The sequence below is a fragment of the Myxococcota bacterium genome (assembly GCA_041389495.1).
GTDB lineage: Bacteria > Myxococcota_A > UBA9160 > UBA9160 > UBA4427 > JAWKRT01.
Genome location: JAWKRT010000001.1, coordinates 55,472 through 112,513, shown reverse-complemented (window position 1 = coordinate 112,513; position 57,042 = coordinate 55,472). Strand labels below are relative to the sequence as shown.

Annotated in this window: 53 protein-coding genes (2 of these 53 only partly in view); 32 read left to right on the top strand and 21 right to left on the bottom strand. The window is 74.2% G+C overall.

The annotated features are described in order from the left end of the window. Positions 1–1,060, bottom strand: partial view of an aconitate hydratase gene (locus tag R3E88_00540; GenBank protein MEZ4214938.1) — the start only. Its footprint begins 1,217 nt before the window's first position; the window shows 1,060 of its 2,277 coding nt (coding positions 1–1,060); it begins with the start codon at positions 1,058–1,060; the stop codon falls past the left edge of the window. 255 nt (positions 1,061–1,315) lie between these two features. Next, positions 1,316–2,740 carry a M20/M25/M40 family metallo-hydrolase gene (locus R3E88_00535; protein MEZ4214937.1) on the bottom strand — a complete coding sequence of 475 codons (1,425 nt, stop codon included), beginning with the start codon at positions 2,738–2,740 and terminating at the stop codon, positions 1,316–1,318. 98 nt (positions 2,741–2,838) lie between these two features. Here R3E88_00535 and R3E88_00530 point away from each other — a divergent pair, with 98 nt between their 5' ends. Both R3E88_00530 and R3E88_00525 read left to right on the top strand, forming a co-directional pair. Then, positions 2,839–3,741: an alpha/beta hydrolase gene (locus tag R3E88_00530; protein ID MEZ4214936.1), complete on the top strand. Its 903-nt coding sequence runs from the start codon at positions 2,839–2,841 to the stop codon at positions 3,739–3,741. Between the two features lie 86 nt (positions 3,742–3,827). After that, positions 3,828–6,008, top strand: a complete 2,181-nt coding sequence (locus R3E88_00525; protein ID MEZ4214935.1) for a hypothetical protein — start codon at positions 3,828–3,830, stop codon at positions 6,006–6,008. Here R3E88_00525 and R3E88_00520 read toward each other — a convergent pair. Further along, positions 6,005–8,695, bottom strand: a complete 2,691-nt coding sequence (locus R3E88_00520; protein MEZ4214934.1) for an MMPL family transporter — start codon at positions 8,693–8,695, stop codon at positions 6,005–6,007. The two genes, R3E88_00525 and R3E88_00520, sit on opposite strands and share 4 nt — an antisense overlap. A 381-nt stretch (positions 8,696–9,076) precedes the next feature. On the opposite strand from R3E88_00520, the gene R3E88_00515 reads away from it, so the two are divergent. After that, on the top strand, positions 9,077–9,721 hold the full coding sequence (locus R3E88_00515; GenBank protein MEZ4214933.1) for an ABC transporter substrate-binding protein: 645 nt from the start codon (positions 9,077–9,079) through the stop codon (positions 9,719–9,721). A gap of 16 nt (positions 9,722–9,737) precedes the next feature. Here the strand turns inward: R3E88_00515 and R3E88_00510 are convergent, their stop codons facing one another. Then, positions 9,738–10,634, bottom strand: coding sequence for a VacJ family lipoprotein (locus R3E88_00510; GenBank protein MEZ4214932.1), 897 nt, complete (start codon positions 10,632–10,634; stop codon positions 9,738–9,740). A gap of 388 nt (positions 10,635–11,022) precedes the next feature. Between R3E88_00510 and R3E88_00505 the strand changes: the two genes are divergently transcribed. Continuing rightward, positions 11,023–12,204, top strand: coding sequence for an aminotransferase class I/II-fold pyridoxal phosphate-dependent enzyme (locus R3E88_00505; protein MEZ4214931.1), 1,182 nt, complete (start codon positions 11,023–11,025; stop codon positions 12,202–12,204). An 85-nt stretch (positions 12,205–12,289) separates the two neighbouring features. On the opposite strand, the gene R3E88_00500 is transcribed toward R3E88_00505, so the two are convergent. Continuing rightward, entirely contained in the window at positions 12,290–13,003 is a 714-nt protein-coding gene (locus R3E88_00500; protein ID MEZ4214930.1) for a pyridoxamine 5'-phosphate oxidase family protein, read from the bottom strand. A gap of 72 nt (positions 13,004–13,075) precedes the next feature. Here R3E88_00500 and R3E88_00495 point away from each other — a divergent pair, with 72 nt between their 5' ends. After that, on the top strand, positions 13,076–14,419 hold the full coding sequence (locus R3E88_00495) for an aminotransferase class I/II-fold pyridoxal phosphate-dependent enzyme (GenBank protein ID MEZ4214929.1): 1,344 nt from the start codon (positions 13,076–13,078) through the stop codon (positions 14,417–14,419). A 65-nt stretch (positions 14,420–14,484) separates the two neighbouring features. Here R3E88_00495 and R3E88_00490 read toward each other — a convergent pair whose 3' ends face one another. Next, positions 14,485–15,435 carry an ATP-binding protein gene (locus R3E88_00490; GenBank protein MEZ4214928.1) on the bottom strand — a complete coding sequence of 317 codons (951 nt, stop codon included), beginning with the start codon at positions 15,433–15,435 and terminating at the stop codon, positions 14,485–14,487. Positions 15,436–15,459: 24 nt separating this feature from the next. On the opposite strand from R3E88_00490, the gene R3E88_00485 reads away from it, so the two are divergent. The 3 genes from R3E88_00485 to R3E88_00475 all read left to right on the top strand — a co-directional run bounded on the left by R3E88_00485 (position 15,460) and on the right by R3E88_00475 (position 20,455). Beyond that, positions 15,460–18,024 carry a glycoside hydrolase family 31 protein gene (locus R3E88_00485; GenBank protein ID MEZ4214927.1) on the top strand — a complete coding sequence of 855 codons (2,565 nt, stop codon included), beginning with the start codon at positions 15,460–15,462 and terminating at the stop codon, positions 18,022–18,024. Beyond that, positions 18,021–18,260, top strand: coding sequence for a hypothetical protein (locus tag R3E88_00480; protein ID MEZ4214926.1), 240 nt, complete (start codon positions 18,021–18,023; stop codon positions 18,258–18,260). The genes R3E88_00485 and R3E88_00480 overlap by 4 nt, the downstream gene beginning before the upstream one ends. Before the next feature lie 95 nt (positions 18,261–18,355). Beyond that, positions 18,356–20,455 (top strand): 3'-5' exonuclease, encoded by a 2,100-nt coding sequence (locus R3E88_00475; protein MEZ4214925.1) that lies wholly within the window; start codon positions 18,356–18,358, stop codon positions 20,453–20,455. A 32-nt stretch (positions 20,456–20,487) separates the two neighbouring features. Here the strand turns inward: R3E88_00475 and R3E88_00470 are convergent, their stop codons facing one another. Both R3E88_00470 and R3E88_00465 read right to left on the bottom strand, forming a co-directional pair. Beyond that, positions 20,488–21,765 (bottom strand): MFS transporter, encoded by a 1,278-nt coding sequence (locus tag R3E88_00470; GenBank protein ID MEZ4214924.1) that lies wholly within the window; start codon positions 21,763–21,765, stop codon positions 20,488–20,490. Further along, positions 21,762–23,117 carry an MFS transporter gene (locus R3E88_00465; GenBank protein ID MEZ4214923.1) on the bottom strand — a complete coding sequence of 452 codons (1,356 nt, stop codon included), beginning with the start codon at positions 23,115–23,117 and terminating at the stop codon, positions 21,762–21,764. The genes R3E88_00470 and R3E88_00465 overlap by 4 nt, the downstream gene beginning before the upstream one ends. A gap of 68 nt (positions 23,118–23,185) precedes the next feature. Here R3E88_00465 and R3E88_00460 point away from each other — a divergent pair, with 68 nt between their 5' ends. Beyond that, complete coding sequence (locus tag R3E88_00460) at positions 23,186–23,641, top strand: peroxiredoxin (protein ID MEZ4214922.1); 456 nt, start codon at positions 23,186–23,188, stop codon at positions 23,639–23,641. A 20-nt stretch (positions 23,642–23,661) separates the two neighbouring features. After that, the gene (locus tag R3E88_00455; protein ID MEZ4214921.1) at positions 23,662–24,198 is read left to right on the top strand and encodes an ACT domain-containing protein; all 537 of its coding nucleotides are present in this window, start codon (positions 23,662–23,664) and stop codon (positions 24,196–24,198) included. A gap of 31 nt (positions 24,199–24,229) precedes the next feature. On the opposite strand, the gene R3E88_00450 is transcribed toward R3E88_00455, so the two are convergent. Continuing rightward, positions 24,230–24,868 carry a CoA pyrophosphatase gene (locus R3E88_00450; protein ID MEZ4214920.1) on the bottom strand — a complete coding sequence of 213 codons (639 nt, stop codon included), beginning with the start codon at positions 24,866–24,868 and terminating at the stop codon, positions 24,230–24,232. Between the two features lie 135 nt (positions 24,869–25,003). Here R3E88_00450 and R3E88_00445 point away from each other — a divergent pair, with 135 nt between their 5' ends. Next, positions 25,004–26,185: a DUF6178 family protein gene (locus R3E88_00445; GenBank protein MEZ4214919.1), complete on the top strand. Its 1,182-nt coding sequence runs from the start codon at positions 25,004–25,006 to the stop codon at positions 26,183–26,185. Between the two features lie 113 nt (positions 26,186–26,298). Here R3E88_00445 and R3E88_00440 read toward each other — a convergent pair whose 3' ends face one another. Continuing rightward, a complete protein-coding gene (locus R3E88_00440) occupies positions 26,299–26,517 on the bottom strand; it encodes a hypothetical protein (protein MEZ4214918.1) in 219 nt (72 codons plus the stop codon). 256 nt (positions 26,518–26,773) lie between these two features. Here R3E88_00440 and R3E88_00435 point away from each other — a divergent pair, with 256 nt between their 5' ends. The 3 genes from R3E88_00435 (at position 26,774) to R3E88_00425 (ending at position 29,712) form a co-directional block, all read left to right on the top strand. Then, positions 26,774–27,607 (top strand): alpha/beta hydrolase, encoded by an 834-nt coding sequence (locus tag R3E88_00435; GenBank protein ID MEZ4214917.1) that lies wholly within the window; start codon positions 26,774–26,776, stop codon positions 27,605–27,607. 47 nt (positions 27,608–27,654) lie between these two features. Further along, a complete protein-coding gene (locus R3E88_00430) occupies positions 27,655–29,103 on the top strand; it encodes an amidase (GenBank protein MEZ4214916.1) in 1,449 nt (482 codons plus the stop codon). Positions 29,104–29,217: 114 nt separating this feature from the next. Further along, positions 29,218–29,712 carry an SRPBCC domain-containing protein gene (locus R3E88_00425; protein MEZ4214915.1) on the top strand — a complete coding sequence of 165 codons (495 nt, stop codon included), beginning with the start codon at positions 29,218–29,220 and terminating at the stop codon, positions 29,710–29,712. On the opposite strand, the gene R3E88_00420 is transcribed toward R3E88_00425, so the two are convergent. The 10 genes from R3E88_00420 to folK form a co-directional block, all read right to left on the bottom strand. Next, on the bottom strand, positions 29,709–30,584 hold the full coding sequence (locus R3E88_00420) for a DUF3179 domain-containing (seleno)protein (GenBank protein ID MEZ4214914.1): 876 nt from the start codon (positions 30,582–30,584) through the stop codon (positions 29,709–29,711). The genes R3E88_00425 and R3E88_00420 overlap by 4 nt on opposite strands. A 131-nt stretch (positions 30,585–30,715) precedes the next feature. Further along, positions 30,716–31,753 carry an LLM class F420-dependent oxidoreductase gene (locus tag R3E88_00415; GenBank protein ID MEZ4214913.1) on the bottom strand — a complete coding sequence of 346 codons (1,038 nt, stop codon included), beginning with the start codon at positions 31,751–31,753 and terminating at the stop codon, positions 30,716–30,718. Between the two features lie 45 nt (positions 31,754–31,798). Further along, a complete protein-coding gene (locus tag R3E88_00410) occupies positions 31,799–34,345 on the bottom strand; it encodes an ATP-binding protein (GenBank protein MEZ4214912.1) in 2,547 nt (848 codons plus the stop codon). 144 nt (positions 34,346–34,489) lie between these two features. After that, positions 34,490–34,864 carry a hypothetical protein gene (locus R3E88_00405; GenBank protein MEZ4214911.1) on the bottom strand — a complete coding sequence of 125 codons (375 nt, stop codon included), beginning with the start codon at positions 34,862–34,864 and terminating at the stop codon, positions 34,490–34,492. A gap of 172 nt (positions 34,865–35,036) precedes the next feature. Beyond that, entirely contained in the window at positions 35,037–35,567 is a 531-nt protein-coding gene (locus R3E88_00400; protein ID MEZ4214910.1) for a hypothetical protein, read from the bottom strand. A 66-nt stretch (positions 35,568–35,633) separates the two neighbouring features. Beyond that, positions 35,634–36,407, bottom strand: coding sequence for a phosphoadenylyl-sulfate reductase (locus R3E88_00395; GenBank protein MEZ4214909.1), 774 nt, complete (start codon positions 36,405–36,407; stop codon positions 35,634–35,636). 147 nt (positions 36,408–36,554) lie between these two features. Further along, a complete protein-coding gene (locus tag R3E88_00390; protein MEZ4214908.1) occupies positions 36,555–38,030 on the bottom strand; it encodes a VCBS repeat-containing protein in 1,476 nt (491 codons plus the stop codon). 465 nt (positions 38,031–38,495) lie between these two features. Then, entirely contained in the window at positions 38,496–38,873 is a 378-nt protein-coding gene (locus R3E88_00385; GenBank protein MEZ4214907.1) for a hypothetical protein, read from the bottom strand. Positions 38,874–39,086: 213 nt separating this feature from the next. Continuing rightward, positions 39,087–39,398, bottom strand: a complete 312-nt coding sequence (locus R3E88_00380) for an MTH1187 family thiamine-binding protein (protein ID MEZ4214906.1) — start codon at positions 39,396–39,398, stop codon at positions 39,087–39,089. 5 nt (positions 39,399–39,403) lie between these two features. Then, positions 39,404–39,916: a 2-amino-4-hydroxy-6-hydroxymethyldihydropteridine diphosphokinase gene (folK, locus tag R3E88_00375; GenBank protein ID MEZ4214905.1), complete on the bottom strand. Its 513-nt coding sequence runs from the start codon at positions 39,914–39,916 to the stop codon at positions 39,404–39,406. 42 nt (positions 39,917–39,958) lie between these two features. Between folK and R3E88_00370 the strand changes: the two genes are divergently transcribed. The 15 genes from R3E88_00370 to R3E88_00300 all read left to right on the top strand — a co-directional run bounded on the left by R3E88_00370 (position 39,959) and on the right by R3E88_00300 (position 54,760). Next, complete coding sequence (locus R3E88_00370; GenBank protein ID MEZ4214904.1) at positions 39,959–41,308, top strand: ectonucleotide pyrophosphatase/phosphodiesterase; 1,350 nt, start codon at positions 39,959–39,961, stop codon at positions 41,306–41,308. 65 nt (positions 41,309–41,373) lie between these two features. After that, positions 41,374–42,708 (top strand): aspartate aminotransferase family protein, encoded by a 1,335-nt coding sequence (locus tag R3E88_00365; GenBank protein MEZ4214903.1) that lies wholly within the window; start codon positions 41,374–41,376, stop codon positions 42,706–42,708. Then, positions 42,705–43,940, top strand: coding sequence for an acyl-protein synthetase (locus R3E88_00360; protein ID MEZ4214902.1), 1,236 nt, complete (start codon positions 42,705–42,707; stop codon positions 43,938–43,940). Before R3E88_00365 ends, R3E88_00360 begins: the two co-directional genes overlap by 4 nt. Next, positions 43,937–45,169, top strand: coding sequence for an acyl-CoA reductase (locus tag R3E88_00355; GenBank protein ID MEZ4214901.1), 1,233 nt, complete (start codon positions 43,937–43,939; stop codon positions 45,167–45,169). The genes R3E88_00360 and R3E88_00355 overlap by 4 nt, the downstream gene beginning before the upstream one ends. Positions 45,170–45,373: 204 nt before the next feature. Then, positions 45,374–45,889 carry an SUF system Fe-S cluster assembly regulator gene (locus tag R3E88_00350; protein ID MEZ4214900.1) on the top strand — a complete coding sequence of 172 codons (516 nt, stop codon included), beginning with the start codon at positions 45,374–45,376 and terminating at the stop codon, positions 45,887–45,889. Positions 45,890–45,894: 5 nt separating this feature from the next. After that, positions 45,895–47,349 (top strand): Fe-S cluster assembly protein SufB, encoded by a 1,455-nt coding sequence (gene sufB / locus R3E88_00345; protein MEZ4214899.1) that lies wholly within the window; start codon positions 45,895–45,897, stop codon positions 47,347–47,349. A 22-nt stretch (positions 47,350–47,371) separates the two neighbouring features. Then, positions 47,372–48,154: a Fe-S cluster assembly ATPase SufC gene (gene sufC, locus R3E88_00340; GenBank protein ID MEZ4214898.1), complete on the top strand. Its 783-nt coding sequence runs from the start codon at positions 47,372–47,374 to the stop codon at positions 48,152–48,154. Then, complete coding sequence (sufD, locus tag R3E88_00335) at positions 48,151–49,413, top strand: Fe-S cluster assembly protein SufD (GenBank protein MEZ4214897.1); 1,263 nt, start codon at positions 48,151–48,153, stop codon at positions 49,411–49,413. Before sufC ends, sufD begins: the two co-directional genes overlap by 4 nt. After that, positions 49,410–50,639, top strand: a complete 1,230-nt coding sequence (locus R3E88_00330) for a cysteine desulfurase (GenBank protein ID MEZ4214896.1) — start codon at positions 49,410–49,412, stop codon at positions 50,637–50,639. Before sufD ends, R3E88_00330 begins: the two co-directional genes overlap by 4 nt. Continuing rightward, entirely contained in the window at positions 50,639–51,100 is a 462-nt protein-coding gene (locus R3E88_00325; GenBank protein ID MEZ4214895.1) for an SUF system NifU family Fe-S cluster assembly protein, read from the top strand. Before R3E88_00330 ends, R3E88_00325 begins: the two co-directional genes overlap by 1 nt. 23 nt (positions 51,101–51,123) lie before the next feature. Then, the gene (locus R3E88_00320) at positions 51,124–51,507 is read left to right on the top strand and encodes a DUF59 domain-containing protein (protein ID MEZ4214894.1); all 384 of its coding nucleotides are present in this window, start codon (positions 51,124–51,126) and stop codon (positions 51,505–51,507) included. A 1,129-nt stretch (positions 51,508–52,636) separates the two neighbouring features. Then, a complete protein-coding gene (locus R3E88_00315; protein MEZ4214893.1) occupies positions 52,637–53,089 on the top strand; it encodes a hypothetical protein in 453 nt (150 codons plus the stop codon). A gap of 1 nt (position 53,090) precedes the next feature. Further along, positions 53,091–53,666: a GNAT family N-acetyltransferase gene (locus R3E88_00310; protein ID MEZ4214892.1), complete on the top strand. Its 576-nt coding sequence runs from the start codon at positions 53,091–53,093 to the stop codon at positions 53,664–53,666. Further along, the gene (locus R3E88_00305) at positions 53,663–54,310 is read left to right on the top strand and encodes an HAD-IA family hydrolase (GenBank protein ID MEZ4214891.1); all 648 of its coding nucleotides are present in this window, start codon (positions 53,663–53,665) and stop codon (positions 54,308–54,310) included. The genes R3E88_00310 and R3E88_00305 overlap by 4 nt, the downstream gene beginning before the upstream one ends. A 63-nt stretch (positions 54,311–54,373) precedes the next feature. Further along, positions 54,374–54,760 carry a GFA family protein gene (locus tag R3E88_00300; GenBank protein MEZ4214890.1) on the top strand — a complete coding sequence of 129 codons (387 nt, stop codon included), beginning with the start codon at positions 54,374–54,376 and terminating at the stop codon, positions 54,758–54,760. A 15-nt stretch (positions 54,761–54,775) separates the two neighbouring features. On the opposite strand, the gene R3E88_00295 is transcribed toward R3E88_00300, so the two are convergent. Continuing rightward, positions 54,776–55,243, bottom strand: a complete 468-nt coding sequence (locus tag R3E88_00295) for a hypothetical protein (protein ID MEZ4214889.1) — start codon at positions 55,241–55,243, stop codon at positions 54,776–54,778. A 275-nt stretch (positions 55,244–55,518) separates the two neighbouring features. On the opposite strand from R3E88_00295, the gene R3E88_00290 reads away from it, so the two are divergent. The 3 genes in view from R3E88_00290 to R3E88_00280 are tightly spaced (at most 30 nt apart) and all read left to right on the top strand, a layout consistent with a single transcriptional unit that may run on beyond the window. Next, positions 55,519–56,124 (top strand): DUF1990 domain-containing protein, encoded by a 606-nt coding sequence (locus R3E88_00290; GenBank protein ID MEZ4214888.1) that lies wholly within the window; start codon positions 55,519–55,521, stop codon positions 56,122–56,124. Positions 56,125–56,154: 30 nt separating this feature from the next. Next, a complete protein-coding gene (locus R3E88_00285; protein MEZ4214887.1) occupies positions 56,155–56,634 on the top strand; it encodes a GNAT family N-acetyltransferase in 480 nt (159 codons plus the stop codon). Then, positions 56,631–57,042, top strand: the 5' portion of a protein-coding gene (locus tag R3E88_00280; protein MEZ4214886.1) for a GNAT family protein. The gene runs 215 nt beyond the window's last position; 412 of the gene's 627 nt are visible here — the first part of the coding sequence; it begins with the start codon at positions 56,631–56,633; its stop codon lies beyond the right edge, outside the window. Before R3E88_00285 ends, R3E88_00280 begins: the two co-directional genes overlap by 4 nt.

Here is a 57,042-nt window from a genome sequence, read left to right as displayed (position 1 = left end):
GGTGGAGCTCGAGCGGGTAGCCGTTCGCCTTCGCGTCGGCGCCGAGCTGCGAGACCGTGCGCGCGAGGTCGGGCGTGTGCGGCCCGACGACGTGCGGCTCGAGCTTCGAGAGGTCGATCTCGATCACCTCGTCGAAGAAGCGGCCGGGGCTCGCCTCGACCTCGGGGTCGGCCGTGAGGAGCTTCGCGTGCTGGTTGGCGAGGTCGGCGATCGCCTCGCGGCGCGTCGCCTTGAGATAGGTCGCCATGCGCTCGTCGTAGGCGAAGATCGACGTCGTCGCGCCGAGCTCGGCGCCCATGTTCGTGATCGTTCCCTTGCCCGTGCAGCTGATCGACGCGGCGCCCGGGCCGAAGTACTCGACCACGCGGTTCGTGCCGCCCTTCACGGTGAGCTTTCCGAGCACCGCGAGGATCACGTCCTTCGGCGACGTCCAGCCGTTCATCTTCCCGGTCAGGTGGACGCCGACGAGGCGCGGGTAGAGCACCTCCCACGGGAAGTCCGCCATCACGTCGACCGCGTCGGCGCCGCCGACGCCGCACGCGAACATGCCGAGGCCGCCCGCGTTGGGCGTGTGCGAATCGGTTCCGATCATCATGCCGCCCGGGAACGCATAGTTCTCGAGCACGACCTGGTGGATGATGCCGGCGCCCGGGCCCCAGAAGCCGATGCCGTAGCGCGCCGAGCACGTGCGCAGGAAGTCGTAGACCTCGCGGTTCGTGACGTTGGCCGTCTCCATGTCGGCGTCGACGCCGCGGTGCGCCTGGATCAGGTGGTCGCAGTGCACGGTCGTCGGCACGGCCGTCGCGTCGCGACCGGCCTGCATGAACTGGAGCAGCGCCATCTGCGCGGTGGCGTCCTGCATGGCGACGCGGTCGGGGCGCAGCAGCAGGTAGCTCTCGCCCGCGACGAGCTCCTGCTCCTTCGCGTCGGCGAGGTGGCCTAGCAAGACCTTCTCGGCATAGGTGAGCGGGCGACCGAGACGCTCGCGCACGACGTCGAGGTTGCGGGCGAGTCGGTCGTAGGCGCCCTGCACGAGCGCGGGAGTGGTCTCGATGGACATCGCGTCCTCCTCTGGCGATCGGATTCCGGCCGCGACGACGTCGCGCTCGTCCGGCCTCGACGGCCTCTCATCGGGCGCGCGGCGGCCCGCTGGAGCGGCCGCGTGGCGCCGGACTTCGGAGGGCGTCGGGAAACGGGGCGCAATCTAGCGCAGGAGTCCGACGCGTTCGCCGGTGTTCACCCGAGCGACGCGCTGCCGCGCCGACACGGCGACGGGCCGCAGCGCGACGGCGCGATGCGCCGACGCGGATCGAGGTCAACGCGCGCGCGGAACGTCGCGCAGCTCCCACAACAGGTGCGCGGCCGCGCGCGTCGCCTTCGCGAAGTCCGCGAGGTGCAGGCTCTCGTTCTCGCCGTGCGCGTTGCAGACCGGATCCTCGAGCCCGAGCAGCAGCGCGGGCACACCGCCGAGCACCTCGGCGAACGGGCCGACGAACGGGATCGAGCCGCCGCATCCGATGAACACCGGGGCGCACCCGTAGCCCGCCTCGAGCGCGCGCGCGGCCGCCTCGAACGCGGGCCCGACGGGCCGCGTGCTCCAGCCGCCCGCGCACGACTCGACCGTCGTGCGCACCGAGACGCCGCGCGGCGGGTCGGCCGCGAGCGCCGCGGCGAGCGCGCGCGCCGCGCGCTCCGGATCCTGCCCCGGCGCCAGGCGCAGCCCGACGCGCGCGCGCGCCTCGGCCACGAGCTGGTTCGAGGCCCCGGCGAGCGGCGCGGCCTCGAGTGCGGTGACGGCGATCGACGGGCGGCGCCAGAGGCGCTCGTACACCTCGGCACCCGACGCGCCGGCGAGTCGCGCGCCGTCGACGAGCCCGGCATCGGCCCGGAACGCCGCTTCGTCGAACGGGAGCCGCGCGAGCGCGTCGCGCTCCTCGCTCGTTAGTCCGGGCGCGTCGGCGGCGAGCGCGGGAAGCGCGATCTCGCCCGCGTCGTCGACGAGCCGCGCGAGGATGCGCGCCAGCGCGGTGGGCGCGTCCGGCACCGGCCCGCCCCACATCCCGCTGTGCAGCGGGTGGTCGAGCGCGCGCACCTCGACGTCGACGTTCACGAGGCCGCGCAGGCTCGTCGTGATCGACGGCAGCCCGGCCTCGAGGTTCGCCGTGTCGGAGAGCACGATGACGTCGGCCGCGAGCCGCGCGCGGTGCTGCGCGAGGAAGCGCGCGAGATGGCCGGAGCCGACCTCCTCCTCCCCCTCGACGATCACCTTCACGTTGACCGGCAGCGCGCCCGTCGCGTCGAGCCAGGCGCGGATCGCGAACGCGAACACGACGACGCCCGCCTTGTCGTCGACGACGCCGCGCCCGTAGAGCCGGCCGTCCGCGCGCACCGTCGGCTCGAAGGGCGGGGTCGCCCAGTGCGAGGCGCGCCCGGGCGGCTGGACGTCGTGGTGGGCGTAGAGCAGCAGGGTCGGAGCGTCGGCACCGGCTCCCCGCCACTCGCCGACGACGTACGGATGGGCGTCGGGTGCGCCGTCGAGATCGACGACGTCGGCGCGCTCGAGCCCGCACTCGAGCAGCAGCGCGCGCACCGCCTCCGCGCTGCGCCGCACCGCGGCCGGATCGAAGCCGGGCGCCGACACGCTCGGGATGCGCGCGAGCACGGCGAGCGCCTCGATCGCCTCCGGCTCGAGCGCGGCGAGCACCTCCAGCGTGCGGGCGACCGGCGGCGGCATCGTCATCGCGCGGACGCTAGCAGCGTGCGCGCGGTCGCGGACGCTAGCCGCGTGCGCGCGGTCGCGGACGCTAGCCGCGTGCGCGCGGTGATAGGATGCGCGGCATGAGCGATGCCCAGCCGACCTCGGACGACAGTGCGCGCGAGCCCGCGAGCCTTCGCGTGCCCGGCGCGGACGGGCTCTCCCTGCGCATGCTCGCGTGGAGCACGGACGGCGTTCCGCTCCTGTTCGTGCACGGCTTCGGCAACGAAGCACACATCTGGGACGACTTCGTGCCCGCGCTCGCGCCCCATTACGCCGTGCACGCGCTCGACTGGCGCGGCCACGGCGCGTCGGACTGGCACCCGTCCGGGGCCTACGACTGGGACGACCACCTGCGCGACCTCGAAGCCGTCGTCGCGCACATGGGCTGGGAGCGCTTCGTGCTGTGCGGGCACTCGCTCGGCGGCCGCGTCTCGCTGCTGTTCGCCGGCCGCCACCCGGAGAAGCTCGCGGGGCTCGTCGTCGTCGACACCGGGCCCGAGCACGATCCGCGCGGCCAGGTGCGCATCCGCATGGACGCGGAGGCGCACCCGAGCCCGACCTTCGCGAGCGTCGCGGAGTACGAGACGATGCTCGCCCACCAGTACGTCGCGGCGACGTCGAGCGCGATCCGTCGCATGGCGAAGCACGGCCTGCGCGCGCGCGACGACGGCCGCTTCGAGCTCGTGATGGACCCGAAGCTGCGCGACTTCGGACGCGCGAACCTCGACGCCGACGAGCTCGCGCGACGCGATCGCGAGCTCACCGAGCGCCTGTGGAAGGCGTGCGAGACGGTGCCGTGCCCCGTGCTCGTCGTGCGCGGCGCGGCCTCCGACATCCTCGCGCCCGACGTCGCGGACGCGATGGAGGAGCGCATCGCGAACGCGAAGCTCGCCGTCGTCGCGCGCGCCAGCCACTCCGTCATGACCGACAACCCCGACGCGTTCGGCAAGGCGCTCTGCGCGTTCGCGCTGGGCGAGGACTGACCGCCGCGGCCCGCGGCGCGAGCGAGCCCGCGCGCGCGGGCCGCGCCGAGCGGCGGGCGACGCGCGCGGCCGCCGCCGCGCTCGCGGTGACGGCCGCGATGGTCGGCTGGCTCGTCGCGCGCCCCGTCGACACCGACGACCTCTGGTGGCACCTCGGCTACGGGCGCGCGCACGTCGCCGAGCGCACGTGGGCGCTCGCGCGCGACCCGCTCCTGCACACGGCCGAGCTCCCGCCCTCGAGCGGCACGTGGCTGTTCGACGTCGCGAGCTACGGCGCACAGCGCGTGTCCGGCTTCCACGGCCTGCGCGTCGCGCACGCCGCGCTCGCGGCGGCGATCGCGGCGCTCGCGTGGTCGACGCTGCGGCGCGCGTCGGGGTCGGCGCTCTTCGCCCATGCGGGAACGAGCCTCTTCCTCGCGTGCAGCTGGTACCGCCTCTTCCAGATGCGGCCGCACCTCGTCACGATGCTGGCGGCGCTCGCGCTCCACCGGCTCGCGATCGAGCCGCGCGACGGGCCGCCGCCGCGGCGGATCGCGGCGGCGGCGATCGCGATGGCGCTCTGGGCGAACTGCCACGCGGCGTTCGGGCTCGGCGCCGCGCTCCTCGTCGCCGCGCTCGCGGGCATCGCGCTCGACCGCGCGCTCGCGGGTGCGGGTGCGGACGGTGCGCGCGACGCCCGGCGCGCGCGGCGCGTCGCGGCGACCCTCGCCGCCGGCCTCGCGCTCGCGCTCGCGAACCCGAACGGCGTGCACCAGCACCTCGCGATGCTGCGCCCCTTCCTCGACGCGCGCGACACACCCGACGTCGCGGCGATCCACGACGAGTGGGCGGCGTGGTCGCCGTTCGACGTCGCGCAGGCGCTCGACGCGTCGGGCCCGGGCTTCGTCGCGTGGGCGGCGGCGACGCTCGTCGCCGTGCTCGCGCTCGCCGCCGCCGCGGAAGCGCTCGCGCGCAGGCGCGCGGACACGGGCGTGCCGATCGCACTCGCGGCGGCGGCCGGCGCCGCGATGTGCGTCGCCGTGCGCTTCGAGTGGATGGTCGTGTTCGCGCTCGCGCTCGTCGCCCGCGCGCCGCTCGTGCGCGCGCGCTCGAACGCGGCCGCGGCCGGCGCGCTCGGCATCGCACTCGCCGTCGCCCTCGCGCTTCCGTTCGACCCCGCGTTCGCGGCGCGCGCCGCGCGCGTGCCGGCGCGAGCGGCCACGTATCTCGCGCGTCCGTTCGAGAGCTTCAAGCACTTCCCCGAGTGTGCGGGCTTCCTGCGCGCCGCCGGCGTCGAGGGCCGGCTCTTCAACGGCTACGCGCAGGGCGGCTTCCTCGGCTTCTGGCTCGCACCGCGACTGCGCGCGTTCGCGAACGGGAGCCTCAACTACCCGGCGCGCGTGCGGCTCGACCTCGAAGCGATCGAAGCGGGCCGCTTCGAGACCGGCGACGCACTCGAGCGCGCGCTCGACGCGCACCGCGTCGACGTGTTCCTCGGCTCGGGGCTTCCGAAGCCGGGGGCGAGCACCGAGCGCCGCGTGTACACGACGACGCGGCTCGAGCGCGTCGAGGGGTGGCTCCCCGTCTTCCGCGCCGCGCGCTGCAGCGTCTTCGCGCGGCGCGATGGAAGCGCTGCGAGCCGCGAGCGCATCGGGAAGGTCGCCGCCTACTACGCGAGCCAGGGCGTGCCGTTCGAGGTCGGGCGCGGCTTCGATGCGAGCGTCGTCGCCGCGCGCGCGCCCGCGTGGGGCCGCGCGCACGGCGTGCTGCCCCGCCACTTCGACGCGCTCGTCGCGCGCGCGGGAGCGGCGGGCGCCGCGGGAGCGGCGGGCGCCGCAGGAGCGGCGGGCGCCGCAGGAGCGGCGGGCGTGGACGGCGCGGCCCTCGACGCGCTCGATGCGGTCGCGTCGGCGTGGCTGGTCGTCGGCGCATACGACGACGCGGCGCGCGCGGACGAACGGCTCGTCGCTCTCGCGCGCGATGCGGGCGTCGACCCCCTCGCGCGCGCGGCGCTGCGGCGACTCGTGCAGGCCGACCTCGCGCGCGATCGCCCCGAAGCCGCGAGCGCGCGCGCCGCGGAGCTCGCGGTCGCGAGCCCGCCCGGGGCCGCAGGGGCGCGCGTCTTCGCGGCGGCGGCCGCGCGCTATGCGGCGCTGCGCGCCGCAGGCGCCGCGCCGGGCGACGCGCGGCTCGATGCCGTCGTCGCCTCGCTCCCCGTCCTCGACGTCCGCCAGGCCGCGGCCCTCGCCGCTCGCTATGCGAGCGCCGGCATGCCCTGGAATCGTTAGGCGCGCGAGCGGCGCCGTCTCAGCACGATCAGCGCCGGCAGCACGACCAGGTTGAAGACGAGGCTGATCGCGACGCCGAGCGTCAGCAGCTGCCCGAGGCTCGCGATGCCGCGGTGGGTCGAGAGCGCGAGGCTTCCGAAGCTCGCGATCGTCGTGAGGGCGCTGAAGACGATCGCGCGCGCGGTGCTCGTCTCGAGCAGGTCGCGCGCGCGCTCCTCCTCGCGTGCGCGCGCGACGAGGTGGATGCCCGAGTCGACGCCGATGCCGAGCAGGAGCGGCAGCACGATGATGTCGGCGAAGTTGAACGGGATGCCCGCGAGCACCGCGGCCGCGCTCGTCGCGAGGCCCGACAGCACGAGCGGCGTCATGACGAGCAGCGTGTCCCCGAGCGCGCGCCAGATCGCGAACAGGAGCAGCGCGATCATCACGAGCGCGGCGAGCAGGGCCTCGCGCAGTGCGCGCACGACGGTGTGGCTGGCTTCGTGGATGGCGACGGCGCTCCCCGTCGCATCCGGCGCGACCGTGCGCACGGCCGCGACGAAGCGCGCGAGGGCGGCGCCGTCGTTCATGTCCTCGCGCGGGCGGATCTCGAGCCGCACGCGCCCGCCGTCCGAGACCATCCGATCGCGCAGCCCCTTCGGCAGCGCGTCGTAGGTGATGCGCTCCGCGCCGAGCAGACGTTCGAGCGTCTCGAGCTGGGCCGGGAGCGAGCCGACGAGGCTCGCCTCGAGCGCGCCGACCAGCTCGTCGGCGCGGTCGGCCGTGAGCGCGCGCTGCACGAACGCGCGCATCGCCTCGCGCAGCTTCGAGGCGCGCGCCAGCAGCGCGGGGGGCGCGACGCGATCGCCCGCGCGCTCGAGGCGCGCGAGCTCGCCGTCGAGCTCGCGCAGCGCGGCGAGCTGCTGCTCGACGCTCGGCGGCGCGGCCGCCCCCGTCGCGGTCGGTGGTGGCGCGAGGAAGAGCGACGCGTCCGCGAGGATCGCGAGCTTCTCGTCCTGGTCGTCGGGGATGAAGTCCGAGACGGTCTCGACGCTCGCGACGACGGGGAGCGCGCGAAGCCTCTCCGCGAGCGCGTCGGCGCTCGCGACGTCGTCCGCGATCGCCGCCATGGTCCACGGCGACGTCCGCGACTGGTCGAGCAGCTCCTCGAACGTGCGCACCGATTCGGCGTCCGGGTCGCGCACGCGCAGCGGGTTCTCGTCGAACTCGACGCGCGGGAGGAGCGCGAGCGCGCCGAGCGTCGCCGCGGCGGCCGCGGCGGCGACGGTGCGCGGATGGCGGAGGGGCAGGCTCGGGAGCGCGAGCTGCGCGCCGCGCGCCGCCCCGGCTCGCGGGGCGGGGACGAGCGCGATCACGGCCGGGGCGACCGTGAACGTGCACGCGAGGCCGATCGCCATTCCGACGCCCGCGATCCATCCGAGCTCCGCGACGCCGGCGAAGTCGGTCGGCACGAAGGCGAAGAAGCCGATCGACGTCGTCGCGGCGCACAGCACGATCGACGCGCCGACGCCGCGCGCCGTCGTCGCGAGCGCGTCCTCGCGCGAGGCGCCGGCCGCCGCGAGCTCCTGGTAGCGCAGACAGAGATGGAGGCTGAAGTCCGCGGCGAGCCCGATGAACAGCACCGCGAACGCGACGGAGATGAGGTTCAGGTGCCCGACGGCGACCGCCGCGAAGCCCGCGGTCGCGACGAGCCCGACGAGCAGGCTCGCGACCACCGCGAGCACGAGCCGCAGCGAGCGCAGCGCGACGGCGAGGAGCGCCGTCACGAGCACGAACGACGCGACGCCGGCCGCCGCGGCCTGTCGCTCGACGAGCGTCATCTCCTCGTACGACAGCGCGACGTCGCCCGTCACGCGCACGCGCACGCCGGACTCCCCGTCGAGCCCGAGCTCGTCCGCGAACCGGCGCAGCGCCTCGAGCGGCTCGCCCGCCGCCGCGAGGCGGCCGAAGTCGAGCACCGGCTGCGCGATGACGAGCCGCCGCGCGCGCGCCGTCGGGTCGACGTCGCCGAGCGCGCCGCCCGCGACGACCTCCGCCCACGAGAACCGGTAGGGCGCGCCGTCGAGCGTCGCGCGGATCGCGCGCTCGATGCGCTCGAAGATCGGAGCGAGATCGGCGCCGTCGATGTCGCCCTCGCGCGCGGCGCGCGCGCCGCGCGCGAGCATCATGGCGAGCCCTCGCAGCGTGCCGTCCTCCGCGAGCCCCGCGAGATAGGGCTGCACGCGCGCGAGCCGGTCGGCGAAATCCTCGAGCTCGTCGGTCGACATGTAGAGCAGCGCGTTCTGCTCGAAGAACTCGCCGCGCGGCAGGTAGACGTTGCGGAAGTAGGCGGGCTCGGAGCGCATCCGCGCGGCGAGCGCCGCCGCTCCGTCGCGCACTCGCTCCTCGTCGTCGCCGTCCACGACGACGACGACGTTCTCGTAGAGCGCGGGGAACTCGCGCATGTAGGCGATCTCGACGACCCGGTGCGGGAGCTCGTCGGAGAACATCGCGTCCTGGTCGGCGTTGACGCGCAGCAGCGACGCGGAGAGCGCACCGGCGACGACGACGACCAGGCCCGCGGTCGCCAGCACGACGCGGGGGTGGCGAGACGCCGCACGGACGACGCGCTCGACCGCGGCGGCGACGGCCGCGCCGAGGCCGCCGTCCGACGAAGCGGGGTCGGGCGGGGGAGGAGTTCGGCTCATCTGGGCATCTCGATCTCGTCGAACGCTTAGCGCACGCGACGACTTCGCGAAGAAGCTGCGCCGCGCGTGGTCGCGGGTCGGCGATCCGCTAGGCTCCGCGCCGGTCGCGATGCGCCGTGGGCCGGTCTTTCGCGGGTCCACCCCCTGCCGGAGGCATCGCGGCGCGCGCGCCCGAGCGTCCCGAGCGACTGCGACCCGGGTCGGTCACCGGCGCGTGTGACCACCTCCCCCGAGTGCGGCCCCCCGAGCGAGAAGAGGCGCGTCCGCGATCCGGCTCGCGAATCGCATCCGCCGACGCGCGTCGCAGCGCGCCGACCTCGGAACCGGGCCGCACCCGGCAGCCACAACGACCTCCGAGCCCCTGCTGAAGAGGAACCCGCCGTGCACCGACGCACCCCGATCGCACTCGCCTCGCTCGCTTCGATCGTCCTCGCCGTCGCCGTCGCCTCCGCTCCGTCGGCGCGCGCCGAGGCGCCTTCCCGGAGCGGCGCCTCCGCCGCGATCGACGCGCTCCACGAAGGGCTGCTCGGCGTGATGAAGCAGGCGGATGCGATCGGCTACCGCGGTCGCTACGACCGGCTCTACGCGATCGTCACGCAGTCGTTCGACCTGCCGTTCATGGCCGAGAAGACCGTCGGCCGGCACTGGTCGAAGCTCTCGCCCGAGGAGCAGCAGCAGTGGCTGGCGTCGTTCCACGAGATGACCGCCGCCACCTACGCGGGCCGCTTCGAGGGCTTCTCGGGACAGACGTTCGAGGTGCTCGGCGAGGAGCCGGCGGGCCACGGCACGACCGTCGTCCGCTCCGTCCTGCACAACCCGTCGGGCGAGGACGTGCAGCTCAACTACCGCCTCCACGAGACGGGCGGGGCCTGGCGGGTGATCGACGTCTACCTGAACGGGACGGTGAGCGAGCTCGCCCTGCGACGCTCCGAGTACTCGGCCGTCCTCAAGCGCGACGGCTTCGCGAAGCTGATCGAGACGATCGAGGGCAAGACGCAGGAGCTCGCCGCAGGCTCGCTCAACTGACGCGCGCGCGAACGCGCTAGCGCGCGAAGTCGTCGCGCCGGTGCTCGCGCCGGCTCCAGATCTCCGCCTGACGGTTCTGGAAGAACGCGCTGCGCAGCGCGGCGTAGAAGTCGATCGAGCCCTTCTCGAGGCTCTCGAGCTCCTGGATCTTGTCCGCGCGCAGCGCGAGCCCGCTCATCCCGATGTCGCCGATCTGCTGGAGCGACCCGAGCCCGAACAGGAAGAGGATCGGGTTCATCGCCGCGTCCGCGACGTTGCCGAACGCGTCGCGCACCGTCGTCGGCCCGAGCACGGGCAGCACGACGTAGGGCCCGCTCGGCGAGCCGGCGATCGCGAGCGTCTGGCCGAAGTCCGACGAGTGGCGCTCGAGGCCGATGCGCGACCCCACGTCGAAGACGCCCGCGACGCCGAGGGTCGAGTTCACGACGAAGCGCGAGAGCGTGGTCGCCATGTCGACCCACTCGAGCTGGAGCGCGTCGTTGATGGCGATGGAGGGCGTGTCGAGGTTGTCGAGGGCGTTCTGGATGCCGTGCTCGACCGGGTCGGGGAGCAGCTTGTAGGCCTTCGTCATCGGGTCGAACACGACGTCGTCGAAGACGCGGTTGAACGCCATGGCGCCGCGGTTGTAGGGCTCCCAGGGGTCGGGGAACTGGGCGAGCGGCGCGCCGCCGTCCTCGGGGCAGTCGTCGTCGAAGAGCGGGTCGCAGGCGTCGGAGGGCGCGGCACCATCGGGCTCGGGAGCGTCGAAATCGGGCTCGTCGACGGAGTCGGCCGGAGCGGGGGCGCCGCCCGATGCGTAGCCGCCCGGGGGCAGGTCGTCGGCCATGTCGGCGCGGGCGGACGGAGCGAGCCCGCCGGCGAGCGCCGCTGCGAGCAGCGCGACCCCGAGCGAGCGCGCGATCGGCGAGTGCAACCCGAGCCCCCCAGCGGCCGCCTGGCCGGGCGCGAGTCAACCAAAGCGCGGCGACGCGAGCCACCTTCGCGAGCGATGGCGCGGCGCCGGCGTCGCGGGTGATGCGCGCCGGCCCGGTCGCTCGCGAGTCGGCCCCTCGGGGCCTCGACCGCTCACCAAGCGCGCGCCGCTCTGGTACGCTCGGCCGCCGCTCGAGACCGCTCGGACGCCCTTCCCACCGCCCCCTCCGAACCCCAGGGCGCATCCGACAACAAGGCCGCGATGGCGCGACGCGCCGAGCCGCGGCCTCCACGGAGAGGGACCGACCACCAAGCCCCGCGATCGCAGTGCGTTCACGCTCGGCGTGCGCGGAGTGGCTGGTTCTCGTTCGTGATCAGGAGGATCTGGTTTGGACGTCTTCGCCAAGTGCGACCGCTACACGCTCTCGCGCGAGGTGCGCGCCGCCGGCATCTACCCGTACTACCGCGCGATCTCCTCGGCCCAGGACCCCGTCGTCACGATCGACGGCGAAGAAGTCGTGATGCTCGGGTCGAACAACTACCTCGGGCTCACGAACCACCCCGAGGTGAAGGCGGCCGCGATCGCCGCGCTCGAGCGCTACGGCACGGGCTGCGCGGGCTCGCGCCTCCTGAACGGCACGCTCGACATCCACGTGGAGATGGAGGAGCGGCTCGCCGCGTTCATGCGGCGCGACGCCGTCCTGTCGTTCTCGACGGGCTACCAGGTGAACGTCGGCGTGCTGTCCTGCCTGCTCGACCGCCACGACACGGCCTTCCTCGACAACCTCGACCACGCCTCGATCATCGACGGCGTGCGGCTGTCGTTCGGCAAGGCGCTCAAGTTCAAGCACAACGACATGGAGGACCTCGCCGAGAAGCTCGCGAACAGCGACCCGGAGCGGGGCCGGATCATCGTCGTCGACGGCATCTTCTCGATGGAGGGCGACATCGCGAAGCTGCCCGACCTCGTGCGGCTCAAGAAGCAGTACGGCGCGCGGCTCATGGTGGACGACGCGCACGGCCTCGGCGTCCTCGGCGACAACGGGCGCGGCACGGGCGAGCACTTCGGGCTCGAGCACGAGGTCGACCTCGTCATGGGCACGTTCTCGAAGAGCCTGGCCGCGATCGGCGGCTTCATCGCCGGCGGCTCGCAGGTCGTCGAGTACATCAAGCACCACGCGCGCGCGGAGATCTTCTCGGCGGCGCCGCCGCCGGCCTCGTGCGCGGCGGTCACCAAGGCGCTCGAGATCATCGAGCGCGAGCCGGAGCGGCGGAAGCAGCTCTGGGAGAACACCGAGTACATGAAGCGCGAGCTCGAGGGGCTCGGCTTCGACACGGGCGTCTCGAACTCGCCGGTGATCCCGATGGTCGTCGGCGACGACCTGACGGCCTTCACGTTCGCCGCGCGCCTCCAGGACGAGGGCGTCTTCGCGAACCCCGTGATCACGCCGGCCGTGCCGCCCGGCGAGGCGATGATCCGCACGTCCTACATGGCGACGCACCGCCGCCCGCACCTCGACCGCGCGCTCGAAGCGCTCGAGAAGGTGGGCAAGGAGCTCGGCGTCCTCTGATGGCGGCGGGCGGGCCGGCTGCGCCGGCCCGCCCGCTCCTCCCGCTCTCGCATCCCGCCGCGGCTCGCGCCGCGCGGCACCCCGGCTAGCCCTGCGCGCCCGGCCGCGCGCCGCGCGCCCGCACGCTCTCGGGCGGCGCGACGCCCGGCGCGAGCCGCTCGCAGGGGACGGGCTCGCCAGCCTGCGTCCGCAGCGGCACGACGCCCGCCCAGTGCGGCAGCTCCCAGTCCTCGTCCTCCTCGAGCGGGCCGCCCGTCCGCACCTTGGCCGACGCCTCGCCGAGCGGCACGGCGAGCACGAGCGTGCGGCGCAGCTCCTCGTCGTTCGGCGGGCGCGTGTCGCGCCAGCGGCCGGGCGCGACCTTCTCGATCAGGCACTCGAGCGCCGCGAGCTTCTCGGCGCCCGCGAGCTCGCGCGCGCGGCCGTAGGCGACGACCGAGCGGTAGTTCACGGAGTGGTGGAAGGCCGAGCGCGCGAGCACGAGCCCGTCGCACAGCGCGATGCCGATCGTCGCCTCCGCGCCGTCGCGCAGCGCGCGCAGCACGCGGTTTCCGGTCGAGCCGTGGAGCACGAGCTCGTCGCCCATGCGGGCAAAGAAGATCGGGATCTGGTGGGCCGCGCCGTCGACCGCGCAGGCGACGTGGCAGAGGAGCGCGTCGTCGGCGATCGCCCGGACGACGTCGCGCTCGTAGGCCGCGCGCGCGGCGCCGCGCTTCACGGTCGTGCGCGCGGTGGGCGGCGCGGCGCGCGGGCGGAGCGGGGCCTCGTCGGCAGGGGCTGCGGCGTCGATCGGGGACATGGGAAGGACCTCGCGTCTCGGGCGCTCCCGGCGGGTTGCGCGGGATTTTTGTTCTAGTACGTTACTTGTTCTGTGACTGCACAGAAGAAGCGAGCGCAGCGTATCACCGGCGCGGGCGCCGTCCAGGTGGCGGCGAGCATCGAGGCGTCGATCCGGGCGGGCGAGCTCGCCCCCGGCGACCCGCTGCCGACCGTGCGCGAGCTCGCCGGCCGGCTCGGGCTGGCGCCGGCGACCGTCGCCGCCGCCTACCGGGCGCTGCGCGCACGCGGCCTCGCGGTCGCGCGCGGGCGCCGGGGGACGCGTGTAAGTCCCCGTCCTCCCATCGCTTCGGCCCCGCCGCCCGCCGTACCGGAACACGTTCGCAATCTGTCGCTCGGCAATCCCGACCCCCGCCTCCTGCCCGACCTCGCGCCCTTCCTCGCGACGCTCGCGCGCGACGGCGGCCCCTCGCGGCTCTACGGCGAGGCCGTGATCCACCCCGACCTCGAGCGCCTCGCGCGCGCGGACTTCCTGGCCGACGGCATCCCGTGCGAGGCGGTCGGCATCGCGAGCGGCGCGCTCGACGCGATCGAGCGCGTGCTCCAGGCGCACCTGCGCCCGGGCGACCGCGTCGCCGTCGAGGACCCGGGCTTCACGGGCGTGCTCGACCTCGTCGCGGCGCTCGGCCTCGAGGCGGTGCCGGTCGCCGTCGACGCCGAGGGGCCGCTGCCGGCCTCGCTCGAGGCAGCACTCGCCCGCGGAGCGGAGGCGTTCATCGCGACCCCGCGCGCGCAGAACCCGACGGGCGCCGCCATCTCGGCCGCCCGCGCCGCCGCCCTCCGCGCGGCGCTCGTCCGCAGCCCCGACCTCCTCGTGATCGAGGACGACCACATGGGCGCGGTCTCGGGCGCTCCCTACGCGACGCTGCTCGAGCACGCCCGCGCGCGGCGCGTCGCGATCCGCTCCGTCTCGAAGGCGCTCGGCCCCGACCTGCGCGTCGCCGTGTTCGCCGCCGACCCGGCGACCGCCGCGCGCGTCGAGGGCCGCCAGCTCGTGGGCGTGCGGTGGGTGAGCTTCGTGCTGCAGCGGCTCGTCGCCGCGCTGCTCGAGGCCGACGACGTGCGCGCGATGCTCGCGCGCGCGGCCGCGACCTACGCCGAGCGCCGCGCTGCCGCACTCGAAGCGCTCGCTGCGCACGGCATCGCGGCGACGGGCGTGTCGGGCCACAACATCTGGATCCCGGTCGCCGACGAGGCGCGCACGCTGCAGGGACTGCTCGACGAGGGCTTCGCCGTCGCCGCGGGCGAGCGCTTCCGCATCGAGAGCCCGCCCGCCGTGCGCGTCACCGTCGCCGACCTCGGGCCCGGCGACGCTTCGGCCTTCGCCGACGCCTTCGCGCGCGTGCTCACGCCGCCGCGCCGGACGCACGGTGCCTGAGGCGCGACGGCGAAGGGCGGGAAGGGCCGCCGCGCCGGATGCGGACGGCCGCGAGCGGCGAGCGCCTAACGTTCGCCGTCCGGCGTCGACGCGGTGGCGCGCTCGAGGGCGAGCCGCCCGGCGAGATCGTCGGCGAACTGGCGCGCGACGCGACCGGAGCGGCTCGCGCGCTCGAGCGCGAAGCGGAGCGCATCGGCGCGCACGCACTCCCAGCTCGGGACGCCGCCGCCGGAGGCGGACCCTTCGGAGATGTCGACGTTCGCGCGCGCCAGGCAGTGGCGCACGATCGCGAGGTAGGTGTCCTGGTCGAACGGGTAGAAGCCGAGCTTCAGACCGAAGCGATCGGAGAGCGCGAGCTTCTCGTCGAGCGCCTCGCCGAGGTGCAGCTCGCCCGCTTCGTCCACGTGCGCGCCGCGGTTGTCGGCCATCGACTCGGGCAGGAGGTGGCGGCGGTTGCTCGTCGCGACGATCCGCACGGAGGCGGGCGGGCCCTCGAGGCTGCCCTCGAGCGCCGCCTTGAGCTCGCGGTAACCCGCCTCTCCCGGCCCGAACGAGAGATCGTCGACGAAGAGCAGGAACCGATGGCGGCCGCCGTCGGCCGCGATCGCGGCGAGCACGTGCGGGAGGTGGACGAGCTCGTCGCGGTGCACCTCGACCATGCGCAGCCCCTGCGCGCCGAAGCGCGCGAGGAGGCCGCGCACGGCGGACGACTTGCCCGTTCCCCGCTCGCCGTAGAGGAGCGCGTTGTTCGCGGGCAGGCCGCGCACGTGCTGCTCGGTGTTGCGGACGAGGCGCTCGACGTTGCGATCGACGCCGACGAGGTCGTCGAGCGCGAAGAGCGCGGGATGCGGGATGCCGACGAGCCGCCCGCCGTCGGACGAGGGCTCGAAGCGGAAGGCGAGGTGGCGCGCGAAGAAGTCGCCGTCGTACGCGGGCGCGCGGTCGCGCAGCATGCGTTCCTCGGCGAGCGCGAGCACGCGTTCGAGCCCGTCGAGCAAGCGCGCGAGGCGACCCATGGCGCGCGATTGTAGACTGCGCGCATGTCGCGCCCCAGCTCGCACGACGCGCGCCGCGAAGGCCCGGCGCGCGCGCGCGAACGCGAACGCACGCCCTCCAGGCGCGGACGCGCGCGCGTCGCGAGCGATCCGACGCGTCACCCGTCGTACCCCCGCGATCTGCGGCCGCTCGGCGGCCTCGCGTCGCTGCGCGCGATGCGGAGCGGCGCGATCGCGCTGCGCTTCGACGGCGCAGTGGGCGAGCTCGCGGTCGCGCTCGACGGCAGCGTGCGCCTGCGCCTCGCCGCGGGCGACGCGCTCGCGCCCGAACCCGCCGAGGCGCTCGGGCGACCCGCCTGGCCGCTCGCGTCGATCGACGCGCGCGCGCACGCGGGCGGCGAGGGCGAGGTCGCGATCGCGTGCGGCGCGGCCGAGAACGCGCCGCGCATCGCGCTGCGCGCCGACCCGTTCGAGGTGCGCATCGAGACGCGCGACGGCGCCGAGCTCGCGACGCTCGTCGACGCGCGCGTCGGCGCGTCGGGCGGCGGGGCGATCGCGTTGGCGACGCGGCCGCGCGAGCACGTCTTCGGGCTCGGCGAGAAGAGCGGCGCGATGGACCGCCGCGGCCGCGCATCGGTGCTCCGCAACCAGGATCCCGAGATCGGCCTCGGCGCCGACGCCCTCTACGTGTCGATCCCGTTCGCGCTGCTCCACGACGTCGCGGCGCGCCGCGCGCGCGGCGTGCTGCTCGATGCGACGTGCGCGTCGTTCGTCGACGCGGGCGCGCGCGACCCGGAGCGCATCGAGCTCGCCTGCGGGTTCGGCGCGCTCGACGTCGTCGTCTATCCCGGGCCCGCCCCGGCCGACGTGCTGCGCCGCTTCACGGCGCACGTCGGTCGCAGCGCGCTTCCCCCGCGCTGGGCGCTCGGGCACCACCAGTCGCGCTGGTCGTACGCGAGCCAGCGCGAGGTGCAGGCGCTCGCGCGCGCGTTCCGCGCGCGCGGCATCCCGACCGACGCGATCCACCTCGACATCGACCACATGCGCGGCTACCGCGTGTTCACCTGGAACGAGCGCCGCTTCCCCGATCCGGCGGCGATGACGCGCGAGCTCGCCGCGCACGGCATTCGCGCCGTCGCCATCACCGACCCGGGCGTCAAGGTCGACGAGGCGTTCGCGCTCTTCCGCGAAGGGCGCGAGCGCGACTACTTCCTGCGCGACGAAGGCGGCGGACGGTTCCCGCTGCGCGTCTGGCCGGGCGACGCGGCGCTTCCCGACTTCGGCCGCGCGGACGTGCGCGCGTGGTGGGCGCGGAATCACGCGCCGCTCCTCGACGTCGGCGTCGCCGGGATCTGGGTCGACATGAACGAGCCCGCCGGCTGGAAGCGCGACGTGCGCTTCGGCACCGGCATCCCGCTGCTCCGCCCGGGCGGCGAGGCCGATTTCGCGCGCGCGACGCAGCGCGCGCTCGCGGGCGGCGAAGGCGACGTGCCGCACGAGAGCGTGCGCAACGCCTACGGCCTCTCGCAGGCGCGCGCGTCGCGCGCCGCGCTGCTCGACGCGCGCCCCGGCGAGCGGCCCTTCGTGCTCTCGCGCTCCGGCTGCCAGGGCGTGCAGCGCTTCGCGGCGCTCTGGACGGGCGACTCGCTGAGCCGCTGGGACGACCTCCGCGAGAGCGTGCGCATGCTGCTCGGCCTGTCGGTGTCGGGCGTCGCGTTCTGCGGCGCGGACATCGGCGGCTTCGCGGGCCGCGCGACACCGGAGCTGTTCGCGCGCTGGATGCAGATCGGCGCGCTCTATCCGTTCGCGCGCACGCACTCGATGTGGGGGGCCGGGCGCCAGGAGCCGTGGAGCTTCGGTCGACGCGTCGAGACCATCGCGCGGCGCGCGCTCGCGCTGCGCATGCAGCTCCTTCCCTATCTGTCTTCGCTCTTCCACGAAGCGGCGCGGAGCGGCGCGCCGGTGTGGCGCCCGCTCTTCTTCGAGTTCCCGGACGACGGCGAATCCGTCTTCTGCGAGGACCAGGTGATGATCGGGCCGTGGCTGCTCGCGGCGCCCGTGCTCGAGCGCGGCGCGCGCGAGCGCGACGTCTACCTGCCGCCCGGCGTCTGGCTCGACTGGTACGACGACGCGCGCCACGTCGGCCCGAAGCGCCTGCGGGTCGCCGCGCCGCTCGACCGCATCCCGCTCTTCCTGCGCGGCGGCGCCGCGCTGCCGATGCAGAGCGCCGAGCTCTCGACCGGCGCGCCGCTGCGCGAGCCGCTCGTCGTCGAGGTCGCACCCGGCGCCGACGGCCAGACGGTGCTGTACGAGGACGACGGCGCGACGGAGGACGGGCCGGTGACGCGCACGCGGCTGCGCGTGCGCGACCGCGCGGCCGGGCGCCTGCGCCTCGAGATCGCGCGACGCGAGGGCGACTTCGACGTCGGCGAGCGCGTCGTGCGCGTGTGCTTCCGCGGCGTCGGCCGACCCGAGGCGGTGCGGCTCGGCGGCGAGCCGGTCCCGCGCGGTCACGACGTGCCGAGCTACCGCGTCGACGCCGGGCGCGTGCACGTGCGGCTGCGCGACGCGGGCGAGGTGCACGCCGTCGAGATCGAGCCCGCGCCGTGACGGCGCGCGCCGCGAGCGACGAGCGGGCCGGCCTGTGCGCGCGCTGCGCCCACGCGCGCGTGCAGGCGAGCGCGAAGCGCAGCGGCAGCACCTTCACGCGCTGCGCGCGGGCCGACGACGACGCGCGCTTCGCGCGCTACCCGCCGCTCCCCGTCCGCGCGTGCGCGGGCTTCGAGGTCGAACATCGTTTGCCCGACGGCGGCGCGCGCGAGCCCGACGGGACAGATGTGGTTTGACAGCGCGCCCGGTTCTCTCGTAATCAATCCCTCTTCAGCGCAGCGCGCCGGCCGCGTGCGACCGGCGCTCCCTCCGACCGAGCGGAGACGTCCCCGTGCCGCATCCGATCGTCGAAGACGAGCTCGCGCAGCTCGAGACCGTCCGCGAGCGGCTGAAGGCGATGCCCGCCGTGCGCACCGCGTCCGAGGAGCCGATCGTGCGCGAGCTCGAGACGCTCCGCGCGCAGCTCGTGTCCGGGTCCGAGAACAAGGATCGGATGGCGCTCACCGCCGAGTGGCAGCGACAGAGCGCCCTGCTCGAGCAGATCCGCGCCGGCAAGCCGACCGGCGAGGTCGACCCGCACTCGCCGTACTTCGCGCACCTGCGACTGCGCGAGGGCGGAAACGACCGCGACCTCTTCCTCGGGCGCGCGACCTGCGTGCAGAAGGGCGTGCGCATCGTCGATTGGCGCAATGCGCCGGTGACGCGGATCTTCTACCGCTACCAGCAGGGCGACGAGTACGAAGAGGAGTTCGCGGGCCGCACGCGCGAGGGCGAGGTCGTCGCGCGGCGCATGGTGCGCATCCGCGACGGACGCCTCGAGCGCATCGACGCGCCCGAGGGCGTGTTCCAGGGCGACCCCGCGCACCCCGAACGCTGGGAGGCGTGCGCGCGCTCGGCGCCGCGCCTCGCGGGCGGCGAGGCCGCCGCCCTGCGCGCATGGGACGACGCGCACGCCGGCGCGCGCGCCCTCGGCACCGACGCGCAGGGGCGCGTGCAGCGCGCGGACAAGCGGCTCCCCGAGATCACCGGCCTGATCGACCCGGAGCAGTTCGAGCTCATCACGCGCAAGGACGCGGGCTTCCTCGTCATCCGCGGCACGGCGGGCTCGGGCAAGACGACGGTCGCCCTGCACCGCATCGCGTACCTCGCCTACGACGACCCGTCGATCGACTCGGAGCGCACGCTCTTCGTCGTGTTCTCGCGCGCGCTGCGCAGCTACGTGTCGGGTGTGCTGCCCTCGCTCGGGATCGCGGACGCGCGCGTCGTCACCTACGGCGAGTGGGCGCACGAGCAGTGCCGCCGCCACTTCCCGCGCCTCCCGACGGCGCGCCGCGGCGACACGCCCGCGATCGCGACGCGCATCAAGCTCCACCCCGAGATCGGACGCGTGCTCGACGCGCACGTGCGCAGCATTCCCGGCGAGCCGAGCCCGCGACAGGCGCTCGACGACTGGGCGAGCGCACTCACGAACGAGCGCCTGCTGCGCGAGGTGCTCGAGCGCGAAGCACCGGGCGACGTGAGCGCCGACGAGCTGCAGCGCTTCGTCGACCTCCAGCGCAAGCGCAACGAGGAGGTGTTCGCGTACCTCGGCGGCGATCGCGACGTCGAGGCCGAGCTCGATCCGGAGGATGACGCGCTGCTGCTGCGCGCGTGGCAGCTGCGCGTCGGTCCGCTCCGCGCGGCGGGCGCGCAAGGCGACCCGCGCCCCGTGCGCTATCGCCACGTCGCGATCGACGAGGTGCAGGACTTCGCGCCCGTCGAGGTGCAGGTGCTGCTCGAGTGCCTCGACGAGCGCAAGAGCATCACGCTCGCCGGCGACACGCAGCAGCACGTGATGCAGGCGAGCGGCTTCACGTCGTGGGCCGACTTCTTCCGCCACCTCGACGTGCCCGGGACGTCGATCGAGACGCTGCGCACGAGCTACCGCTCGTCGCACGAGATCGCGTCGTTCGCGCTCGAGGTGCTCGGCGACCTGCGCGAGGACGACGAACCGCCGCGCACGACGCGCAGCGGCCCGCCCGTCGAGCTCTTCCGCTTCACCGACCGCGGCGCCTCCGTCGCGTTCCTCGCCGACGCGCTGCAGCAGCTCGCGCGCGCCGAACCGCTCGCCTCCGTCGCCCTGCTGACGCCCTCGCCGCGGCTCTCGCAGACCTACGCCGAGGCGCTCTCGCGCTGCGACCTGCCGCGGCTCCACCTCGTCACGGACCAGGACTTCTCGTTCGAGCCCGGCGTCGAGATCAGCGAGGTCGCGCAGGTGAAGGGGCTCGAGTTCGACTACGTGGTCGTGCTCGACGCGAGCGCCGACCACTACCCGGACACGCCCGCGTCGCGGCGCCTGCTGCACGTCGCCGCGACGCGCGCCGTGCACCAGCTCTGGCTGACGAGCATCGGCACGCCGTCGCCGCTCGTCGGCGCCGCGACGCTGATCTGAACGCGCGCACCGCGCGCGGCCTTCCGCACGCCTCACGCGTCGGGCGCGACCTCCTCGAGCTCGCGCCCCGCCGACTCGGGCAGCATCCACACCGCCAGCGCGGCGATCGCGAGCGAGGGCAGGAGCGCGACGACCGCCGCGCCGTGGCTCCCGGAGAACAGCGCCGCCTCGGCGTAGAAGCCGAGCGCACCGCCGAGCGACGCGACCGACATGCGGAAGCCCGCGGCCGTCGAGCGCGACGACGTCGGGAAGAGCTCGCTCGAGAGCGCGGTCAGGATCACGTTGCAGCCGGTCATCGAGAACGAGCCGAGCGCCCATCCGACGGGCGCCCACGCGGCTTCGCCGCGATAGAGGATGGCGGTGCCGATCGCCATGCCGGCGAGCATCGCGACGGCGAGCGGCCGCCGCCCGAAGCGGTCGCTCAGCTGGCCCGCCGCGACGTTGCCACCGACGCCCACGAGCCCGCCCGCGAAGACGACGAGCGAGACGCCGCCGGGCGTGTAGCCGTGCGCGTGCTGCAGGTGCTTCGAGACGAGCAGCAGCGCGGGCCACGACACGAACTCGAAGGCGAGCGAGAACACGGCGAGCGCGGCGACGCGCCCGCGGCCCGACGCGACGAGCGCGCGCAGCGGGCGGACGAGCGCCGCCGCGAGCGGCTCGCGCGGCGCGCCGCCCGCCGCCTGCGCCGCGAAGCGCTGCGTCTCGCCGAGCCGCCGCGCGAGCGCGGGAAGCGCGAGCAGCGGCAGCGCGCCGGCGAGATGGAGGTAGCGCCAGCCCGCGGCGAGGCCGTCGAGCGCCGCGTAGAGGCCGATGCCGAGCGCGTACCCGACGGCGCCCAGCATCGACAGCGCACCGATGCCGAAGCCGCGCGCGCTCGCGGCGAACTCCTCGGCGATGACGACCGCGCCCAGCATGAACTCCGCGCCGAGAAAGACGCGCAGGACGGTCTGCACCGCGACCAGCTCGGCCTCCGTGCGGACGAGCCCCGTGAGCGCCGTGGCCACGCACTCGGCCGCCGTGAACGCGAGCAGCATGCGGCGCCGCCCATAGCGGTCGGCGAGCGCGGTCACGAACACGGTCGCGATCATGCCGATGCGCACGCTGCCGCCGATCGTCCCGACGTGCGCCTCGGGGATCGCGAGGCTCGTCTGGATCTGCGGCAGCGACATCACGAGCAGCGACGCCGCGTACTGCGACGCGATCTCCGCGACGAGCACGAGGCCGAGCACGTCCCAGTGGTGCGCGTCGAGCGGCGGCGGCCGGCTGGGTAGGATGCGGCTCCACCAGGGCCGCGGCGCGGGCGCGCTCACGAGCCGGCGCGCTCCGGCGCGATGTCCTCGAGCTCGCGCCCCGCGGTCTCGGGGATGAACGCGACGAGCAGCGCGGCGAGCGCGAGGCCGGGCAGCATCCACGTGATCGCGAGCGCGTGCGCGACCTGCTCGGCGTTCGGCGTTCCGGCGAGCGAGGCGAGCGCGTCGTCGTAGAGCGCGCTCTGCGCGCGGAATCCGAAGTAGCCGCCGAACGTCGCGACCACGAGGCGCACGCCGGCCGCGGTCGAGCGGTAGGACGTCGGGAAGAGCTCGCTGCCGAGCGCCTTGATCAGCACGCCGAGCCCGGTCGCCGCGAACGCGATGCCGATCCACGCGGCGATGGGCGCGGCGCCGTCGAAGTTGTAGAACGCGAAGGCGCTCGTTCCGTGCACTGCGATCAGCCCCGCGATCACGGCGCGCCGCCCGATGCGATCGGAGACCGCCCCCGCCACGACGTTGCCGAGGATGCCGAGGGCGCCGCCGGCGATCACGACGGTCGAGACCGCAGCGGGCGAGAACCCGTGCACGTCCTGCATCGCCTTCGGGAGGAAGCCGAAGGCCGGCCAGTGCACGAAGTCGAAGCAGAACACGAACGCGCTCATCGCGAGCAGCCGTCCCGGATAGGCGACGACGAGGCTGCCGAGCGGGCGCAGCGTCTCCGCGACGCCCGCGCTGCCCGCGCGCTCGCGGCGATGCCGCTCGAAGCGCTCCGTCTCGGGCAGGCCGCGCCGCATCCACGCGACGACGAGGAGCGGGCCGGCGCCGAGCGCGTAGAGCGCCCGCCAGCCGCCGGGCAGCGCGTCGACGAACGCGAACGCGAGCGCGGCGAGCCCGTAGCCGAGCGCACCGAGCGCGCCGAGCAGGCCGAGCCCGTAGCCGCGATCGCGCGCGGCGAGCTCTTCGACGAGCACGACGCTCGCGAGCATGATCTCCGCGCCGATGAACGCGCGCGCGACGAGCTGCGCGACGACGAACTCGCCCGACGTGCGCGCGAGTGCGGAGGCGAACGTGAAGACCGAGAAGCCGACGAGCGTGAGCAGCAGCAGACGGCGGCGACCGAAGCGGTCGGCGAAGAGCGTCACGGCGAACGACGCCAGCATGCCGAGGCGGATCGTGCCCTGCACGGTGCCGAGCTGCGCCTCGGGAATCGCGAGCCCCTGCTGGATCTGCTTGATCGCGATCGTGACGAGCGCGGCGTCGTAGGTGTCGAAGAGCTCGGCGACCGCGAGCAGCGCGAGCACCTTGCGCTGACGGGGGGTCAGCGCGCGAAGGCGGCCCGCGGCGCGGGGGGACGACGGCGAAGCGCTCTCGCGGTGGTCGGGCGGCGCCGTCGTGGGTTCCCGCTCGGGCAAGGCCGGACAGGAGTACTCGATCGCTCGCGCGGCGCCAAGCGGCCCGCCGCGCGAGGTAGGATGCGCGCATGGCACGCGGCCTCTCCGTCGGCGACCGGGCTCCGGACTTCGCGCTTCCCTCGACGCAGGGCGAGGTGTCGCTCGCGGCGCTGTGCGAGCGCGGCAGCGTGCTGCTCGTCTTCTATCCCGGCGACGACACGCCCGTCTGCACGAAGCAGCTGTGCGACTACCGCGACCACCTCGGCGCGTTCGCCGACCTCGGCGTGCAGGTCGTCGCGATCAATCCGCAGCCGATGGCGTCGCACGAGGCGTTCGCGCAGAAGCACGCGCTCCCGTTCCCCGTCGCGTCGGACGCCGACAAGCGCGTGTGCCGCGCGTACGACGCGATCGGCCTGCTCGGGATGACGAAGCGCGCGCTCGTGCTCGTCGGCCCGGACGGCCGCGTGCGCTGGACGCGGACCGACCTCCCGGTGTTCCACCGCAGCGCGGCCGAGCTGCGCGAGGTGATCGCGAGCCTTCCCTGACGACGCAGGAGCGTGCACGCATGCGCAGCTGGTTCCTCCTCTCCGCCATCGGTCGCGACAAGCCCGGCCTCGTCGCCGAGCTCGCGCAGCTCATCTACGACGCGGATGCGAACCTCGAGGACTCGCGCATGACGATCCTCGGCAGCGACTTCGCGGTCATCCTGCTGTGCTCGTCGACGCGGCGCGAGGCGGCCGACGACATCGCGCGCGGCGCGAAGCACCTCGAGCGCGATCACGGGCTCACGATCCTGCTGCGCGGCCTCGAGGAGGGGCCGCGCCCGTCCGTGCCCGCGCCGGGGACGCGCCTCTACACGGTGTCCGCCGCGGGCGAGGATCGCGCCGGCATCGTCGCGAGCATCTGCCGCGCGCTCGCCGCGCGCGGCGTCAACATCGCCGACCTCTCGACGCGCAGCCGCCCCGGGCCGGGCGGCTCGCCGCACTACGAGCTCGAGATGCGCGTCGAGGTGCCCGAGACGATCGACGTGCGCGAGCTGCGCGACGCGCTCGAGGACGAGGCGGACCGGCTCGTGATCGACGTCGCGCTGATGCCCGCGTAGGCGCGCGCGGCGCGCCGTCGCGCACGCGCGCTCAGGACATCGCCTCGTCGCGGTCGAACGACCAGCGCTCGGGGAGCGGGCGCCCGACGATCCCGAAGAACACCTCGAGGAATCGATAGGTCAGCCCCCAGACGACGTGGCGCCCGGGCTGCCCGACGAGGATGCCCGGGAACTCCATCTGCGCCCCGGGATACGTGTGCGGCACGTGGCGCGCGGGCACGTGGAGGTCGGCGAGCGGGAACCAGAAGGCCGATGCGACCTCGCGCGCGTCGAGCGCGAGCGGCGCGTCGCCCTCCCAGACGTAGACGTGCCCCGAGATGACGAGACCGTGCTCCTTCGCGGCGCCGCGGCCGGGCAGGTCGTCGAGCCTTCCGATGTGGTGCGCACCCGCGAGGTCGAGCCCGACCTCCTCGAGCGTCTCGCGCTCGGCCGCCGCGCGCTCGTGCGGGTCGGCCGCGTCGACGCGGCCGCCCGGGAACGCCATGTGCCCCGACCACGGATCGCCCTCGTGGCGCGCGCGCTCGATGAAGAGCACCTCGGGCGCAGAGCCCGCGGCGCGCCCACCCTCGCGCAGGATCATCGCGACGGCCGCCTGGCTGCGCGCCGCGTCGCGCAGCAGGAGCGGCTCGTGGCGCGCGAGCGCGCGGCGAACGGCATCGAGCTCGACCATGCGAGCGACTCTACTCGCCGGCGCGGAGCGCTGCACGACGCGGCGCGCGTTGCGCCGCGGGGGGCGCGGCGCGCCGCACCGTGGGTGGCGGGGCGCGACGTCGTTCCGCGCGGGCGACCTGCTAGGTTGCGCGCGATGCAAGGCCCCCCGGCCCCGATCGACGTCCTCCCCGAAGCCCGACGCATCCTCGCCCTCGCCCGACGCGACGAGCGCGAGGCCGAGCGCGCGCTCGCCGCACTCCCACTTCCGATCCAGGTGGCGGTCGTGTGCGAGGCGCCGGCCGCGCAGCGCGCGAAGCTGCTTGGCCTGCTGCCCGCGCCCGAGCACGCGATCCCGATGCTCCCCGATGCCGAGCTCGTGTTCGCCGTGAAGGCGTCGGGGCTCGACGACGCGAGCTGGCTGCTCGCGAGCGCGACGCCTCGCCAGATCGCGACCTGCTTCGACCTCGACGCGTGGGCGGGCCTCGCACCCGATCGCGCCGCGCTCTCGCAGTGGTTCGCCGTGATCGCGGAGGCCGGCGACGAGACGCTCGTGCGCGCCGCGCACGCCATCGACGCGGAGGTGCTCGCGCTCTTCCTGCGCTCGCGCATCGAGGTCGCGCTCGATCCGAAGGACGAGCAGTGGCAGGCGCCGCCCGGCGCGCGCACGCTCGAGGGCCAGTTCTGGTTCTGGGCGCGCGCCGACGGCGACGACGTCGAGGACGTGGCGACGCTCCTCGACGCGCTCTTCCGCGAGGACTACTGGCTCTACTTCCGCATGATGCAGGCGGTGATGTGGGAGCTCGAGACCGAGCTCGAGGAGTGGTCGCTGCGCTGGCGCAGCGGTCGACTCGCCGACCTCGGCTTCCCGGAGTGGGACGACGCGATGCGGATCTACGGCTTCCTGCACGCGGAGCAGCGCGACGTGCTCGCCGAGCGCCCGGTCGACGTCGCCGCGACGGAGTGGGACCTGCCGGTCTGGATCCCGAACCTGCCCGCCATCGCGGGTGGCTCGCACGCGATCTTCCGCGCGGCGTTCGACCTCGCGCCCGAGGCGCGGCGCGCGTTCTTCTACGCGTTCGTGGCGCTCGCGAACAAGGTGGCGGTCGCCGACGCGCTGCCGCTCGGCGACACGGAGACGCTGCCGCGTTCGATCGAGAAGGCGGCGCGCTTCGCGAGCGCGGGGCTCGAGCACGTCGCCGCGCGCAACGCGACGACGCTCGTCGACGCGCTCGCGCGCACGACGGTCGAGCACCTCTTCCGCGTCGGAGCGAACCTCGACCCGGATGCGGCGCGGCCGGCGCGCACGGACGCACCGGGCGACGACGGCGAACGTTAGGCGGCCGCGCGCGCCCCGCCCGGGCGCGCCGCGGGCGAGCGGGCGCGGGCGCGGAAAAGAGAAGGGCCCGCCGGCTCGGCCGGCGGGCCCCTTGATTCGTCCCTGGCAGCTGCCTAGAGATCGACGCCCTTCAGCGTCTTGCGCTTGTTGCCGACCGCGCGCTCCTCGGCCGCCTTGATCAGGTTGCGGACCGCCGCGTCGAGGGCGCCGTAGAACTCGCCACCGACGTTGCACTTCTTGACCGCCGCCTTCACGCGCGACTTCGAGATGATGAGATCGCCCGTCGCCTTCGCCGCCTTGCGGCCCGCGGCCTTCTTCTTCTTCGCTGCCATGTCGTTCCGTCCTCTCCAAGCATCGCCGCATGCAACGCCGCACTCCGCGACGAACGACGACACCCCCATGTCACGATTGACGCCGACGTACACCCTCGGGCACGTCGGTGGCGCGGAGCATAATGCAAGCGACCCCCGTGGCAAGCCGGAAAACGCCGCGAGAAGGCGTCTCGCGGCCGAACTCGGGGGGCTCCCGTCGAGCGGGATGCGGCCTGTCGTCGACGCTCGGCAGCGCGCCGGGTAGCCTGCGCGGACCGTGCTTCCGCGCAGCGAGCAGCTCCGGGTCGGCGATCGCGGCCCCCGACTCCACGCACTCCACTGGGGCGCGGCCGGCGCGCCGCTCGTCGTGCTCCTCCACGGCGGCGGCGCGAACGCCCACTGGTGGGACCACGTGGCGCCCGCGCTCGCCGCGGGCCGCCACGTCGTCGCGCTCGACTTCCGCGGCCACGGCGACTCCGACCGCCCCGACGACCTCCGCCCCGGCGCCTTCGACGAGGACCTCCGCGCGCTGCTCGAGCACGTCGGCGCGGGCGACTGCGTGCTCGTCGGCCACTCGATGGGCGCGCACGTGGCGCTCGCGCGCGCCGCCGACGACCCGCCCCGCGGCCTCGTGCTCCTCGACCCCTCGCGCGGGAGCGAGAAGCGCAGGAGCCGGCGCCTGCGGCTCGCGCTGAGCTTCCGGCGGAGCTACGCGACGCGCGAGGAGGCCGTCGAGCGCTTCCGCTTCCTGCCCGACGCCGAGCACGCGGCCGACGCCCTGCGCCGCGCGATCGCGCGGCACTCCGTCGAGGAGCTGCCCGACGGGCGCTTCGGGTACAAGTTCGACTCGCGCTGGTTCGGCCTGCCGCCGGCCGAGCGGCCCGACCCCGCGCGCGTCGCGTGCCCGACCCTGGTCGTGCGGGGCGAGGAGAGCGAGATCCTGTCCGACGAGGGCGCGCGCGCACTGTGCGACGAGCTGCCGCGCGCGCGCCTCGCCGTCGTCGCCGGCGCCGGTCACCACGTGCAGATCGATCGGCCGGACGCCGTCATCGAGCTGCTGCTCGGGTTCCTCGCGGAGCTCGAGGCCGGCCGCGACGCGCGCACGGCCTGACGCCGTCGCGAGGCGGGCGCGGCGAGCCGCCGCCCGCGGAGGACGCCATGACACGCCCCGCCGCCCCGAACGATCCGCTGCGCGCGTCCGTCGGCGAGCTGCTCGCCGCGCTCGACGCGCGCCAGCTCTCGTGCGTCGAGCTCGTCGACGCGGTCTACGAACGCATCGCGCACACGCAGCCGACGCTCAACGCGTTCACGAACCTGCGCGATCGCGAGCGGGCGCTCGCCGATGCGCGCGCGTCGGATGCGCGGCGCGCGCGCGGAGAGGCGCGCGCGCTCGAGGGCCTCCCGCTCGGCGTCAAGGATCTCGAGGACGCCGAGGGGCTCCCGACGACGCTCGGCTCGCGCGCCTTCGCCGACGCCGTCGCCGAGCGCGACTCGACGCAGGTGGCGCGCTTGCGCGCGGCGGGCGCGATCGTCGTCGGCAAGACGAACACGCCCGAGCTCGGGCACACGGCCGTCACGAAGAACCCGCTGTTCGGCGCGACGCGCAACCCGTGGAACCTCGAGCGCACACCGGGCGGCTCGAGCGGCGGCGCGTCGGCGGCGATCGCGGGCGGCGTCGTGCCGATCGCGACGGCGAGCGACGGCGGCGGCTCGGTGCGGATCCCGGCCTCGTGCACGGGATGCTTCGGCCTCAAGCCGACGTTCGGCCGCATCGCGCAGGGGCCGGGCGAGCTCTGGAACATCGACCACACGTCCGTGCAGGGCCCGCTCACGCGCACCGTCGAGGACGCGGCGCGTCAGCTCGACGCGACGTGCGGGCCCGACGCGAGCGATCCCTTCTCGCTGCCCGCGCCCGAACGGCCGTTCGCAGCGTCGCTCGACGAGCTGCGGCGCGCGGGCCGCCGCCTGCGATTCGGGTTCTCGCCCGACCTCGGCTATGCGGTCGTGCAGTCGGACGTCGCCGACGCAGTGGAGGAGGCGGCGCTCGTCTTCGAACGCCTCGGTCACGCGATCGTGCCGATCGCGGGCGGCCCGCCGGAGCCCGGCCGGGAATGGAGCCTGCTCGGCGCGTTCGAGCAGCGCACGAAGCTCGCCCCCTGGCTCCCGGAGCGGCGCGAGGCGTTCGGGCGCGCCTATCTCGAAGGCGTCGAGCGCGGCGCCGAGCGCATGACGATCGAGCGATGGCACGCCTATCGAGTGCGGCGCCGGGAGATCCACGACTGGTGCGCCGCGCTGTTCGAGCAGGTCGACCTCCTGCTCACGCCGACGATCCCGTACGACCCGCCGCCCGCGCGCGGCCCGCTCGCGGCCGAGGTCGAGGGACGCGCACAGCCGCCGGCGAACATCGGGAGCTTCACGATGCCGTTCAACCTCTCGCTGGGCCCGGCGGCGAGCGTGCGCGCCGGGCTCTCGCGCGCGGGGCTCCCGGTCGGGATGCAGATCGCGGGGCCGCGTCTCGCCGACGCGCTCGTGCTGCAGGCCGCGTTCGCGTTCGAGCGCGAACGACCGTGGCATCCGCACTGGCCCGTCGAGCGGAGCGACGACTGACACGCCGCCGTGTCGGCAGAACTTCCGAAGGCCAATCCACCCGCTCACGACCGACGAGTTCCGAAGCGCGTTCGCGAGGTTGCGCCGTTCCTCGCGCGAGCTAATCCTCGCGCCGTGATCACGACGGCGATGGCGGCGGTCGTCACGGCGCCGCGCGAGCGGGTGTGGCGGGCTCTCACGAGCGCGGCGGAGATCGTTCGCTGGGACGAGGCGCGCACGGCCCTCGTCGATGCGCCGGACGCCTTCCCGATCGCCGGCGCGAAGGTGCGCTGGCGCAGCCGCCTCGGGAACGTCGCGCTCGTCATGAACGAGACGCCGCAGATCGTCGAGGCGCCCGAGCGGCTCGCCGTCTCGTGCAGCATCGGAAGCCTGCAGTTCGACCAGCTCTACGCGCTCGTCGAGGAGCCCGAGGACGCCGCGCAGCCGGCGCGGACGCGCGTCTCGCTCAAGCTCGCGGCGCGCAACCAGGTGCACCTGATCGGCGCCGACGTCGATCGCTTCGAGGTGCGGCGGATGCTGATCGAGCGCATCGACGCGACGCTCCGCGCGCTGCAGAAGTGGTGCGAGAACGCGGAGCCACCGGCGGGCGACGACGCCGCGGCCGACTAACGACCTTCCGCCGCACCTTCGTCGTCGGGCGCGCTCGCGGCGCCCTCCGGCCGCCAGACCTCGGTGTCCGGATGGAAGGCCTTCCACGCGAACCAGTACGCGTCGGTGACGCGGACGTCGTCCGGCGCCTCCCAGCTGAACGCGCCGACCGCGCCGTCGTACGCGACGTGCACGCGGTGCCCCGCGATCACGTCGACCACGCGCCCGCCCGCGCTCGTCAGCACCGAGCCGAGATAGGCGCGCGAGACGCCGCCCGCTTCCATTCCGAGCGCGACCTCCTTTGGGTGGTAGCGATCGTCGCGCGCCGCGACGGGGAACGGGATCGTGTCGGAGACCCAGTAGGCCTCGAACGGGCTGTAGCGGTAGTCGACGCGCTCGGGGTCGGGCCGCTCGAGCACGCGCGTGTCCGGATGCCGGTGGCGCCAGACGGCGAACGCCTCCTGGCGGACGCGGAGTCGCGCGATGGCGGTGCCGGCGCGCGGCCCGGCGATCGCCTCGCCGCGCAGCGGCGACCACAGGCTCTCGCTCTCGCGGTCGAAGAGCAGCGCGTGCGACTGGAAGACGAGCCCCGAGACGCCGAAGCGCAGCGGCGCCTCGCCCTCCTTCACGACGGCGCGGAACGCGACGGGCGCGCCGGCGAGCGGATCGTACGAGACGACGACGGGCGTCCCGGCGACGACGTCGTTCACGACCTGGTGGTACTCGAGCAGATGGACGGGGTAGGCGCGCGCCTCGCCGCCGAGCGCGAGGCCGACGACGACGGTGTCGGGCGCGACCCACTTCGCGTCGTCGGCCGACGCGAACCCGGGGGCGTCGACGGCGCGGATGGCGTCCCGCACCGGCCCGCCCGCGAGGATCTCGTCGCGCGGCACGCGCGCGTCCGCGACGTCGAAGCCGTTCGGACGGCCGGGAGCCGCGTCGTCCGCGCGCGCGAGCCCGCCGGAGGCGAGCCCGACGAACGCCGCGAAGGCGACGATCGCTGCGCGCAGCGCGCGCGCGATGGCTAGAGGACCTCCTCGGCGATGACGCGCAACGCGTCGACGCCGCCGCCGATCAGCATCGAGCCGACGTGCTTGCGCGCCGCCGCCTCCTTCCACGCCGCCAGCCGCTCGACGATGCGCTCGCGCGGCCCGACGAGCGCGACGGCGTCGACGAGCCGGTCGGGCACCGCCGCCGCGGCCTCGGCCTTCTTGCCGTCGAGGTAGAGATCCTGGATCCGCTTCGCCTCGGCCTCGAAGCCCATGCGCGTCACGTAGTCGTTGTAGAAGTTCTTCTTCCTCGATCCCATGCCGCCGACGTACAGCGCCATCATCGCCTTGACCGGCATGCGGCACTTCTCGACGTCGTCGCCGAGCACGGCCGTCACGAAGGGCGCGACGTCGAAGTCGTCGAGCGACTTCGGGCGCCCCGCCGCCGCGAAGCCCTTGTCGACGTGCGGCGCGAACAGGTCGTAGCGCTCGGGATCCATCCAGATGGGGAAGAAGCCGTCCGCCGCTTCGGCCGCGCACTCGATGCCGTTCGGCGAGATCGCGGCCGTGTAGATCTTCAGGTCCGCGCGCCCGTGCAGGATGCTCTTGAGCGGCTTGCCCTGCCCCGTCGTTCCCGGGCCGGTGTTGGGGATGTGGTAGTGCTCGCCGTCGTGCGTGAGCGGCGCCTCGCGCGCGAAGATCCTGCGCACGATCTCGATGTACTCGCGCGTGCGCGTGAGCGGCTTGCCGTACGGGACGCCGTACCAGCCCTCGACGACCTGCGGGCCCGACGGCCCGAGGCCCAGCACGAAGCGCCCGCCCGAGAGGCCGTCGAGCGTCATCGCGGTCATCGCCGTCATCGCGGGCGCGCGCGCGGGCATCTGCATGATCGCCGTTCCCGCCTTGATCTTCGTCGTGCGCGCGAGGATCCACGCCGCCGGCGACACGGCGTCCGATCCGTAGGCCTCGGCGGTCCACACCGAGTCGAACCCGAGGCGCTCGGCCTCGAGGATCGTGTCCATCGGGAGCGACATCGACGCGGGCGAATAGCCCGCCATCAGTCCGAGCTTCATGGCGACTCCTGTCGTCGTGGTGCGGGAACGCGCGAGGCGCGCAGTCTATTCGTCGGGCGGCGGAGCGTCGAGCGGCAGGTCGATGTGGAACGTCGCTCCGTGCCCGGGCGTCGACTCGACCGAGAGTCGCCCGCCGTGCCGCTCGATGATGCCGTGCGACAGCGAGAGCCCGAGGCCCGTACCCGCGCCCACGGGCTTCGTCGTGAAGAACGGATCGAAGATCTGGTTGCGCACCTCGGCCGGGATGCCCGGTCCGTCGTCCGCGAACTCGAGGTGCACGCCGAGGTCGCCGGGGCGCGTGCGGATCGTGATCGTGCCGCCGTCGCCCATCGCGTCGCAGGCGTTCATCACGAGGTTCATGAACACCTGGTTGAGCTGCCCGGGGTAGCAGCGGACCTGCGGGATCTCGCCGTACTCGCGCTTGATCTCGACCTTGTTCTTGAGCCGCGGCTCCATGAGGCCGAGCGTGCGCTCGATCTCCTCGTGCAGGTCGGCGCGCTGGAGCTCCGCCTGGTCGGTGCGCGAGAACGAGCGCAGGTCCATCACGATCTGCTTCACGCGCTCGGTGCCCTCGCGACTCCGCTGCAGCAGCTTCGTGATCGCCGCGCGCGCCTTCTCCGCGGCTTCGGGGTCCCGCGGCGGACCCTGCGCGCGGGCGAGCTTCTCGAGGTACTCGTCGAGCAGCTGCAGGTTCGCGTGCACGAACCCGATCGGGTTGTTGAGCTCGTGCGCGACGCCCGCGACGAGCTGGCCGAGCGACTTGAGCTTGTCGCTCTGGATGAGCTGCGCCTGCGTGCGTCGCAGCTCGCGCGTGCGCTCCTCGACGCGCGCCTCGAGCGTCTCGTTCAGCTGCGCGATCTCGTCGAACGCCTTGCCGTTCTCGATCGCGATCGCGCTCTGGTTCGCGAGCGTCCGCAGGAGCTGTCGGTCGTCGACGGTGAGCCGCTCGCCCGAGAGCTTGCGACCGACCGCGATCACGCCGAGCAGGTCGACGCCGAAGAGGATCGGGACGAGGAGCTCGATCTCGAGCGAGTCGAACACGTCCCAGCACGCCTCGCGCCGCTCGGTGTCCGTCTCGTCGTCGAAGTCGGCGCGCGAGAGCTCCTCGCGCCGCATCCACAGCTGGCGCCAGACGGGATGGTCGGCCGGGATCTCGATCTCGACGTCGTCCTCGTCCCAGTCGCCGCGCTGCGCGGACGGCCTCAGCACGCGGTCGCGCTCGTCGATCAGCAGCACCACCGCGCGATCGACGCCCATCGTCTCCGTCACCGCGATGAGGATGCGATCGCTGATCTCGCCGAGGCTCAGCATCGACACCATCGCTTCGGAGATCTCGCGCACCGCCGAGCGGTAGCGCGACTGGTCGCGGTCGAAGAGCTGGTCGACGAGCCGCTGCATGCGGTCGCGGAGCGGATCGAAGGCGAGGATCGCGAGGAAGAGGAACGCGACCTGCACCGAGCGTTCGTCGACGCCGAACAGGTCGACGAGCGTGTCGGCGAACGTGATGAGGAAGGCGAAGAGGCCCGTGATGGCGAGCGTCGAGGCGCCGTACGCGGCGGACGAGCGCGCGACGATCCGGAAGTCGAAGAGCTGGCGCCGCAGGATCCCGTAGCCGACCGCGATCGGGAAGATCGCCACCCACAGCAGCACGAGGTGCACGGGCAGCGGAACCTGGAGCAGCGCCTCGGCGACGAGCACGAGGAGCGCGGGCAGCAGGCTCAGCGTCGCCGCGAGGATCATGATGTCGGTGCGCGCGCCGATGCCCGCGTCGTACGCGCGCCGCCGCTCCATCAACGGGATCGCGAGCGACGCGACCGCGAGCCCCGTTCCGAAGAAGAACGCGCTCTCGTAGACGACCGCGGCACCCGCGTCGCCGAACGCGCCCGCGAAGAGCACGAGCGGCACGAGCACGAGCGCGGCCAGGTACGGAAGCGCGCGGATGCGCCGATGCCGCACGATCCAGTTGGGCTCGATCGGATACGACGAGAACAGGTGGAACGCCGACGCGCCGAGCAGTGGCAGGTTGGCGAGCACGCGCGGGAACGACCACGGCGCGAGGTCGAGACGCGGCGACGACGCGACGTCGGCCGCCATCATCGAGCAGAACAGCATGAAGGCCCACGCGTCCGCGCGCTCGTGGCGGCTCCACCAGACGACGCCGCCGGCGCCGAGGTAGAGCGCCGCGACACACAGCAGCGCGACGTGCAGCAGCGTCTGACCGGGCCGGCGATGGAAGCTCGCCGGCGCGGGGGCGAGATCGACGACGAGCACGCGCCCGTCGGGCTTCTCGATCGCGTAGCGGTTCGCGCTTCCCGGCTCGAGGAACCCGACGCCCTCGCGCAGCACGGAGCTCATCGGGATGCCGTCGATCGACAGGATCCGATCGCCGCGCTGCACGCCCGCGTTCTGCGCCTCGGGCGTCGACCACTCGACGAGCGCGCGCGTGCCGGCGACCGAGCAGCGCAGCGGGAGCGCGAGGTCGTCGGGCGCGACGAACAGGATCGAGACGGAGTAGCCGATCGCGGCGATCGCCCAGGCGACGGCCGCGAGGCCGGTCACCCGACGCAGTCGCAGTGTGGAGCCGGGATCCATGCGTGCGTGGCTTCCCCGCGTGCGCACGGCGGACGACGGGCCGTCGCTCGGGCTGGGGCGCGAAACCGGGCCGGAGGATGGCACAGATCGCGGGGGCGGACCGGGAGGCCCGCGGCGGCGCACGCCGCGGGCGGGAGGGCGCGACTAGCGGGGGCTGGCGGGCGGCGCGCTCGAGAGCTCGCGCGAGATCGCGCGCAGCTCGGATCCGGTGGCGGATCGATAGTTCATGCCCGTCGTGCTGAGCGGAACGAACGCCTGGCCGTCGGCGCCGGCCGCGAGCTGCATCTGCGTGCGGACGCGCTTCGCCTTCGCGTGCATCTCCGCGCGGCGGGCGGTGCGATCCGGAATGCGGCACTCGGCCGCGGCCTCGGGCGGCGCGTCGGCGCGCGCGATCTCGACACCGGGGAACGCGAGGAGGAGGCATGCGATCGTGCACGCGACTCCGCCGAGGTGCTTCGCTCCGTCGAGCGCTCGCGAGAGGGACGTCGAGCGGGCGAGCAGGCCGGCGGGCGTGACCATCGATGCACCTCCGAGCGCGGCCGCGCGAGAGGGTCGCGCGGCCTCGCGGAGCATCGGCCTCTCGCTCGCGCACTTGAGCGCGCCGGCCGCGTGCGGGCGAGCGCTGCCGCCCGCCTGCGCGCCGACTGCGCCGCTTTGCGCGGCCGCGGCGCCGACGGGCGGGAGCGAGGGCTCAGGCCGGCGTGTACCGGATGAGCACGCGCGAGCCGTCGGCGAAGCCGCTGCGCATGCGATCGCGCCACGCATCGATCTCGTCCGGGTACTTCGTCGCGTAGGTCGCGAGCAGCCGGTCGAGCAGCGAGGCGTCGCGGCTCGCGGCGCCGCGCGCGTCGAAGCTCGGTGCCGAGCGGAACGACTCGTTGGTGCCGACGAAGCCGCGCCAGCGCCCGTGGTCGCCCACCCAGATGCGCGCGCGATCGCGGCCCGACGCGAGCGCGCGCGCCTTCCACCGGTCGGCGGCGACGATCACGACGACTGCCTCGTCAAGCCAGGCGAACCACAGCTCGGCGTGGCAGCGGCTCTCGCGACCATCGGCGAGGAGCGGCGAGACGTAGACGTAGGGACTCGTCGGGAGGAGACGCCGCGCGGCATCGGAGAGCGTCGCCGCGCGCGCGACGCGGGGCGACGCGCCGAAGCGCACGAGGCTCGCGCCGGCGAGCACGCGCAGCGAAGTCGCGAGAAATCGTCGGCGGCGAGGATCCACGTTCCCTCCAGTCCTGGACGCCGCCGTCGCGGGCATCCCCGTCGCGGCGCGATGCGCCCGCGCGGCTCAGATCCCCGAGCCGCCCTCCTCGATCTGCAGGTGGAGACCGCACTCCTTCGTGCCGTCCTCCTCCCACCACCAGCGCCCCGCGCGCGCATCCTCGCCCGGCTTCACGGCGCGCGTGCAGGGCGCGCAGCCGACGGACGGATAGCCCTGCGCGTGCAGTCGGTTCAGCGGCACGTCGTGCTCGTGCACGTACGCCATCACGCGCTCGTGCGACCAGTCGGCGATCGGGTTGATCTTCACGACGCCGCCGTTCGCGCGGTCGATCTCGACCTTGCGCGTGCTGCTGCGGTTCGCGTTCTGGTCGCGACGGAGGCCCGTGACGTAGGCGTCGAGCTCGGACAGGTAGCGGCGGAGCGGGTCGACCTTGCGGATGCGGCAGCACTGCCGCCGCTTCTCGATCGACTCGTAGAACAGGTTGGGCCCGTGCTCGCGGACCATCTCGCCGACGTCGGCCGCGTCGGGGAAGAGCACCTCGACCTTCTTGTCGAAGCGATCGCGCACGCGATCGATCAGGTCGTACGTCTGCTGCGGGAGCCGGCCCGTGTCGATCACGACCACGCGCGAGGCCGGCTCGATCGCGTGCATCATGTGGAGGAGCGCCATCCCGTCGGGCGCCCCGAAGCTCGCGGACAGCGCGAGCCTCGGGTGGAAGTTCTTGATCGCCCAGGTGAGGATCTCTTCCGCGCTCGCCGGCTCGAGCTCGTCGCGCTCGATCACCCGCGCGACCTCGGCGGAGAGCTCCTTCTCGCGACTGGCGGGCAGCGGATGAGCCATGGGCCGCATCTCCGTGGGCGGGCGCGCCCCGTGCCTCCCCCCTGGCACCGGCAAGTCTGAGTAGTCCATCGCGCTGGACGTTACAAATTGTCGATCGTGGGTATCGGGAATGTGCGGCGGGTGGGCTGGCGCAGGCTCGCGGCGACGTCAGCGCGCGAGCCCGGGCCCGTTCGGAGCCAGCAGCCACTGCGGGAGGCCGAGCCAGGTGCTGCTCGTCGTCGACGGGCCATAGGCGCCCTGGCGCAGCAGGTGCACGCGCCCGAGGCCGCCCGCGGTGAAGCCGACGATCACTTCGTCCGTGCCGTCCTCGTCGAGGTCGACGCGTCCGGGTCGGACCTCGCCGTTCGACGAGTTGTAGGACGAGAAGCCCGCGAACAGCGACGTCGCGCCTGCCTTCGTGACCGGAAGCGGCTCGAACGCGAACGAGAAGACCGCGCGCCGCGTCGCGTCCTCGAGGAAGACGAGCTCGCCGTTCGAGCCCTTGCCGAGACCGACCACCACCTCGAGGGCGCCGTCGATGTCGAGCTGCACGGCGGAAGGCCACGTGGCGCCGTCCGCGCCGGGACGATCGAACTGGAGCCAGCCGCGCTGCGCGCTCGGCGTCCACATCGTGGCGAAGCGCTGCGCCATGTCGTCGCGCACCGCGACGAAGCCCTGGCCGCCCGCTCCGAGACCGATCAACACCTCGTCGAGACCGTCGCCGTCGATGTCGCCCGCGGCGGGCCGCGTCTCGCCGACCGACTGCGCGTACTCGTCCCAGTCGAGCACGATCTTCCGCAGGTGCGCGAAGCCGGCGTTCGCATCGTCGTAGACGTCGACGATGCCGTCGCCGCCGGCACCGCGACCGATCAGGAGCTCGTCGCGGCCGTCGCCGTCGACATCGCCGCACGCGGGGAACGTCGCGCCACTGCGCGAGTGGAAGGAGCTCGTGCCGACGGCGAGCGTCGCGATCGTCGAGAAGCCGCGCGACTGACCGCGCCGGAGCTCGACGACACCGCGCGAGCCGCTGCCGAAGCCGAGGGCGTACTCGCTCGTTCCGTCGCCATCGAAGTCGCAGCGCGCGGCGCGGATGTCGAGGAAGGCGGGCGTGAACGCGCCACCGGGCGGCCGGATGTCGAACGTGCCCGCGATGCTGAGATCGCTTCGGTGCACCTGCACCTGCACCGACGTGCCGGTCTGGAACGGCGCGAACACGAGGCCGACGTCCGCGTCGGGCTCGGCGGGCGTGTCGATGCCGGGCACGTCGGGAACGAACGCGATGGGCTGGGAAGGCGGAGAGAACGGACCGAGCTGGCCGTTCGCGGCGTAGGGACGAACGCGGACCGTGACGGTCTCGCCGTAGTTCGCGCCGACCTCGAAGTCGACCTGGCCGGCGGGAAGGGCCGCGGCGAGGCGGCCGGGCGCGGGCTCGTCGCCCGTCTGCAGATACACGAAGTAGCCGGCGACCGGACCCGAGGCGGGGGAGAAGCTCACGCCGACGTTGGTCTGTCCGACGACGTCGACGGCGGCAGCGCTGCCCGCGACGAGCAGGCCGAGCGCGCAGAGCAGCGAGGTGGCCGCGATGCGCGCGCATCGCGTCGAGCTCGCTCGCCATCGTTGGTGCCGGATCCGTCCCCTCGACATCTCTCGCTCCGCCGCTCCCCGGTGCGTCGAACTCGCTTCCGTGTCGAACCCGCTTCGCGCTCTCTCGCCGCACTTCGTCGGCAGAACGACCGCTGCCCCGTCGCAGCGGCGGCCGGATCATCGGGGAAGTCGCGCACATACGACGTGATGATGGTCACCGGCCCCACATCGCGCGAAAGATCGCGATGGAGGCTGCGACGACGGACGTCGTCCCGGGCGCGCCGGTCCTGGATTCACGGGTGCGCGCGGGCTCGCGGAGCCGCGAGCCGCGCCGCTGCGGCGAGCCCGGAGAGCGCGCACGCGTGGGGGGACGGGCGCGCCCCGCGCTCGCGAGTTCGGGGCGGCGGCAGCGTACGGGATCGGGGGCGACGTCGCAGCGCCGGGGGAGGCCCCCCGCGAGCCGGGCTGCGGGCGGGGCCGGAGGCGCCGCGCGCGGGCGTCGCGGCCAGGGGCCGCGTGGGGCCCTCAGTAGAGCTCGACGATCGGCTCGCCCGGCGCGCCCAGGACATCGGCCGTCGTCCGGCGGATCCGCTCGTTCGACGGCGCGCTCCGGAGGCCGCCGCGGCTCACCGCGACGATCGCGACGTAGACGTCCTTGTCGTCCGGAATCGCGATCTGCGCCGAGAACACCGGGCCGTTCGGCGTCGGAACGCCGAGGCTCACCTCGTGCTCGTAGTTTCCCGACCCGAACCCGATCAGCGCGCGGAACTCCGCGATGTCGCTCGCGTCGGGGTAGAGGAAGGAGAGGACGGTCGTTCCAGCCGACGCGGCCGGCGCGAGCGCCGCGCAGGCGAGCAGGGCGAGGAACGCACGAGAGAGGACGCGGCCGGCGCGCGAGCGCACCGCAGGCCGACGACGGCGCGCCGACGCCAACCGCTGTGCCACCAGATTGCAGGACGTGTCCACCGCTCTCCCCTCCAGATCCGCGCCACCCGGCGCACCGACTTGTGCGATCCCACCTTCGGTCGGCGGCCGCGGGCAGCGTGAGTCGGCCTGCCTGTGCGCGCAGTGACCACGCTCACGGTGTCGTGGCCGGGACGCAGCGTAGCCGGGCCGCTACCCGTCGTGCTCGGCCAGCTTCCGCTCCACGGCCTCGACCTTGGCCTCCATCGACGCCGTTCGGTCGCGCCGGTCGTCGATCTTGAGCACGGTTCCCACGCGCCGCGCGCCCGCCGCGAACACGGCCTCCTCCATCGCCAGCACGAGGTCGAGGATGTCGCGCAGGTCGCCCTCGAGCGTCGTGAACATCGGGTCGAGCCGATAGCGCACGCGCTCCTGCGCGCGCACGACGCGGAGCGCGGCCGCCACGTACGCCGACACGCTCGTCCCCTCGCCCACCGGCGCGATGCTGACCGCCGCGATCGCCATGCTCGTCACCTCCCGGAGCGCTCGCCGTCTGCGCGCCCGCGCACGCCTGCGCGGCCCGCGCGACCCGCGAGCTCGGCGATCGTCCGCTGCAGGACCGGATGCCACAGCTCGCCCGCGACCTCCGCGAGCGGCACGAGCACGAACGGACGCTCGTGCAGACGCGGATGCGGAACGACGAGCGCGGGCTCGTCGATGCGCGCGTCGCCGAAGAGCAGGAGGTCGAGGTCGAGCGTGCGCGCGCTGTTGCGCGGCCGGTCCGCGCGAACGCGTCCCGCGTCGGCCTCGATCTCGTGGAGCCGGGCGAGCAGCGCGCGTGCGTCGAGCGACGTCTCGATGCGCACGGCCCCATTCAGATAGGGGCCCTGCGGCGGCGGACCGACCGGGTCGGTCTCCCAGAGCGACGAGCGCGCGACGACGCGGACGCCGCGCGTGGACTCGATCGCATCGATCGCCTCGCACAGCGTCGCTTCGCGATCGCCGAGGTTGGCGCCGAGCCCGATGCACGCCGTCACCGTCACGTTGCGCTTCCCCTCCCGTCCGCCCGGTATCATCGCGCCGCGATGCCGACCGCGCGACGCCGAGCTCCGTCCTCGCCGATCCCGACGACGCGCGCGACGCGTCGTGCCGCGCGCGCCGCCCTGCTCGCACTGCTTCTCGCGCTCGCGGCGTGCTTCGCGGGCGCCGACCGCGCGCACACACCCGCTTCGATGGCGACCGAGCCGAGCGGCGCGGTCGCGCCGGACACCGCCGCGGCCGCGCGCGCGCCGACGGTCGTCGTGCTCTCGCTCGACGGCGTCCGCTTCGACATGCTCGAGCGCTCCGACCTGCCCGCGTTCGCGCGCCTGCGCCGCGAGGGCGCGCGCGCGGCCCGACTGCTCCCGCCCTTCCCCTCGCTCACGTTCCCGAGCCACGTCACGGTCGCGACGGGCGCGCCGGCGGACGTGCACGGCATCGTCGCGAACCGGTTCCGGGATCGCGCGCGCGGCGAGGAGTTCGACTACGGCGCCGACGCGAGCTGGATCGACGCCGAGCCGCTCTGGGTGGCGGCCGAGCGACAGGGCGTGCGCGCGGCGGTCTTCTTCTGGGTCGGGTCCGAGACCGACTGGCGAGGCGCGGGCGCGACGTACCGGATGCGGCCGTTCGACTCGAAGGTGCCCGAGAGCGCGAAGGTCGACCGCATCCTCGCCTGGCTCGACCTGCCGCCGGGCGAACGACCGCAGCTCGTCATGGCGTGGTGGCACGGCGCCGACCACGCCGGGCACGAGCACGGCCCCGCATCGCCCGAGGTCGCGGCCGCGCTGCGCGCGCAGGACGCCCAGCTCGGGCGGCTGCTCGCCGGTCTCGACGCGCGCGAAGCGTGGGCGGCGACGACGCTCGTCGTCGTGAGCGACCACGGCATGATCGACGCCGGCTCGCCGATCGACGTCGGCGCGGCACTCCGCGCAGCCGGCGTGAGAGCGCGCGTCGTGCACGCGGGCGCGGTCGCACACGTCCACCTCGACTCGCCCGGCTCGGAGGAGGCGGCGCGGGCGGTCGCCGCACTCGCCGGCATCGACGGCGTCGCCGCCTACGCGCGCGACGACCTGCCGCCGCGGCTTCGCTATGCGCATCCCTCGCGCGTCGGCGACGTCGTCGTCGTCGCGGGTCCGACGCGCGTGCTGACGAGCGCGCGGGGAGGGCTCGCACGGGTGCTCGGCGGCGCGGGCGGGCCGCGCGGCATGCACGGCTACGACGTCGCGAGCGTGCCCGAGATGGCGGGCGTCTTCCTCGCGCTCGGGCGCGGCACGGGGCGCGGCGCGGCGCTCGGCGACGTGCGCTCGATCGACGTCGCACCGACCGTGGCCGCGCTCCTCGGCATCGCGCCGCCCGCTGCGTCCGAGGGGCGCGCGATCGCGCTCGACCCGCGCTGACGCGTCGCGCGCCGGCGGGCGCGCTCGTGCCGGCGCGCGCGGGCGCATTGCTAGCATCGGCCGCCGTGTCGCCCCCCGACGCCCCGAACTCGCGCGACTCCGCCGCAGGCGCGGGCGAGCGCTTCGCCCCGCTCGCGCCCGCGCTCGTCGCGGGCGTTCCCGGCCCGCGCTCGCGCGCGCTCGCCGCGCGCCTCGCGCGCGTCGAGAGCCGCAACGTCACGTGCCTCGTCCCCGACGCGCCCGTCTTCTGGGAGCGCGCGCACGGCGCGAACGTCTGGGACGTCGACGGCAACCGCTTCGTCGACCTCTCCGGCGCCTTCGGCGTCGCGAACGTCGGCCACGCGCATCCCGACGTCGTCGATGCGATCGCCGCACAGGCGCGCGAGCTCCTCCACGGAATGGGCGACGTGCACCCGCCGCGCGTGAAGGTCGAGCTGCTCGAGGCGCTCGTCGCGCGCTATCCGGGCGGTGGCGACGCGCGCGGCGTGCTCGTCTCGTCGGGCTCGGATGCGGTCGAGACGGCGCTGAAGACGGCGCAGCTCGCGACCGGCCGCGCGGGTGTCGTCGCGTTCGAGGGCGGCTACCACGGGCTCGCGTTCGGCGCGCTCGACGCGACGTGGCGGAGCGACTTCCGGGCGCCGTTCGCCGCGCGCCTGCCCGACGCCTGCGCGCACGCGCGCTTCGGCGACGCGGCCGACGTCACGCGCGCGGCCGACGCGCTCGCGGCCCGCGGTGTCGCGACCGGCGCCGTGCTCGTCGAGCCCGTGCAGGGGCGCGGAGGCGAACGCGTGCCGCCGCGCGGCTTCCTGCGCGCGCTCCGCGCGCTCTGCGACGAGCGCGGCTGGCTGCTCGTCGCCGACGAGGTGTACACGGGCTTCGGTCGCACCGGGAAGCTCTTCGCGTGCGAGCACGAGGGCGTGGCGCCCGACCTGCTCTGCATCGGCAAGGGACTCTCGTCGGGCATGCCGATCGCCGCGTGCCTCGGCCGCGCGGAGGTGATGGACGCGTGGCCCGCGTCGACGGGTGAGGCGCTCCACACGCAGACCTTCCTCGGACATCCGGCGAGCTGCGCCGCCGCGCTCGCGTCGATCCGCGCGCTCGAGGCCGACGGGCTGGTCGAGCGGAGCGCGTCACTCGGCGCGCGAGCGCTCGCACGCGCGAGAGAGCGGCTCGCGAGCCTCGACGCGGTCACCGACGTGCGCGGGCTCGGGCTCATGATCGGCGTCGAGTGCGCGGACGCAGCGCGCGCGCTGCGCGCGTGCGCGGAGGTGCTCGCGCGCGGCTTCATCCTGCTGCCGTCGGGCGACGGCGGCCGCGTGCTGTCGCTGACTCCGCCGCTCTGCATCGCCGAGAGCCAGCTCTCGGCCGCGATCGACGCGCTCGCGGACGCGCTGGCATGACCGGCGGTCGCGACGGCGCGCGCGGAGCGGCGCGCCCGGCGGAGCGCGACGCCTGGCGCGCGGACCTCGACGCGCGCGTGCGCGCGTGGATGCGCGAGGCGGCTCGGGCGCCCGCGTTCGCGCGCGACGACGCGCGCTTCGAGGCGCTCGCCCTCGAGCTCTTCGCGTTCCAGCTCGCGCACTGCGCGCCGTACGCGCGCTACTGCGGCGCGCTCGGCCGCACGCGCGAGAACGTGCGCGGCTGGCGCGACGTTCCCGCCGTGCCGACCGGCGCGTTCAAGGAGCTGCGCATCGCGAGCTTCGAGCCCGCGCGAACCGTCAAGGTGTTCCGGACGAGCGGGACGACGACGCAGCAGCGCGGCGAGCTCGCGCTCGACACGCTCGCGCTCTACGAGGCGTCGCTGCTCCCGACGCTCTCCCATCTCCTGTTCCCCGACGTCGCGGGACGCATGCGCATGCGCGTGCTCGCGCCGTCGCCCGCCGAGGCGCCCGACTCGTCGCTCTCGCACATGTTCGGCTGCCTGCTCGCCGCGCGCGGCACCGACGCGAGCGGCTTCGACGTGCGCGACGGCGCGCTCGACGCCGCTTCGCTCGAGCGCGCGCTCGACGACGCGCGACGCGCGCGCGAGCCCGTCGCGCTGCTCGGCACCGCGTTCGCGTTCGTGCACTGGCTCGACGCGCGCGCGGGCACCGCGGCCACGCCGCTCCCGCCCGGATCGCGCGCGATGGAGACGGGCGGGTTCAAGGGACGCGCGCGCGAGGTGCCGCGCGACGAGCTGCACGCGGCGATCGCCGCGGCCCTCGGCCTCCCGCGCTCGCACGTCGTCAACCAGTACGGCATGACGGAGCTCGGCTCGCAGTTCTACGACGCGTCGCTCGCCGACCCGGGCGGGCCGCTGCGCAAGCTCGGCCCGCCGTGGGCGCGCGTGCGCGCGATCGACCCCGCGACGGGTGCCGACGTCGCGCCGGGCGAGGTCGGCGTGCTGGTCGTGCACGACCTCGCGAACACCGGGAGCGTCGCGGCGATCGAGACGGCGGACCTCGGGCGCATCGTCGCCGCGGGGAGCGATGCGGCGTCGGCGCGGCACGGCGAGGGCTTCGTCGTGCTCGGCCGCTCGCCCGGCGCCGAGGAGCGCGGCTGCTCGATCGCCGCCGACGCGATGCTAGGCGGGGAAGGCGCAGGCGCGGGCCCGAAGCCGGGCGGCGAAGGCGCGGGCGAGAGCGGGTCGTGAGCGACGTCGCCGGCGCCGCGCGCGTGCTGCGCGAGGCCGGGCGCGCGCTCCGCGCGCGCCCGCACGACGAGGTGGTCGCGGCGCTCGCGCGCGTGCTCGACGCGTGGAGCGACCCGGACGGCCCGTGGCAGCGCGCGCTCGTCCCCGCGCACGCGCGCGCCGCGGGCTTCTCGGAAGCGAACGTGCGCGACGCGCTCGCGCGCGCGCTCGCGGGCTTCACGGGCGACGCGTTCCGCGCGGCGTTCGACGCCGAGCTCGGCGCGCGCGCGCACGCGCACGGCGCGCCGCTCACCTCGCTCCTGCTCGCCGGCTCGATCCCGATGCCGACGCTGCTGCACGTCGTGTGCGCGCTCGCCGTGCGCACGCCCGTGCTCGCGAAGCCTGCGTCGCGCGACGCCGCGACGCTGCCGCTCGTGCTCCGCTCGATCGCCGAGGTCGACGCCGCGCTCGGGCGGTGCGCGGCGATCGCGTCGTTCGACCCGGCGCGCGACGACGCCCGCGCGCGCGCCTTCTTCGCGAGTGAGTGCATCGTCGCGAGCGGCGCCGACGCGACGCTCGACGCGGTGCGCGCGCGCCTCTCGCCGCAGCAGTCGCTCGTCGGCTACGGGCATCGGCTGTCGATCGCCGTCCTCGGGCCGTCCGCGCTCGACGCGGCGACCGCGCGCGCACTCGCCGTCGACGTCGCGGATTGGGACCAGCTCGGGTGCCTGTCGCCGGCCGCGGTGTTCGCGGTCGGCTGCGCGCCGGAGGCGCTCGTCGCGTTCGCGCACGCGCTCGCCGACGCGCTCGAGGAGCGGGAGCGCGCGGCGCCGCGCGGCGCGGTCGACACCGCGGCCGCCGCCGCGATCCGGGCGGAGCGCGAGAGCGCGCGGCTGCGCTTCGCGTCGGCCGACGCGCGCCGTGCGCACGTGCTGCGCGAGGCCGCGGCCTCGACCGTCGTGCTCGAGCCGGACGCGCGATGGCGGGCCGCACCGCTCCACCGCTTCGCGCGCCTCCACCCGGTCGCGAGCGTCGCCGCGCTGCGCGAGGCCGTCGCGCCGATCGCCCGCTTCCTGTCGACGATCGCCGTCGCCGGGATCGGCGACGCGGAGGCCCGGGAGGCGCTCGCCGGCCTCGGCGGCCATCGCCTGTGCGCGCCGGGCGAGATGCAGTCGCCGCCGCTCGCGTGGCGGCGCGACGGGCTCGGGCTCTTCGCGCCGCTCGTCGACGCTGCACCCGCCCCCGGCTAAGCCACTGGATTCACTCGGGTCTTTCCCGAAGGTCGGCGCGCGGCCGGGAATCGGACCTCTTCAGTCCGACATTTACGGGACCGAAGCGGTCCGATATAGTGCGCGCCGTCGCGCCCGGGGCGGCGCGAGCTGCGCGCACCGGGCGCGCGGCCCCCGACCGACTCGAAGCCGCTCGCGGCGCCCCGCGGCGCCGCCAGGACCCGCATGTTCCGACTGAGCAAGATCACCGACTACGGCATCGTGCTGCTCGCGCACCTCGCGAAGGGCGCGCCCGCCGACGCCGCGCTCGGTGCGAGCGAGCCCGAGCCGCACAACGCGCGCGAGCTCGCGGCCGACGTCGACCTCCCGGTTCCCGTCGTCAGCAAGGTGCTCAAGCTGCTCGCGCGCGGCGGCATCCTCGAGTCGCAGCGCGGCTCGAAGGGCGGCTATGCGCTCGCGCGACCCGCGCAGCGCATCACGGTCGCCGAGGTGATCGACGCGCTCGAGGGGCCGGTCGCGATCACGGAGTGCGCCGTCGGCCCTTCGGTGTGCCTGCACGAAGTGCGCTGCGCGGTGCGCGACCCGATCACGACGATCAACCAGGTCGTGCGCGACGCGCTGCGCGCGGTGACGCTCGCCGACCTCGTCGACCCGCACTTCGGCGCGTCGCACTTCGCGAGCGACGCGCTCCGCCTCCTCGAACGAACGCCCGGCGCGCCGCCGCGCGCGCGAGCGGAGTAGCCCGCATGGCCACCGACGCCGACCTCGAGAAGCTCGCGAGCCGCGAGTACAAGTGGGGCTTCACGACGAACGTCGAGCAAGACCAGATCCCGCCCGGGCTGTCCGAGGACGTCGTCCGCCTCATCTCCGCCAAGAAGGAAGAGCCCGAGTGGCTGCTGGCGTGGCGGCTCAAGGCGCTCCGCCGCTTCGAGCAGATGCTCGCCGAGCACTCCGAGCCGACGTGGGCGAACGTGAGCCACCCGCCGATCGACTTCCAGTCGATCGTCTACTGGGCCGCGCCCAAGCAGAAGAAGAAGATCGAGAGCCTCGACGAGGTCGACCCCGAGATCCTCGAGACGTACGAGAAGCTCGGCATCCCGCTCCTCGAGCAGAAGCGCCTGCAGGGCATCGCGGTCGACGCCGTCTTCGACAGCGTGTCGGTCGCCACGACGTTCAAGGCCGAGCTCGAGAAGCAGGGCATCCTGTTCTGCTCGTTCAGCGAGGCGGTGAAGGAGTACCCGGAGCTCGTCCAGAAGTACCTGGGCTCCGTCGTCCCGTACTCGGACAACTTCTACGCGTGCCTCAACTCGGCCGTCTTCAGCGACGGCTCGTTCGCCTACGTGCCCAGGGGCGTGCGCTGCCCGATGGAGCTCTCGACCTACTTCCGCATCAACGCGGCCGGCACCGGGCAGTTCGAGCGCACGCTGCTCGTCGCCGACGAGGGCGCCTACGTGTCGTACCTCGAGGGCTGTACGGCACCGCAGCGCGACGAGAACCAGCTGCACGCGGCCGTCGTCGAGCTCGTCGCGCTCGACGACGCGGAGATCAAGTACTCGACCGTCCAGAACTGGTACCCCGGCGACGAGAACGGCAAGGGCGGCATCTACAACTTCGTGACCAAGCGCGGCGCGTGCCGCGGCAAGCGCAGCAAGATCTCGTGGACGCAGGTCGAGACGGGCTCGGCGATCACGTGGAAGTACCCGAGCTGCATCCTGCAGGGCGACGACTCGGTCGGCGCCTTCTACTCCGTCGCGATGACGACGAAGCGCCAGCAGGCCGACACCGGCACGAAGATGATCCACATCGGCCGGAACACGAAGAGCACGATCGTCTCGAAGGGCATCTCGGCCGGGCACGGACAGCAGAGCTACCGCGGCCTCGTGCACATCGGCCCCAAGGCGACGGGCGCGCGCAACTACTCGCAGTGCGACTCGCTCCTGCTCGGCAGCGAGTGCGGCGCGCACACGTTCCCGTACCTCGAGGTGAAGAACGACGACGCGACCGTCGAGCACGAGGCGACGACCTCGAAGATCGGCGAGGACCAGCTCTTCTACTGCCGCCAGCGCGGCATCCCGGAAGAGGACGCGATCTCGATGATCGTGAACGGCTTCTGCAAGGAAGTGCTGCGCGAGCTCCCGATGGAGTTCGCGGTGGAAGCGCAGAACCTGCTCGGCGTGAGCCTCGAAGGCAGCGTCGGCTAGGCGAGAGGAACGTTTCGTGGCCCTGCTCGAGATCGAGGACCTCCACGCGACCGTCGGCCTGGGCGACGACGCGAAGCCCATCCTGCACGGCATCGACCTCGTGCTCGAGGCGGGCTCCGTGCACGCCATCATGGGGCCGAACGGCTCGGGCAAGAGCACGCTCGGCAACGTGCTCGCCGGCCGCCCCGGGTACACGGTCACGAAGGGCGCGGTGCGCTTCCGCGGCCGCGACCTGCTCGAGATGGAGCCCGAGGAGCGCGCGCGCGAGGGCGTCTTCCTCGCGTTCCAGTACCCGGTCGAGATCCCGGGCGTGAACAACAACTACTTCCTGAAGGCCTCCCTCAACGCGATCCGCGCGCACCGCGGCCTGCCCGAGCTCGACGCGTTCGACTTCCTGAAGCTCATGCGCGAGAAGATGAAGCTCGTCGAGATGCCCGAGGCGCTCGTCAACCGGCCGATCAACGTCGGCTTCTCGGGCGGCGAGAAGAAGCGCAACGAGGTGCTCCAGATGCTGCTCCTCGAGCCCGCGCTGTGCGTGCTCGACGAGACCGACTCGGGGCTCGACATCGACGCGCTGCGCACGGTCGCCGAGGGCGTCAACGCGCTGCGCTCGCCCGAGCGCGCGATGCTCGTCATCACGCACTACCAGCGCCTGCTCGACCACATCGTCCCCGACCGCGTGCACGTGCTCTCGGGCGGGCGCATCGTGCGCTCGGGCGGCAAGGACCTCGCCCTCGAGCTCGAGGCGAAGGGCTACGGCTGGATCGAGAGCGGGGGCGACGCGGCGGGAGCCGCGCGGCCGTGACGGGTGCGCTGCGAGAGCGGCTCGGCACCGCGCGGCCCGGCGAGCCCGCGTGGCTCGGTGCGCTGCGCGCCGATGCGCTCGCGCGCTTCGCCGAGCAGGGCCTCCCGACGTCGCGCCTCGAAGACTGGAAGTACACGGGCTCGGCGCTCCGCGCGCTCGACCTCGACGCGCTCGCGCTCGCGCCGTGCGCGCCGCGCATCGAGGGCGGCGACGGCGCGGCGAGCGCGCTCGGCGACGTGCTCGCCGGCGCGCGCGGCGACTCGCGCGGCGAGCCCGACGACGCGGGGCTCGAGGGCCGCCTCGGCTCGCTCGCCGACCCGAAGCGCGACGCGTTCGCCGCGCTCAACACCGCGTGCTTCGACGGCGGTGCCGTCGTGCGCGTGCCGCGCGGCGCGGCGCTCGACGCGCCCGTGCGCGTCGCGTTCGAGGCCGCGCCCGGCATGCAGCACCCGCGCCTGTGGCTCGAGGCCGCGGCCACGAGCCGCGCGGTCGTCGTCGTCGACTTCGCATCGCGCGCGGGCGCGGGCGGCGGCGGCTCGCTCGGCGCGCGCTTCACGAACGCGCTCGCCGAGCTGCGCGTCGGCCCCGGCGCGCGGCTCGACGTCGTATGGCTGCAGCGCGAGGACGACGCCGCGCTCCACGTCTCGCGCCTGTTCGCTCGCGTCGAGCGGGGCGGCTCGCTCCGCGTCGTCACGCTCGCGCTCGGCGGCGCGCTCGTGCGAAACGACGTCGAGGTCGTGCTCGCGGAGGAGGGAGCCGCGGTCGACCTCGACGGGCTCTTCCTCGGGAGCGGCACGCGCCACGTCGACAACCACACGCTCGTCGACCACGCCGTCCCGCACTGCACGAGTCGCGAGCTCTACAAGGGCGTGCTCGCCGACCGCTCGCGCGGCGTCTTCCGCGGCCGCGTCGTCGTGCGGCCGGACGCGCAGAAGACGTCGGCCGAGCAGCGAAACCCGAACCTGCTGCTCTCGCCGCACGCCGAGATCGACACGAAGCCGCAGCTCGAGATCTGGGCCGACGACGTGCGCTGCAGCCACGGATCGACGATCGGCCAGCTCGACCGCGACGCGCTCTTCTTCCTGCGCTCGCGCGGCATCGCCCGCGGCGACGCGCACCGCATGCTGGTCGAGGCGTTCGCGAGCGAGGTGGTCGACGACGTCGCGGCGCTCGCGGGCGACGTGCTCGGCGCCGCGGTGCGCGAGCGCGTGCGCGCGGCGATCGGCGGCGCCGCCGGCCTCGAAGGAGCCGAGCGATGACGCGCGCCGCGCTCGACGTCGCGCGCGTGCGCGCCGACTTCCCGATCCTCGCCGAGCCCGTGCGCGGCCGGCGGCTCGTCTTCCTCGACAGCGCGGCGAGCGCGCAGAAGCCGCGCGCCGTGCTCGACGCGATGACCGCCTTCTACGAGACGAGCTACGCGAACATCCACCGCGGCGTGTACCGGCTCTCGCAGGCGTCGACCGAGGCCTTCGAGGGCGCGCGCGCCACGGTCGCCCGCTTCCTCGGCGCGGCCTCGCCGCGCGAGATCGTGTTCACGCGCAACGCGACCGAGGGCATCAACCTCGTCGCGCAGGCGTGGGGACGCGCGAACGTCGGCGCCGGTGACGAGGTGCTCGTCACGCAGATGGAGCACCACGCCAACATCGTGCCGTGGCAGATGCTGTGCGCGCAGACGGGCGCGCGGCTGCGCGTCGTGCCGATCGACGACCGCGGCGAGCTCGAGATGGACGAGCTCGCGAAGCTCCTCACGCCGCGCACGAAGCTCGTCGGCGTGACGCACGTGTCGAACGCGCTCGGCACGATCAACCCGGTGAAGGAGATCGCCGCGCTCGCGCACGCGCACGGCGCGCTCGTGCTCGTCGACGGCGCGCAGGCCGCGCCGCACCTGCGCATCGACGTCGCCGACCTCGGCTGCGACTTCTACGTCGTCACCGGGCACAAGATCTTCGGGCCGTCGGGCATCGGCGCGCTGTGGGGCCGCCTCCCGCTGCTCGACGCGATGCCGCCGTGGCAGGGCGGCGGCGACATGATCGAGCAGGTGACGTTCGAGCGGACGACCTACGCGCCCGTGCCCGCGAAGTTCGAGGCCGGCACGCCCGCGATCGCCGAGGCCGTCGGGCTCGCCGCGGCGATCGAGTACGTCGAGGCGCTCGGGCTCGACGCGATCGCCGCGCACGAGCACGACCTGCTCGCGCACGCGACCGAGCGGCTCGGCGCCGTGCCCGGGCTGCGCATCGTCGGCACCGCGCGGCAGAAGGCCGCCGTCGTCTCCTTCGTGCTCGACTTCGCGCACCCGCACGACGTCGGCACCATCCTCGACCAGGAGGGCATCGCGCTGCGCACCGGCCATCACTGCGCGCAGCCGGTGATGGACCGCTACGGCCTGCCCGCCACCGCGCGCGCGTCGTTCTCCATCTACAACGGGCGCGACGACGTCGACGCGCTCGTCGCCGGCATCGAGAAGGTGCGGGAGCTCTTCGCCTGATGGACGACCTGCGCGAGCTCTACCAGACGACCATCCTCGACCACAACAAGCGGCCGCGGAACTTCCGGCGCATCGAGGACGGCGCGCGTCAGGCCGACGGCCACAACCCCGTCTGCGGCGACAAGCTCACCGTCTACGTCGCCGTCGACGACGCCGGCCGCATCGCCGACGTCGCATTCGAGGGCGAGGGCTGCGCGATCTCCACCGCGTCCGCCTCACTCATGACCGAGTACGTGAAGGGCCGCACGCTCGCCGAGGTCGAGGCCGCGTTCACCGGCTTCCACGATCTCGTCACCGGCCCGCCCGGCGGCGCGTCGCCGGATGCCGTCGACGCACTCGGCAAGCTCGCGGTCTTCGCCGGCGTCCGCGAGTTCCCCATGCGCGTCAAGTGCGCGACGCTGTGCTGGCACACCCTCAACGCCGCGCTCGCCAACCAGCGCGAGACGGCCCGCACCGAGTAGTCGGGAGAGGCGAGGACCCAACGATGAGCGAACCCACCTCGACGACCGGCGCCACGACGCGTGCGAGCCACACCGAGCAGCCGCAGGCCGACGGCCCGCGCACCGCGAAGGACGTCCACGACGACGTCGTCGCGATGCTCAAGACCTGTTACGACCCCGAGATCCCCGTCGACATCTACGAGCTCGGCCTCATCTACACGATCGAGGTGCGCGAAGGGAATGCCGTCTTCGTCCAGATGACGCTCACCTCGCCCATGTGCCCCGTCGCCGAGACCCTCCCGCCCGAAGTCGAGGACAAGGTCCGCAGCGTCCCCGGCGTCGCCGGCGTCGAGCTCGAGCTCGTCTGGGACCCGCCGTGGAGCCCCGACCTGATGAGCGAAGCGGCGCGGTTGACGCTGAACATGTAGTCGGGGCGGCGGGAGAATCGCCTCATGTCAACTGAGTGGGTGCGGCCCGAGTACACCAGGGAGCGAGTGAACCGAGCCGGAGCTCGCTTGATCGGCGAGTCTTCCGTGCCGCTCGACGAGGCGCTCGACATCCTCAGCAACTGGCGTTCATCGCACAGCTTTCCCCTCAACACGATCGCAATGGACCTTCGGACCAAGGCGAAGCGCGTCAACTCAAGACCCGTCCTCGCTCAACGCCTCAAGCGAGCGACATCGATCCGGAGGAAGCTTCAACGGACGCCCAAAATGAAGCTATCTCGGATGCAGGACATAGGTGGCTGCCGCGCCGTAGTCAGCAGCTATTCCGATGTCCAGCAAGTAGCGGCGCTCTATGCAAGTAGCCGCGCAGCTCACGAGCAGGTTCGGGTCGACAACTACGTCGATGCCCCTCCCTCAAGCGGCTATCGCGGAGTTCACCTCGTACTCCGGTTTCATTCCACGAGAAACCCCGAGTTCGACAAGCTCTGCATCGAGGTCCAACTCCGTTCAAGAATTCAGCACGCATGGGCAACCGCAGTGGAGACTGTTGGCACACTCCAAGGACGTCGCTGTTGAGGAGCTCGATCGCTACTACAGGAGCGAGGCTGCGCTCACCACGGCGCTAATGGGCCTAATCGCTGAGGAGAGCCTCATCGCACAACGTCTCGGGAAGCTTGGAAGGAAGAAGACCGCAGGATGAGGTGCACCGGATCTCGAACCGCGAGCCAACCAACAAGCCGATGAAGCTGGCGGCGGCGGGCTTCAGCGGAGTTGACGGCGGCACTCGGCGCCGGAATGCGTCACCCCGGCGCGTTATACAGCCGAGATTCTGATCTCGCGGGCGGGATCGGAGGAGCGCTTCGCGGACCCAATGGTCCAGGCAGTGAGGGCGACGCAAGACCGAGGAGGCGCTCAGTTCGAGACGACTCAGGTTGGGGCTCAGCTCAGACCCATGCGCACCTCGCGCCCGGTGGGACGACAATTGTTCTGATCCGGGCCCGGCGTCGCGACGTGTAGTCTCGCGTCGTTCGCAGCCTCGAGGGGTGGGCAAGCACCGGGCGTCCTCCCGCTTCGTTCGCCAAGCCGCGCTGCGGCCACGGAGGGCTGGATCGTGAACCCTTCACCTGCTGTCCTTCTTTGCGCGACGCTTCTCGCGACGACGACCGGTTGCATGCACTTGCGGCGAGGACCGCTGCAGACGATCTCGATCGATACGGTCCCGAAGGACGCGACCGTCACGATTCGCCCCGCGCCGGAGGACGGCTCGGATCGGAAGCACATATCCCTTCGTCGCAAGCCGGCCGAGACTGTCAACAGCGACGATCCCCGCTTCAAGAACGCGGCCTACATCGTTACGGCGTCGAGCCCGGGATACGGAGATCGGTCGGTTGCCATCGAGAGCGGCATCCCGAGCGAAACATGGGTCCGGAACCTGATCTGGCTGCACCCGTTCCTGGTCGGCGGAGGCATTCTCGTGGATGTATCGACGGGAGCCGGGTACGAGCTCCGCCCGTCGAACATCCTGATCGAGCTCGAGCCCACGGCCGCGACCTCCGAGGACTGACGTGCTCCTCGATCTCCGCCGCGCGACGCCCGACGACGCCGACGACATCGCGCGCGTGCACGTCGCGAGCTGGCAGGCCGCGTACCGTGGCGTGGTTCCCGACTCCGTACTCGAAGCGCTCGACCCGGTCGTGCGAGCGCGACAGTGGGCCGCGAACATCGCGGAGCCGGTGCGCCACGTCGCGCTGGCGCGCGCGGGCGGTCGTGTCGTCGGGTTCTGCAGCTCGCAGCCGCGGCGCGACGAAGGCCTGGGGGAGCGCGTCGCCGAGATCACGGCGATCTACGTCGCGCCGCGTGCGTGGGGGCAGGGCGTCGGGCGCGCGCTCCTCGCAGCCGAGCTGCCGCGGCTCGCGTCGGCGGGCTTCGTCGCGGTCGTGCTCTGGGTGCTCGACGCGAATGCGCGCGCGCAGCGCTTCTATCGTGCGGCGGGCTTCGCGGCCGACGGCGCACGACGGCTCGCGCTCGGCGAGCTCGCGATTCCCGAGCACCGCTTGACGCGTCCGCTCGACGGCGCGTTCGGGTCGCCCGGCGACGCCGACGGTCGCCGCGGCCTCGCGACGGACGGGCCGGCGGCGTGATCGAGCACGTGATCTTCGACCTCGACGGAACGCTCGCGGACTCCGCGCCCGGCATCACCGCGTGCCTCGCGCACGCGATCCGCGTGCTCGGTGCCGCGCCGCCCTCGTTCGGCGAGCTGCGCGCGTTCATCGGCACGCCGCTCGAGGAGATCTTCGCAGCGGTCGTGCCCGACGCGTGCGACGACGACGTCGCATCGGCGGTCGACGCCTATCGCGTCGAGTACCGCCGCTCGGGTGCGGCGCGGAGCCCGCTGTTCCCGGGGATCCCGGAAGCGCTCGACGCGCTTCGCGAGCGCGGGCACCGGCTCGCGGTCGCGACGGCGAAGCGCCACGACGAGGCCGCCACCGTCGTGCGCGGCCTCGGCCTCGCGGGCCGGTTCGACGCGGTCGTCGGGAGCGACCGGGCGCGGGGCGTCCGCTCCAAGACGGACGTGCTCCGCGCCTGTGTCGAGGAGCTCGGCGCGCGGCCCGCGCGCATCGCGATGGTCGGCGATCGGCACCACGACGTCCGCGCGGCGCGCGAGCTCGGCGCATTCTCGATCGGCGTCGCATGGGGATACGGCGCGCGCGCCGAGCTCGACGGCGCGCACGCGATCGCGAATGCGCCGCGCGATCTCCTCGACCTCGTCGCGCGGGCCGCGTAGCGTCGGCGGTCGCGCCCCGCGACTTCCCGCGCGCTCGGCGCGCGCACGAGGAGCCACCCGACCATGATGCGAGGAAGCTGCCTGTGCGGCGGGGTCCGCTACGAGGTCACGGGCCCGTTCGGCCCGGCGATCCACTGTCACTGCTCGCAGTGCCGGAAGGCTTCGGGCAGCTCGTTCGCGACGAACGCGAGTGTCGCAGCGAGCGACTTCCGGATCGTCGCGGGCGAGGAGCTGCTCGGGCGGTACGAGTCGTCACCCGGCCAGCTCCGCTGCTTCTGCTCGCGCTGCGGCTCGCCGGTCGTGAAGCTCTACGCGGGCGACGTCCCCTTCGTGCGCGTGCGCCTCGGAACGCTCGACGACGACGCGGGCATCGAGGTGCGCGAGCACTTCCACGTGGGCTCGAAGGCGCCGTGGACGCGGATCCTCGACGACCTGCCGCAGCACCCGTGACGGCGGCGCCCGTCGCTAGTGGAACGCCTCGGGGCCCGCGACGAGCTCGGCGAGCCGGCGCGCGAGCGGATGCCGCGAGAAGCCGCCGAACACGCGCGGCTCGGGGATGAACACGATGCGGCTCCCGAGCTCGGTCGGGCGCCGGAAGTGCAGCCACACGAGCTCCGGGTTGACGAGGAGGCTCGCCGAGACGCGCTCGACGTCGCGGAGGGGCACGCGGATCGTCGTGCGGTAGTTCGAGATCACGAAGTCGGCGCCGTCGAGCGACACGACCTTGGCGCGCATGCAGGCCCAGTAGAAGAGCGCGGTGCCCGCGACGAGCGCCGCGAGGAAGATCCAGCGGAGCACGCTCACGTCCTCTTCCGGGTCGAGCCACTCGGGCGCGACGAACATCAGCGCGGTCGCGCCACCGAACGCGACGATCCAGACGGTGGGGAGCACGAACTTGTAGAGGAAGGTCTGCTTCGAGGAGAGGCGTTCCACGCGTGTTCGTCCCCCGCGCAGTGCGCGCGCGCCGTGCGCCGTGCGCCGCGCGCCGCGCCGTACCCTAGCCGAGCCGTCCCGTCCCGCCGCACTCCCGGGTGGCAGCGCCTAGCGTCGGAGCAGCGGCGCGCACCGCCCTCTCGGACGCGACACGCGCGGGCGCGGAGAGGTACGCTCGCCGCTCGCTCGCGCTCGTCGTCGCCGTCGCCGTCGCCGCCTGGCTCGGAGACGAGTCGGGGCCGCGCGGCCGAACGCGGGAGGCGAGGGGCACGGGCATGACGTTCGCGACGCTGCGGCGCCCGACGCCGGCCGCGATCGACGCGGTGCTCGGCGACGCTGCGCGTCCGTTCGGCTACCGGGAGGTCGGCGCGACGTCGTACGTCGGCGCCCCGCTGCCCCAGCACCTCGCCGCGCGCTACGACGTCGACCACCACCTCTTCGCGATCGGCCGCGGCCGCGACACCTACGCGCGCGCGCGCCGCGCACTCGCGCAGTGGCGTCACTTCGAGATCCCCTGGCTCGAGCTGCACGGCGCGCGTGGCGAGGTCGCGCCGGGCCAGACGGTCGCGACGCTCGTGCGCGTCCTCGGCGTGTGGCTCGTGAGCCCGTGCCGCGTCGTCCACGCGGCACTCGACGAAGGCGCGAGCGACGTCGCGTCCTTCGCCTACGGAACGCTGCGCGGCCACCCGCTTCGCGGCGAGGAGCGCTTCACCGTCGCCTACGACCCCGCGACGAAGGAGGTCACGTACGAGATCGCGGTGTTCTCGGCGCCGGAGATCGCGCTCGCGCGGCTCGGCCGCCCGTTCGCGCGCCGCCTCCAGCGCCGCTTCGTCGCCGCCTCGGCCCGCGCGCTCGCGCGCGCGGCGTCGCCGCCTCGCTGAGCCGGCGCACTCGACGCTAGGCTCCGCGCCGTGCCGACGATCGTCCCCTTCGACCGCGAGCACCTCGAAGCGGTCGTGCGCCTCGCGCTGCGCGCGTGGGAGCCCGTGTTCCCGTCGATCGAGGAGGCGATGGGCACGGAGATCTTCCGCGCGCAGGTCGCCGACTGGCGCGCGAGCCAGACCGCGGCCGTCGAGGCCGCGTGCACGGACGGCGGGGGCGAGGCGTTCGTCGCGCTCATTGCGGGCGAGGTCGCGGGCTTCGTCGCGCTCCGCACGCACGCGGCCGACCGCATGGGCGAGATCCACATGATCGCCGTCGACCCGCGCCACCAGCGCCGCGGCATCGCGGCGGCGATGACGCGCTTCGCGCTCGCGCGCTTCGCGCAGGCGGGCCTGACGACGGCGATGGTGGAGACGGGCGGCGACCCGGGGCACGCGCCCGCGCGCAGCACGTACGAGGCCGCGGGCTTCCGGCACGTGCCGGTCGCGCGCTACTTCAAGAAGCTGTGAGCGGGCGGGCCGCGCGAGCACCGGGGGCGAAGGAGGGCGCGCGGGCGCGCGCCGCGCGCGGCCCGAAGGCGCGGGCGTTCGATGCCCCGGGCGCGCGCGACCTCGCGCTGCGCGCGCCCGACGCGCGCGACGAGGTGGCCTTCGTCGCCGCCGCGCGGCGGAGCGGCGCGCTGCACCGCCCGTTCGTCCACGCGCCGTCGACGCCGGACGCGTTCCGCGCCTGGCTCCTCCGCGCGCGCGAGCCCGGGCGCGCGTGCCACGTGCTCGTCGACCGCCGCACGCGCGCGCTCGTCGGCGTCGTGAACCTGAACGAGATCGCGCACGGCGCGCTCCAGTCGGCCTGCCTCGGCTACTACGCGTTCGCGCCCTTCGAGGGGCGCGGCCTCCTGCGCGCGGGCGTCGCGCTCG

What these genes read in the sequence shown, in the direction of transcription:
- R3E88_00535 (MEZ4214937.1), bottom strand. Translation starts at nt 2,740, where the DNA reads ATGACGATGCCGCCGCCGGTCGCCCGCACGCTGGAGGTGCTCGCCGCG.
- R3E88_00530 (MEZ4214936.1), top strand. Translation starts at nt 2,839, where the DNA reads ATGAGCGATGCCCAGCCGACCTCGGACGACAGTGCGCGCGAGCCCGCG.
- R3E88_00520 (MEZ4214934.1), bottom strand. Translation starts at nt 8,695, where the DNA reads ATGAGCCGAACTCCTCCCCCGCCCGACCCCGCTTCGTCGGACGGCGGC.
- R3E88_00500 (MEZ4214930.1), bottom strand. Translation starts at nt 13,003, where the DNA reads ATGTCCCCGATCGACGCCGCAGCCCCTGCCGACGAGGCCCCGCTCCGC.
- R3E88_00490 (MEZ4214928.1), bottom strand. Translation starts at nt 15,435, where the DNA reads ATGGGTCGCCTCGCGCGCTTGCTCGACGGGCTCGAACGCGTGCTCGCG.
- R3E88_00485 (MEZ4214927.1), top strand. Translation starts at nt 15,460, where the DNA reads ATGTCGCGCCCCAGCTCGCACGACGCGCGCCGCGAAGGCCCGGCGCGC.
- R3E88_00460 (MEZ4214922.1), top strand. Translation starts at nt 23,186, where the DNA reads ATGGCACGCGGCCTCTCCGTCGGCGACCGGGCTCCGGACTTCGCGCTT.
- R3E88_00455 (MEZ4214921.1), top strand. Translation starts at nt 23,662, where the DNA reads ATGCGCAGCTGGTTCCTCCTCTCCGCCATCGGTCGCGACAAGCCCGGC.
- R3E88_00450 (MEZ4214920.1), bottom strand. Translation starts at nt 24,868, where the DNA reads ATGGTCGAGCTCGATGCCGTTCGCCGCGCGCTCGCGCGCCACGAGCCG.
- R3E88_00445 (MEZ4214919.1), top strand. Translation starts at nt 25,004, where the DNA reads ATGCAAGGCCCCCCGGCCCCGATCGACGTCCTCCCCGAAGCCCGACGC.
- R3E88_00440 (MEZ4214918.1), bottom strand. Translation starts at nt 26,517, where the DNA reads ATGGCAGCGAAGAAGAAGAAGGCCGCGGGCCGCAAGGCGGCGAAGGCG.
- R3E88_00430 (MEZ4214916.1), top strand. Translation starts at nt 27,655, where the DNA reads ATGACACGCCCCGCCGCCCCGAACGATCCGCTGCGCGCGTCCGTCGGC.
- R3E88_00415 (MEZ4214913.1), bottom strand. Translation starts at nt 31,753, where the DNA reads ATGAAGCTCGGACTGATGGCGGGCTATTCGCCCGCGTCGATGTCGCTC.
- R3E88_00410 (MEZ4214912.1), bottom strand. Translation starts at nt 34,345, where the DNA reads ATGGATCCCGGCTCCACACTGCGACTGCGTCGGGTGACCGGCCTCGCG.
- R3E88_00405 (MEZ4214911.1), bottom strand. Translation starts at nt 34,864, where the DNA reads ATGGTCACGCCCGCCGGCCTGCTCGCCCGCTCGACGTCCCTCTCGCGA.
- R3E88_00395 (MEZ4214909.1), bottom strand. Translation starts at nt 36,407, where the DNA reads ATGGCTCATCCGCTGCCCGCCAGTCGCGAGAAGGAGCTCTCCGCCGAG.
- R3E88_00390 (MEZ4214908.1), bottom strand. Translation starts at nt 38,030, where the DNA reads ATGTCGAGGGGACGGATCCGGCACCAACGATGGCGAGCGAGCTCGACG.
- R3E88_00380 (MEZ4214906.1), bottom strand. Translation starts at nt 39,398, where the DNA reads ATGGCGATCGCGGCGGTCAGCATCGCGCCGGTGGGCGAGGGGACGAGC.
- R3E88_00370 (MEZ4214904.1), top strand. Translation starts at nt 39,959, where the DNA reads ATGCCGACCGCGCGACGCCGAGCTCCGTCCTCGCCGATCCCGACGACG.
- R3E88_00360 (MEZ4214902.1), top strand. Translation starts at nt 42,705, where the DNA reads ATGACCGGCGGTCGCGACGGCGCGCGCGGAGCGGCGCGCCCGGCGGAG.
- R3E88_00350 (MEZ4214900.1), top strand. Translation starts at nt 45,374, where the DNA reads ATGTTCCGACTGAGCAAGATCACCGACTACGGCATCGTGCTGCTCGCG.
- sufB (MEZ4214899.1), top strand. Translation starts at nt 45,895, where the DNA reads ATGGCCACCGACGCCGACCTCGAGAAGCTCGCGAGCCGCGAGTACAAG.
- R3E88_00330 (MEZ4214896.1), top strand. Translation starts at nt 49,410, where the DNA reads ATGACGCGCGCCGCGCTCGACGTCGCGCGCGTGCGCGCCGACTTCCCG.
- R3E88_00325 (MEZ4214895.1), top strand. Translation starts at nt 50,639, where the DNA reads ATGGACGACCTGCGCGAGCTCTACCAGACGACCATCCTCGACCACAAC.
- R3E88_00320 (MEZ4214894.1), top strand. Translation starts at nt 51,124, where the DNA reads ATGAGCGAACCCACCTCGACGACCGGCGCCACGACGCGTGCGAGCCAC.
- R3E88_00300 (MEZ4214890.1), top strand. Translation starts at nt 54,374, where the DNA reads ATGATGCGAGGAAGCTGCCTGTGCGGCGGGGTCCGCTACGAGGTCACG.
- R3E88_00290 (MEZ4214888.1), top strand. Translation starts at nt 55,519, where the DNA reads ATGACGTTCGCGACGCTGCGGCGCCCGACGCCGGCCGCGATCGACGCG.